This window comes from Kitasatospora misakiensis, from assembly GCF_042656005.1.
In the GTDB taxonomy this organism is placed as follows: Bacteria; Actinomycetota; Actinomycetes; order Streptomycetales; family Streptomycetaceae; genus Kitasatospora; species Kitasatospora misakiensis.
This window is the reverse complement of the sequence record NZ_JBHSOF010000055.1, coordinates 1-50,740: the sequence shown is the minus strand read 5'-3', so window position 1 is coordinate 50,740 and position 50,740 is coordinate 1. Positions and strand designations below refer to the sequence as shown.

Sequence of the window (50,740 nt, the reverse complement as noted above, 5' to 3'; positions counted from 1 at the left end):
GCCCTGACCGGGTCGCCGCGTTCCGGGCCCGCCGCGCCGCCCGCCTCTCGCCGCACCGCCCGCTCGCCGTCCCGCCCCTCGGCGCGCGCGGGGGCCCCCGGAACCGGCCGTGCGGCAGCTGGACGGCACCTGGACGGCACCTGTGTGATCGCTGTGTGATCGGACACAGCGCGCACCCTGGCGCGCACACCGCCCGAGCGCCCCCGCACGGGGCGCGTGCGCCGCCCGGGCGGTTCGTACGCCCCACGCCCGTACGCCTCCTGACGTCCCGGCCGCCGCCCGCCGCAATCGGCCGAAACCCGCTGACGCGCCCGCGCCAGCACCTCACCGCAGCGGTCACGGGCGTCGACGCCGACCGGGACCGCTGGATATGGTCGGTCCCCATGGCTGGCAGACCGCCGGGCACACCGCCCCAGACGACTGCGACGAGGCCCGGCGCCACCCCGGCGTCCGACCCCGTGACGGCCCGGTTGCGCAAGAGGCTCCGCCGGGTCCGCCGAAGGCTGCGCACGGCCGCCGTCGACTGGTTCCGCGGCGGCGCCGCCGACTGGCCGGTGCTCTGCGCCCTGGCCCTGCTGGTGCCGCTGCTGATCGCCCTCAACGTGTGGTGGCCCGCCTGGGCCCCGCCCACCGCGCTGGTCCTGCCGATCCTGGCGGCCGCCCTGCTGCTGCGCCCGGGCTCGCTGGTGGTGCTGTACGCGCTGGCCGCGCTCGGGCTGTCCGCCGAGTCGGTCATCCACACCGGCCAGCGGGTGGCCAGCGACCATCCCGAGTCCTACACCTACGGGGTCACCCCCGGCGCCGCCCTGGTGGTCGGCGCGGCCGGGGTCGGCGGCCTGCTGCTGGCCCAGTTCCGCAGCCGGGTCGGCGTGCCCTGGTGGGGCGGCTCCACGATGCTCTTCGACCTGCGCGAGCGGCTGCGGGTGCAGAGCCGGCTGCCGGACGGCTGGCACGCCGACATGGCGCTGCGCCCGGCCGGCGGGCAGTCCTTCTCCGGGGACTTCGTGGTCGCCGACCGCACCGGCCCCGGCCGGCGGGTGCTGGAGGTGGTCCTCGCGGACGTCTCCGGCAAGGGCATGGACGCGGGCTCCCGGGCGCTGCTGCTCTCCGGCGCGTTCGGCGGGCTGCTCGGCTCGCTGCCGGCGCACGACTTCCTGCCCGCCGCCAACGGCTATCTGCTGCGGCAGTCCTGGGAGGAGGGCTTCGCGACCGCCGTGCACCTGGTGCTCGACCTGGACACCGGCGAGTACGAGCTGCTCTCGGCCGGCCATCTGCCCGGGATGCAGCGGCTGGCGGGCGCCGGCCGCTGGGAGACCAAGGAGGCGCTGGAGGGCCCGGCGCTCGGCATCTACGACGGCGCCAAGTTCGAGGGCGTGCGGGGTCGGCTGAACCGCGGCGACGTGCTGATGCTGTGCACCGACGGCATGGTCGAGGCGCCCGGCCGGGACCTCTCCGAGGGCATGGACCGGCTGATGGGCGAGGCGGACCGGCTGGTGCCGGGCGGCGGCCCCGGCGGTGTCGGCGGCGCGGCGTCCCGGCTGATCGAGACGGTCGCCCGGGACATCAACGACGACCGCGCGGTCCTGCTGCTCTGGCGTGACTGACCGGCGGCCGCCCGCCGGGCCGTCGGTCCGACCGCCAAGGCCGAGCGGCCCCGTGCGGTGGCACGTGCCAACGGCAGCTGCTGTCAAGTCCCGGAGCTGATCTTCGGCCAATTCCGGCACCCCGGAGGCGGACCGGACCTGCCGGTTCCGGTCCTACCCCCGGTACGTTTCCCGGCCGCTCAGCGCCGCCCCGCCGACAATCCGCCAGGATGTCTCGACTATCCTCCCGGTCGGCGGAAACTCGTCTCGCATCGCAGGATGTCGGCGTTCGACAGACAGTCAGACCTTTACGCAATCGGCATGGTCGACCACACTGAGTCCGGGCGGGACTGCTCAGGATTCGGGGGATGGGGGCGTCAGATGCGGCACGACGGATACCGTGCGGCCGTTCCGGACGTCTTCCCCTCCGGCCTCGACGCGCCGGACGATCTGCTGTTCCGCCTCGGGACCGTCGGACAGGCCGGGGTCCGGCTTCACAGGGGTCGTCAGCCGGTGGCGCCCCGCTATGAAACGAGGAAGTGAGTCCGGGTGGCACTCTCCGTCTCCGCGCTGGTCCTGTTCGGCATCATCTGCTTCATCTTCATCCGCCAGAAGCAGCTGAAGACCGGGCACTTCATCCTGGCCGCCCTGTTCGGCTTCATGCTCAACCAGAGCACGGCCGCCAAGCCGATCCAGGACTTCCTGAGCCAAGTGGCCAAGTCCATCTCCGGCATCGCCAGCTGACCCGGACCGCCGGCCCCTCGCGGCCGGCGCCGGTCAGCGGTCGGCGCGTCTCGCCTGCCGCCACCGGGCGAACAGGCCTCGCGGGCGTGCCGCCGCCGCGGCCGCCGGCCGGGCCGTCACGACTCCGTCGGCCCCGGCCGGCGCGGTCGCCGGTGCCACCGGCTCCCCGTGGGCCGTCAGCAGGACGAACAACCGCGCCCAGCAGAGCCGTTCGCCGCGCGGCCAGTCCAGCGCGCGCAGCGCCGCCGAGGCCGCCTCGCTGACCTCGCCGTCGATCCTGACCTCGGCCACGTCGTCCCCCGCGCGGCCGCCCAGGAACAGCTTCACCCCGTGCGGACGACGCCCGCCCGGCCCGGCCAGCTCCGGCAGCAGAGCCGGCGCCAGCGCCGGAACCACCCGGTTCCCGGCCAGCCAGGCCGCCAGCCGCTCGTTGCCGAACCCGAACACCGCCGCCGGCCCCTGGACGGCGTGCCAGCCGGGCAGTTCGGGGTGGTCGGCGTGGTCGCCGTGCGCGCCGCGGCCCTCCTGGAGCTCCACCATCGCGCTCGCCGTGGTGGTCGCCCACATCCGCACCGCGTTGTCGAGCTTCTCCTCCTCGGTCTTGCCGAGGCCCGCCGTGCAGTCCCACACCACCGGCGCGTCCGCCCGGCCCAACTCCATGACCCAGCCGAGGTCGACGTGCCCGCTGCCCTCGCCGCCCGGGTGCTCGCGGACCGCCACCGCGCTGGTGCCCGGACCGCGCACCACCTCGCCGTCCACGGTGAACACCTGTCCGAGCCGGGCCGTCTCCCGGACCACGCAGCGCTGTATGACGGCCAGTCGGTCCTGCGGGCGCACGGGGACTCCTCCGCTCACGGCTTCGAATCGTCTCGCGCCGCCATCTGTCGAACTGCTCTCGAACGCCGCCGAGGCTATCGGCCCGGAGGCCCCCCGGGAAACCGCTCGCCCGCGCCCGGGCCCGTGCGCCCCCGACCTCGGCGGGTCCGGCGTAGGTGGCCCGTCGCTCCGGTCGCGGAAATGTTCTGAATGCACCACTTTGGGTAGCGGACACCACCGGCACCGCCTGGAGAACCCCGCATGCCCCGCACCGCACCGCAGCCCCCGCCCGCGCCGCTGCTCACCCCGGACGCCTCCGGGCTCGTCGCCGAGATCGAGGCGTACCTGGCCTCGCTGCCCGCCCCGGCGCGCACCCCGGCGCCCTATGTCTGCCCGTTCGGCTCGGTGCTCCGGCCCTGGTACGCCGACCACGCCCCGCCCCGCGCGACCCTGCTCGACCGGGCGCTGCGCCGTCCGGCCCGGCCCGTCCCGGTGACCGCCGCCGAGCACCTCGGCCTCGCCTCCCGCTACATCGCCGCGCACGGCTGGCTGCAGGGGGCGATGTGGGACTCGGCCGGGCGGGTCTGCCTGCTCGGCGCCCAGGCCGCGGTGCTCGCCCACGGCTTCGGCACCCCGGTCACCGTGCGCACCGCCCGGGTCCAGCTGATGGAGGTGCTGCACGCCACCGGCCGCCGGGTGAGCTCCCCGGACGAGTTCAACGACCGGCCCGCCACCCGGCAGGCCGATGTGCACCGGCTGCTGGAAAGGGCCGCCGCCCGCGCGGCCCGGCTCGGACTCTGACGCCCCGGCCGCCCGGTCCGACAGACGGTGCGGTGGAACGCGAACGGCCCCGACGGATGCTCAGCATCCCTCGGGGCCGTTCTGTGGAGCGGGCGACGAGAATCGAACTCGCGTGACTAGTTTGGAAGACTAGGGCTCTACCATTGAGCTACGCCCGCGCGATCCCCCGGCCGTCATCGGACGGAAGGTCGGGAACAGCGTACCTGGTCCGGTCGGTCGCGCGCACACCCGTTCCCGGTGAAGGGCTCGGAATATCTCGCCGATCCGGCAGGGCCCGGCGTGTACGCTTCCTCTCGGCACCACGGGGTGTGGCGCAGTTTGGTAGCGCGTCCGCTTTGGGAGCGGAAGGCCGTCGGTTCGAATCCGGCCACCCCGACAGTGCGCAGGGTCTCGCCCACGGCGGGGCCCTGTTGTCGTTGGTGCCGGACCCGGAAGGGTGCCGGACCCGGAAGGGCGCCGGACCCGGAAGGGCGCCGGACCCGGAAGGGCGCCGGAGACGGAAGTCTGTGCCGCACGCCACACCCCGGGCGGGCGCCCCCTTGGCGGGACCCGCCGACGGATCGCCTCCGGACCGTCGGGAGGCCCCCGGGGAGGCCCCGGACACCCCCCGGCGGCGTCGGCCTGGCGTCGGCCTTTCGTGGTACCGGTAGGATGGGGCGCTGGCGGTAGTCCCTGTGGCGTCCACCCAGGTCAACCGCACGAGGGCGAGGAGTCACGCTCACCGTCCACCCCCCACGGGAGATGCAGCTCCAACCGCCCATCGCCCGTCTCGCCCGACTCGACCGAACCCGGCTCCGGCCGGTCGTCCGGGGAGGGTGTAGGCAACCTGACCGCAAGCCCATAGGAGACCAAACCGTGAAGAGCGCCGTCGAGACTCTGAACCCGACCCGGGTTCGACTCACCGTCGAGGTGCCCTTCGAGGAGCTCAAGCCCAGCCTCGACGCGGCGTACAAGAAGATCAACCAGCAGGTCTCGGTCCCGGGCTTCCGCAAGGGCAAGATCCCGAACCGGGTCATCGACCAGCGTTTCGGTCGTGGCGCCGTGCTGGAGGAGGCCGTCAACGACGCCCTCCCGCGCTTCTACACGCAGGCCGTCGACGAGGGCAAGATCGAGGTCCTCGGCCAGCCCGACATCACCAACATCGAGGGTGTCGAGAAGATCGCCGACGGCGGCGACCTGAAGTTCACCGCCGAGGTGGACGTCCGTCCGGAGATCACCCTTCCGGACTTCTCGACCATCGAGGTCACCGTCGACCCGATCGTGGTCTCCGACGAGGACATCGACAAGTCCCTGGAGCAGCTGCGCGAGCGCTTCTCCTCGGTCAAGGACGTCGAGCGCGCCGCCGCCGCCGGTGACATCGTCGTCGTCGACCTGGAGGCCAAGGTCGACGGCGAGGTGCCGGAGGACGGCACCGCCACCGGTGTCAGCTACGAGATCGGCTCGGGCCGTCTGATCGACGGCATCGACGACGCCGTCGTGGGCCTGGAGGCCGGTGGCACCGCCACCTTCTCCACCGAGCTCAAGGGCGGCACCCAGGCCGGCAAGACCTCCGAGGTCACCGTCACGGTCACCGCCGTCCAGGAGAAGGAGCTGCCGGAGCTGGACGACGAGTTCGCCCAGCTGGCCAGCGAGTTCGACACCCTGGAGGACCTGAAGGCCGACTCCCGCAAGCGCCTGGAGCGCATGAAGGAGTACGACCAGGCCACCCAGGCCCAGGAGAAGGTGCTGGACGCGCTGCTCGGCCTGGTCGAGATCGAGTTCCCGGAGAAGCTCCTCAAGGACGAGATCGAGACCCGCAAGCACAACCTCGAGCACCACCAGCTGGAGCCCATGGGCCTCACCCTGCCGGCCTACCTGGAGACCCAGGGCAAGTCGGAGGAGGAGTACCTCGCGGAGACCGAGGAGCAGGCGAAGAAGGGCATCAAGACCCAGTTCGTCCTGGACCAGATCGTCGCCGACGAGGAGCTCAACGTCTCCCAGGAGGAGCTGACCGAGCACCTCATCCGCCGCGCCGCCGGCTCGGGCCTCACCCCGGACCAGTTCGCGCAGCAGGTCGTCCAGGGTGGCCAGGTGCCGCTGCTGGTCGGCGAGGTCGCCCGCGGCAAGGCGCTGGCCACCGTGGTCGAGGCCGCCAAGGTCGTCGACACCGAGGGCAACGAGATCAACTTCGACGACGACGAGGCCGACGAGTCGGCCGAGACCGTCGAGGCCCCGGCCGCCGAGGCCGAGGCCGAGGAGAAGACCGAGGCCTGATCGCCGCGGTCGCCTCACCAGCTCTGAGGCACGACAGTGGGCCCGGACGCCGTCAGGCGTCCGGGCCCGCCGTGTTCCCGCGCCGTGTTCCCGCGCCGTGTTCCCGCGCCGTGTTTCCGGGGCGCCCGCCGTGTTCCCGGGCCCGGTGCCGTCGCGGGCCGTGAACCCTGCGCTCACAGCGAACAGTTCTGCGTGAGGGATTCTGCGGCCCGGCCTGCGCGTTAGGGTCCATGGACAGCAACAATCACGACGTGATACCCGGAAGCTGTGCGACACCGTGACGGCCGTGGAGCGACCGTCCAAATCGACTGAGCAGGTGGCTAAGTGACGTACCCGCAGATGCAGATGCCCGGCCCGATGGCGCCGCACGCCGCCTCTGGTGACGTGCTGGGCGGCCTCGGCGACCAGGTCTACAACCGGCTGCTCAACGAGCGGATCATCTTCCTCGGCCAGCAGGTCGACGACGACATCGCGAACAAGATCACCGCTCAGCTGCTGCTGCTGGCCGCGGACCCGGACAAGGACATCTTCCTCTACATCAACTCCCCGGGCGGCTCGATCTCGGCCGGCATGGCGATCTACGACACCATGCAGTACATCAAGAACGACGTCGTCACGATCGCGATGGGCATGGCGGCCTCGATGGGCCAGTTCCTGCTGACCGCCGGCGCCAAGGGCAAGCGCTTCTCGCTCCCGAACGCCAACATCCTCATGCACCAGCCGTCCGCCGGTCTGGGCGGTTCGGCCACCGACATCCGCATCCAGGCCGAGCAGCTGCTCCGCACCAAGAAGCGGATGTCCGAGCTGATCGCCTTCCACAGCGGCCAGTCCTTCGAGCAGATCACCCAGGACTCCGACCGCGACCGCTGGTTCACGCCGGAGGAGGCCCTGGAGTACGGCCTGATCGACGCGATCATGCACAGTGCCGCGGACGTTCCCGGCGGCGGCGGCACCGGCGCCTGAGCCCCGCCCCGGGCCCACGAGACCACAGCCACAACGCTCCGGAGGACCAGAACACCCATGAACATCCCCAGCCTGTCGGCCGCCAAGGCCCGCGTCGAGGACATGCGCGCGGAGGGCCGCTACATCGTCCCGCGCTTCGTCGAGCGCACCTCGCAGGGCATCCGTGAGTACGACCCGTACGCCAAGCTGTTCGAGGAGCGCATCATCTTCCTCGGCTCCCAGGTGGACGACGTGTCGGCCAACGACATCATGGCGCAGCTGCTGTGCCTGGAGTCGATGGACCCGGACCGCGAGATCCAGATGTACATCAACTCGCCCGGCGGCTCCTTCACGGCGCTGACGGCGATCTACGACACCATGCAGTACGTCAAGCCGGACATCACCACCGTCTGCATGGGCCAGGCGGCCTCGGCGGCGGCCGTGCTGCTCGCGGCCGGCACCCCCGGCAAGCGGATGGCGCTGCCGAACGCCCGCATCCTGATCCACCAGCCGTACACCGAGACCGGCCGCGGCCAGGTCTCCGACCTGGAGATCCAGGCCCGGGAGATCTTCCGGATGCGCGAGCAGCTGGAGGAGATGCTGTCGAAGCACTCCAACCGCAACGTCGAGCAGGTCCGCGACGACATCGAGCGCGACAAGATCCTCACGGCCGAGGAGGCCGTCGAGTACGGCCTGGTCGACCTGGTCATCTCGACCCGCAAGGCCTCGCTGACCTCCTGAGGCCGGCACCCCCGCGGTCCGTCCCAGGACCAGGGGGAGCGGGGCGGGGCGCGCGACCGGCTCGCGCGCCCCGCCCTGTGCACACCGGCGGCTGCTCCGACGGCATCTGTTCGGTATCAATTCGCCCAGGGCGTAGGGCAGACCCGACGAAGAGGGCGGAATCGGCGGCTCGGCAGAGTACCGTCGGATAGCGAGACCGATCGCCGTCGGCGTCGACGGTCCACAGCACCAGGCCCCGGAAACCCCGCGGGGCCCCTGGCGAAGGGGAAGCACCTCGTGGCACGCATCGGAGACGGTGGCGACCTGCTCAAGTGCTCGTTCTGCGGCAAGTCGCAGAAGCAGGTGAAGAAGCTGATCGCCGGCCCAGGCGTGTACATCTGCGACGAGTGCATCGACCTGTGCAACGAGATCATCGAGGAGGAGCTCGCCGAGACCTCCGAGGTGCGTTTCGAGGAGCTCCCGAAGCCCCGCGAGATCTACGAGTTCCTGGACCAGTACGTGGTCGGCCAGGACCTCGCCAAGAAGGCGCTGTCGGTGGCGGTCTACAACCACTACAAGCGGGTGCAGGCCGGAGAGGCCGGCCGCAGCGGCGGGAACGGCCGCGAGGACGCCATCGAGCTGGCGAAGTCCAACATCCTGCTGCTCGGTCCGACCGGCTCCGGCAAGACGCTGCTCGCGCAGACCCTGGCCCGGATGCTGAACGTGCCGTTCGCGATCGCCGACGCCACGGCGCTGACCGAGGCCGGCTACGTCGGCGAGGACGTCGAGAACATCCTGCTCAAGCTGATCCAGGCGGCCGACTACGACGTCAAGAAGGCCGAGACCGGGATCATCTACATCGACGAGATCGACAAGGTCGCGCGCAAGAGCGAGAACCCGTCGATCACCCGGGACGTCTCCGGCGAGGGCGTGCAGCAGGCGCTGCTGAAGATCCTGGAGGGCACCACCGCCTCGGTGCCGCCGCAGGGGGGCCGCAAGCACCCGCACCAGGAGTTCATCCAGATCGACACCACCAACGTGCTGTTCATCGTGGGCGGCGCGTTCGCGGGCCTGGAGCGGATCATCGAGGGCCGGGCGGGTGCCAAGGGCATCGGCTTCGGCGCGAACATCCGCTCGAAGCGGGAGCTGGACGCCAGCGACCACTTCCGCCAGGTGATGCCCGAGGACCTGGTCAAGTTCGGCATGATCCCCGAGTTCATCGGCCGCCTGCCGGTGATCACCAGCGTCCACAACCTGGACCGCGAGGCGCTCCTGCAGATCCTCACCGAGCCGAAGAACGCGCTGGTCAAGCAGTACCGCAAGCTCTTCGAACTGGACGGCGTGGAGCTGGAGTTCTCCCGGGACGCGCTGGAGGCCATCGCCGACCAGGCGATCCTGCGGGGCACCGGCGCGCGCGGTCTGCGGGCCATCATGGAGGAGGTGCTGATGTCCGTGATGTACGAGGTGCCCTCGCGTCAGGACGTCGCCCGCGTGGTGGTGACGGGGGACGTCGTCTCCAAGCACGCCATCCCGACCCTGGTGCCGCGCGACATGATCAAGCGGGAGCGGCGCGACAAGAGCGCCTGAGCCCCATCGGCACGAGGGCCCCGGTACCGCCTCCGCGGCGGCACCGGGGCCCTCGTCGTCCGGCCGCCCGGTGCCCCGGCGGGTGAAAGGCGTTCGTAACCGGGCTCCCGGGGTACGTAAACTGTCCGTCGTGACCGACACCACGAACCAGCGCCCCGCGAACACACCCGCCGGGGACGACGCAGCCACCCTCCCGACGACCTACGCTCCGGCGGACGTAGAGGGCGAGCTGTACGAGCGCTGGGTAGAGCGCGGTTACTTCACCGCCGACGCCAAGAGCGACAAGCCCCCGTACACCATCGTCATCCCCCCGCCGAACGTCACCGGCTCGCTGCACCTGGGCCACGCCTTCGAGCACACGCTGATCGACGCCCTGGTCCGCCGCAAGCGGATGCAGGGGTACGAGGCGCTGTGGCAGCCCGGTATGGACCACGCCGGCATCGCCACCCAGAACGTCGTCGAGCGCGAGCTCGCCAAGGAGGGCAAGTCCCGCCACGACCTGGGCCGCGAGGCGTTCGTCGAGCGGGTCTGGCAGTGGAAGGCGGAGTCCGGCGGCCAGATCTCCGGCCAGATGCGCCGGCTCGGCGACGGCGTCGACTGGTCGCGCGAGCGCTTCACCATGGACGAGGGCCTCTCGCAGGCCGTCCAGACCATCTTCAAGAAGCTCTTCGACGACGAGCTGATCTACCGCGCCGAGCGGATCATCAACTGGTGCCCGCGCTGCCTGACCGCCATCTCGGACATCGAGGTGGAGTACCAGGACGACGACGGCGAGCTGGTCTCGATCCGCTACGGCGAGGGCGAGAACGCCATCGTCGTCGCCACCACCCGCGCCGAGACGATGCTCGGTGACACCGCGGTCGCCGTCCACCCGGAGGACGAGCGCTACCGCCACCTGGTCGGCACCGAGATCGAGCTGCCGCTGACCGGCCGCCGGATCCCGATCGTCGCCGACGAGCACGTCGACCCGGAGTTCGGCACCGGCGCCGTCAAGGTGACCCCGGCGCACGACCCGAACGACTTCGAGATCGGCCAGCGCCACGGCCTGCCGAACATCGCGGTGATGGACGAGCACGCGGTGATCACCGCACACGGCCCGTTCCTGGGCCTGGACCGGCTGGAGGCCCGCTCGGCGATCGTCGCCGCGCTGCGCGCCGAGGGCCGGATCGTCGCGGAGAAGCGCCCGTACGTCCACTCGGTGGGCCACTGCTCGCGCTGCAAGACCACCATCGAGCCGCGGCTGTCGATGCAGTGGTGGGTCAAGGTCGGCCCGCTGGCCCAGGCGGCCGGCGACGCCGTCCGGGACGGCCGGGTCAAGATCCACCCGCAGGAGATGGAGAAGCGCTACTTCGACTGGGTGGACAACCTGCACGACTGGTGCATCTCGCGCCAGCTGTGGTGGGGCCACCGGATCCCGGTCTGGTACGGCCCGAACGGCGAGATCGTCTGCGTCGGCCCGGACGAGCAGCCGCCGACCGGCGAGGGCTGGCACCAGGACACCGACGTCCTCGACACCTGGTTCTCCTCCGGCCTGTGGCCGTTCTCCACGCTCGGCTGGCCGGAGCGGACCGAGAGCCTGGCGAAGTTCTACCCGAACTCCGTCCTGGTCACCGGCTACGACATCCTGTTCTTCTGGGTCGCCCGGATGATGATGTTCGGGCTCTACGCGATGGACGGCACCCCGCCGTTCCACACCATCGCGCTGCACGGCATGGTCCGGGACCAGAACGGCAAGAAGATGTCGAAGTCCTTCGGCAACGTGGTCAACCCGCTGGACTGGATGGACAAGTACGGCTCGGACGCGCTGCGGTTCACGCTGGCCCGCGGCGCCAACCCCGGCGTCGACGTCCCGATCGGCGAGGACTGGGTCCAGGCGGCCCGCAACTTCGCCAACAAGATCTGGAACGCGACCCGGTTCGCGCTGATGAACGGCGCCACCGTCGAGGGCCCGCTGCCCGCGGCGGAGGAGCTGACGGCGGCCGACCGCTGGATCCTGTCGCGGCTGAACAGCACGGTCGCCGAGGTGGACGCGCTCTACGACGACTACCAGTTCTCCAAGCTATCCGAGGCGCTCTACCACTTCGCCTGGGACGAGGTCTTCGACTGGTACGTGGAGCTCTCCAAGACCACCCTGGCCAAGGGCGGCCCGCAGGCCGACGCCGCGCGCCGGGTGCTCGGCGAGGTCCTCGACGTCACGCTGCGGCTGCTCCACCCGATCGTGCCGTTCGTCACCGAGACGCTGTGGACCACGCTGACCGGGGCCGAGTCGGTCGTCATCGCCGACTGGCCGCAGGACAGCGGGTTCCGTGACGCCGCCGCCGAGGCGGAGATCGCCACGCTGCAGCGGGTGGTCACCGAGGTGCGCCGGTTCCGCACCGACCAGGGCCTGAAGCCGGGCCAGAAGGTCCCGGCCCGCCTGGACCTGGCCGGCACCGTGCTCGCCGTCCACGAGGACGCGATCCGCTCGCTGCTGCGCCTGACCGTGCCGGAGGAGGGCTTCGCGGCCACCGCCTCGCTGCCGGTCGCCGGTGCCACCGTGGCGCTCGACCTGTCCGGCACGATCGACGTCGGGGCCGAGCGCAAGCGCCTGGCCAAGGACCTCGCGGCGGCCGAGAAGGAGAAGGCCCAGACCGCCGCCAAGCTCGGCAACGAGGCGTTCCTCGCCAAGGCGCCGGACGACGTGGTCGCCAAGATCCGGACCCGCCAGGAGGCCGCCGAGGCCGACATCGCCCGGATCACCGCCCAGCTGGCGGCGCTGCCGCAGGGCTGACCCGCCGACGGTTCCACCGGAGCCGCACCCCGCCGAGCCGGGGTGCGGCTCCTCCGTTTTTCCGGACGTCGGGTAATCGGTCGGGTCATCAGGCCTCCCAATAGCCCAATCCGTTGCTCCCTTCCGGCGAATATTCATCCTGGACCGGGTGAGGTCCTATTCCGCTCGAATTCATTCAGGTCTTGCCCGCGCGAGTTCGCGGAACTTTGCAGGTCGGATGTGTACGGTGTGCTTCGAGTTCCGGAAAGTCAGGAGCGACGGGAGGGCATGGGCGTGGTGGTGACCCAGGTGTTGGCCGACGAACTGCCTGCCGAGGCCGTCGAGGAGGCCAAAGCGCGGGCGGCGACCCTGCTGCTCGCCTTCCGGCACGGCAACCAGCTCGCGTTCGACGACGCGTTGGACCGGCTGCTGGCGGAGCACGTCGAGCGCGAGGTGACCACGCTGCTCACCTGGATCGCCGCCGAGGCGGTCCGCAAGGCCTACGCGCCCGAGGTCGGCGACCGGGTGCTGCGGTCGATGGCCCGGCGCGCCCCGCGCGACACCGGCGCGGTGCTCGTCGACGAGGACGGCGCGGACGCGGCCCGGCTGATCGAGGCCGTCGCGGCCGGCGAGGTGGCGGAGGTCCGCGGCCTGGTCGCCGCCACCCCCGACACCACCTTCCTGCTCGGCGGGCTGCTCCAGGGCGTGGCGATGATGCTGCCGCTGCTGCCGGAGGGCGAGCTGGCCGAGATCACCGCCGAACTGCGCCGCCGGCACGGCGGCACCCCCACGGGCGTCCCGGAGGCCAGGTCCGGAGCCTGAACCCCGCCCGGGCTCCGTAGACTGTGCTCGTGAGCGACAAGGCCGACCCGAACCCGTACACCATCCGCCCCGCCGACGGCGCCACCGGCGACGCCCTGCACGACGTCGAGGTGGAACTCTCCGAGCGCTGGCCGGAGAACAAGCTGGAGCCCTCGCTCGACCGGATCGAGGCCCTGATGGACATCCTGGGCCAGCCCCAGCGGTCCTTCCCCTCCATCCACGTCACCGGAACCAACGGCAAGACCTCCACCGCCCGGATGATCGAGCAGCTGCTCGGCGCCTTCGAGCTGCGCACCGGCCGCTACACCAGCCCGCACGTGGAGAGCGTCACCGAGCGGATCAGCCTGGACGGCGCCCCGATCAGCGCCGAGCGGTTCGTCGAGGTCTACCGCGACATCGAGCCCTACGTGCGGATGGTCGACGAGCGCGAGCCCGTCGCGATGTCCTTCTTCGAGGTGCTCACCGGCATGGCCTACGCGGCCTTCGCCGACGCGCCGGTGGACGTCGCCGTCGTCGAGGTCGGCATGGGCGGCTCCTGGGACGCCACCAACGTCATCGACGCCGGGGTCGCCGTGATCACCCCGATCGGCCTGGACCACACCGACAAGCTCGGCGGGACCACCGGCGAGATCGCCGTCGAGAAGTCCGGGATCATCAAGGCCGGCGCCGTCGCCGTCGTCGCCCAGCAGCAGCTCGACGCCGCCCAGACCATCCTGCGGCGCGCCGTCGAGGTGGACGCCACGGTCGCCCGCGAGGGCATGGAGTTCGGCGTGATCCGCCGCGAGCTCGCGATCGGCGGCCAGCTGGTGACGCTGCGCGGGATCGGCGGCGAGGAGTACGAGGACGTCTTCCTGCCGCTGCACGGCGAGCACCAGGCGCAGAACGCGGCCCTCGCCCTGGCCGCCGTCGAGGCGTTCTTCGGGGTCGGCGGCGCCCGCGGCGGGCAGCTCGACGTCGACAAGGTCCGCCAGGCGTTCTCCGGCGTCAGCTCCCCGGGCCGGCTGGAGGTCGTCCGGCGCAGCCCCACGATCCTCCTGGACGCCGCCCACAACCCGCACGGCGCCCGCGCCGCCGTCGCCGCGATCGGCGAGTCCTTCGGCTTCACCCGGCTGGTCGGCGTGATCGGCACCAGCGGCGACAAGGACGTGGCCGGCCTGCTGGAGGCCTTCGAGCCGCTCCTCGCCGAGGTCGTGATCACCCAGAACTCCACCCACCGGGCGATGGACGTGGACGCGCTGGCCGCGCTCGCGGTCGACATCTTCGGCGAGGACCGCGTCCAGGTCGAGCCCCGCCTCGACGACGCCATCACCGCCGCCGTCACCCTGGCCGAGGAGGAGGGCGACCTCGGCGGCGCCGGGGTGCTGGTCACCGGATCGGTCATCACGGTGGGCGAGGCCCGCCTGCTGCTCGGGAGGAAGTGACGATGAGGACGCTCTGCTCCTCGACGCTGATCGGCGAGGCCCTCGTGGTGCTCTTCGCGGCCCTGGTCGCGATGCAGCTCTCCGACGTGTCCACCGGCGCCCTGTGGACGGTCAGCGGCATCGCCATGGTGCTGTGCGTCCTGCTCTGCGGCATGATCACCCGCCCCGGCGCGGTGGCCGTCGGCTGGGCCCTGCAGCTCGGGCTGATCGCCAGCGGCCTCGTCGTGCCGACCATGTTCGTGCTCGGCGTGATCTTCGCCGGCCTCTGGTGGTGCTCGGTGCACTACGGCCGGAAGATCGACGAGATCAAGGCCGCCCGGGCCGCCGCCGCGGCCGTCTGAGACCGCCCCGGACGGGGTCCGGGGCGGGGTCCGGGGCGTTCGCTCACGCAAGGTAACCTCTGCGGTAGCCGCACGGCGCACGCGGAATCGCGCGTGCGTGCCGATCCGCGTGCGCGCCTACCCCGAATTCCCAGGAGACACCCGTGTCCCAGCGCACTCTCGTCCTGCTCAAGCCCGACGCCGTCAAGCGCGGCCTGGCCGGCGAGATCATCAGCCGCATCGAGCGCAAGGCCGGCTGGCGGCTCGCCGCGGTCGAGCTGCGCACCTTCGACCGGGCGACGCTGGAGCAGCACTACGCGGAGCACGTCGGCCGCCCGTTCTACGAGCCGCTGCTGGAGTTCATGACCTCGGGCCCGTCGCTCGCCCTGATCGTCGAGGGCGAGGAGGTCGTCGCCGGCATCCGCATGCTGGCCGGGGCCACCAACCCGCTGGAGGCCGGGGCCGGCACCATCCGCGGCGACTACGCGACCATCACCCGCGAGAACCTCATCCACGCCTCCGACTCGGTCGAGTCCGCCGAGCGCGAGATCAAGATCTTCTTCCCCGCCCACGCCTGACCCCGCGGGCACCGGGACCTTCGGAGTGCCCCGGCCGGGACCATTGGCCCGGCCGGGGCATTCTTATCGGGAAATAGGGAACCAGGCCCTCCGACACGGCGTCCCAATGCCCGGAGAAGCGATCACGCCCCGGACAATGGTCGGCATGCCCCACGTCGACGTCCGTGCCGAACGGCGTGACTACGATGGACGCGACTCAAGGGCCCGGTAAGGCAGCTCAGCTGGTCGCCGCCCATCTCGGTGGGCGCGCACACCGTCCACCCCCACAAGACTCCGAGCCCGGGAAGGCACCCACACCCCATGGCGAGCAACCTGTCGTTCATCGGCCGCGACTTGGCGATCGACCTCGGAACTGCCAACACGCTGGTGTACGTCAGGGGCAAGGGGATCGTCCTCAACGAGCCGTCCGTGGTCGCGGTGAACACCAACACCGGCGGCATCCTCGCCGTCGGCTCCGAGGCCAAGAAGATGATCGGCCGCACCCCCGGCAACATCGTGGCCATCCGCCCGCTCAAGGACGGCGTGATCGCCGACTTCGAGATCACCGAGCGGATGCTGCGCTACTTCATCCTCAAGGTGCACCGCCGCCGCTTCCTCGCCCGCCCCCGGGTCGTCGTCTGCGTCCCCTCCGGCATCACCGGCGTCGAGCGCCGCGCCGTCATCGAGGCCTCCCTCCAGGCCGGCTGCCGCCAGGTGCACATCATCGAGGAGCCGATGGCCGCCGCCATCGGCGCCGGACTCCCGGTCCACGAGCCCACCGGCAACATGGTCGTCGACATCGGCGGCGGCACCACCGAGGTCGCCGTCATCTCCCTCGGCGGCATCGTCACCGCGCAGTCCATCCGGGTCGCCGGCGACGAGTTGGACAACGCCATCGTCCAGCACATCAAGAAGGAGTACTCGCTGCTCCTCGGCGAGCGCAGCGCCGAACAGATCAAGATGAGCATCGGCTCCGCCTTCGGCCTGGAGGGCGAGAAGGACGAGCACGCCGAGATCCGCGGCCGCGACCTCGTCAGCGGCCTGCCCAAGACCGTCGTCATCTCCGCCGCCGAGGTCCGCGAGGCCATCGACGAACCGGTCAACTCGATCATCGACGCGGTCAAGACCACCCTCGACCAGTGCCCGCCCGAGCTGGCCGGCGACGTCATGGACCGGGGCATCGTGCTCACCGGCGGCGGCGCCCTGCTCCGCGGCCTGGACGAGCGGCTGCGCCGGGAGACCGGCATGCCGATCCACATCGCCGAGAACCCGCTGGACTCCGTCGCGCTCGGATCCGGCAAGTGCGTCGAGGAGTTCGAGGCGCTCCAGCAGGTACTCGACGCCGCACCGCGCCGTTAGCAGAACCGACACACCAGCCGAACTGACGGGCCCCCGCCCGGGTCCACAGCCCGGGCCGGCGGCCAGGGGTACGAAGGGGCAGTACCAGCACCGTGAAGGACACCCGAGAGAGCCGGCTGCTGCTGATCCTTCTGGTGGCCGTCGCGTTCGCGCTGATCACCGTCGACATCAAGGGCGGTGAGAGCTCACCGCTCGGCGGCGCCCGGCGCGCCGCGGCCGCCGCCCTCGGCCCGGTCGAACACGGCGCCGCCAGCGCCGTCGACCCGGTCGCCGACACCGTCCGCGCCTTCCGCGACGCCGCCTCGAACAGCGGCCGCACCGACCAGCTCGCCCGCGAGAACACCGAACTGCGGCAGAAACTGGCCTCCTCCGACATGGCCGGCGGCCGCACCAAGCAGCTCGACGACCTGCTGCGCACCGCCGGCGCCGGCGGCTACACCGTCAAGGCCGCCCAGACCATCGCGATCGGCCCGGCCCAGGGCTTCTCCTGGACCATCACCATCGACGCCGGCAGCGACGACGGCCTCACCCGCGACATGACCGTCATCAACGGCCAGGGCCTGGTCGGCCGGATCACCACCGTCGCCCCGACCACCGCCACCGTGCTGCTCGCCTCCGACCCCGGCTTCACCGCCGGCACCCGGCTGGAGGGCACCGGGGAGATCGGCTTCGCCGCCGGCGGCGGCACCGCCGCCATGAAGGTCTCCCTGCTCAACGGCAAGGCCCAGGTCAAGGAGGGCGACCGGCTGGTCACCTTCGGCTCGCAGAGCGGCCGCCCGTTCGTCCCCGGCGTCCCGGTCGGCAAGGTCGTCCAGGTCGAGGCCAACCCCGGACAGCTCACCAAGACCGTCCTGGTCGAGCCCTTCGTCCAGTTCACCCGGCTCGACCTGGTCGGCGTCGTCGTCGTCCCGCCGCGCACCGACCCGCGCGACGCCGTCCTGCCGCCCGCCCCCGCGCCGGCCGCCCAGGGCCAGGCCCCGGCGGCGCCCGCCGCGCCGGCCACCGCCGCCCCGCCCGCCACGTCCACTGGGGGGAACTGAGCCATGCGCCTCGCCCGCATCCCCGTCTCCGCGATCCTGACCCTGCTCGGCCTGCTGCTCCAGGTCAGCGTCTTCGGCCGGCTGCAACTGCCCGGCGCGACCCCGGACATACTGCTGCTCGTGGTCGTCGGCCTGGCCCTGGTCTACGGACCGACCGGCGGCTGCCTGGTCGGCTTCGCGGCGGGCCTGCTCGCCGACCTCGCCCCGCCCTCCGACCACGCCATCGGCCGCTACGCGCTGGTGCTCTGCCTGATGGGCTACGCCGCCGGGCTGCTCCGCCCCGAGCACGGCCGGCAGCGCTCCGTCTCCAGCGCGCTGCTCGTGGTCGCCGCCGCCGCGATCGCCTCCACCCTGCTGTACGCGATGGTCGGCGCCCTGGTCGGCGACACCGCCGCCCGGCACGTCGGGCTCGACCAGCTCGTCCTCACCGCCCTGCTCTACGACCTGCTGCTCGCCCCCTTCGTGGTGCCCGCCGTGATGCTGATCGCCCGCCGCTTCGGCAAGGACCCGCTGTCCGTCGCCGAGGACGACGAGGGCGGCCCCGGCCTCGGCAGCCTGGCCCGCTACCGCACCACCCGCGAGCCCTCGGCCGGTCCGGGATACCGCAAGAAGCGCCTGCTCGGCGCGGGCAAGCGCCCCTGACCCGCCTGCCCCGACCAGCCCGCCCGCCCCTGTTCAGTTTTGGAGCGCACGAGACGTGAGCAACATCCCCGAGACCGGCCGAACCCGGCGGGTGACGATCCGTCTGGTGGTGCTGCAGATCCTGGTGGTCTCGCTGCTCGCCACCCTCGGCGGACGGCTCTGGTACCTGCAGATCCGCAACGCCAGCGTCTACACCGCCAAGGCGACCGGCAACCACATCCGCGAGGTCGTCGAACCCGCCGTGCGCGGCGAGATCCTGGACGCCTCCGGCCGCATGCTCGCCGGGAACGAGACCAAGCTGGTCGTCTCGGTCAGCCGCACCTCGCTGCTCCAGCAGAAGGACGCCGGCAAGGCGGTGCTGACCCGGCTCGCCGACGTGCTCGGGATGCCCGCCAAGGACGTCCAGGAGAAGGTCCGGCTCTGCGACGCCAAGACGCCGCAGCCCTGCTGGAACGGCTCGCCCTACCAGCCGATCCCGGTCACCAAGGAGGCGACCACCCAGCAGGCGATGCAGATAATGGAGCGCCGCGAGGACTTCCCCGGGGTCACCGCGCAGCCCACCGCCGTACGCCACTACACCGGCGTCGAGGGCGCCAACCTCGCCCAGGTGCTCGGCTACCTCTCGCCGGTCACCGACGAGGAGGTCTCCAAGACCGCCGACAGGACCGGTCTTGACCGCTACCTGCCGGCCGACCAGATCGGCCGGGCCGGACTGGAGTCCGTCTACGACCGCGACCTGCGCGGCACCGCCGGCGTCACCAAGCTGGAGGTGGACAACCTCGGCCGGGTCATCGGCACCGCCGACAAGGCCGCCCCGCAGACCGGCAACAACCTGGTGACCAGCATCGACGCCCGGGTGCAGAAGGTCGTCGAGGACAACCTGGCGCAGGCGATGTCCGACGCCCGCAAGACCTTCGACAAGGTCACCAACCGCAACTACGAGGCCGACTCCGGCGCCGCCGTCGTGATGGACGTGCACACCGGGCGGATCGTCGCGATGGCCAGCGCCCCCACCTACGACCCCAACCTGTGGCAGGGCGGCATCAGCGGCAAGGACTACCAGGCGCTGACCAGCAAGGAGTCCAACTTCCCGCTGCTGAACCGGGCCATACAGGGTCAGTCCGCCCCCGGCTCGACCTTCAAGGTCATCTCCACCACCGCCGCCGTCCAGGCCGGCTACTCGCTCGACGGCCGCTACGACTGCCCGAAGAGCATGACCATCGGCGGTCGCGAGTTCAAGAACTTCGAGAGCGAGAGCTTCGGCGCGATCTCCCTGGAGCGCGCCCTGGAGGTCTCCTGCGACACCGTCTTCTACGGCCTGGCCTACGACCAGTGGATGAAGGACGGCGGCATCAAGCCGAAGAAGGAGCCGGGCGACTGGTTCTTCAAGACCGCCCACCAGTTCGGCCTCGGCGCCAAGACCGGCATCGACCTGCCCAGCGAGGTCACCGGCCGGGTGCCCGACCGGCAGTGGAAGCAGTCCTTCTACGACAACAACAAGGACGCCTGGTGCAAGCAGGCGGAGAAGGGCGGCAACAGCTTCTCCGACCAGATCGCCCGGGAGAACTGCGTCGACGGCTACCAGATGCGCGCCGGTGACGCCGTCAACTTCGCCATCGGCCAGGGCGACACCCTGGTCACCCCGGTCCAGATGGCCCGGATCTACTCGGCCCTCGCCAACGGCGGCACCTTCTACCGGCCCACCGTCGCCAAGGCCGTGATAAGCCCGGGCGGGGAGCTCGTCCGCGAGATCGCCCCGCACGAGGACGGCCGGCTGCCCGGCGACCAGAAGCTGCTCGGCTACATCGACCAGGCCACCGCCGGCGTCGTCACCAGCGGCACCGCGGCCTGGAAGTTCACCGGCGCGGGCTGGCCGCAGGGCAAGATCGAGCTGCACGCCAAGACCGGCACCGCCGAGGTCGAGGGCAAGCAGACCACCTCGTGGCTGACCACCTACAGCCGCGACTACGCGGTCGTCATGACGATAAGCCAGGGCGGCACCGGCTCCGGCGGTTCCGGTGACGCGATCCGCCGGATCTACCAGGCGCTGTACGGCGTCGACGACAAGGGCAACGTCGACCAGGGCAAGGCGCTGCTGCCCAAGCCGCAGGCCGAGCTGCCGAAGTTCAACCCGGACGGCACCGCGATCATCAAGCCGGCCTCCTTCGGCGCCGCGGCCGGCGACCCCGCGGCCGGCGACCCCGGGGTGGCGACCGGCTTCGCGGCGCGGGCCTTCCTCGACCCGGCGCAGCCCGGCGGCGCCGTCCCGGTGCCCGTCCTGGCGCCGGCCGCCGTCGAACCCACCCGCTCCACCACCGGAAGGGGCCGGGCATGACCTCCTACGGTTCGTACCGCCAGCTGCGGCTCGCCCCGCAGCGCGGCGGGGTGCCCAAGGCGCTGGCCAAGGACTCCCCGCTGTGGCGGATCGACTGGATACTGCTGCTGGCCGCGGTGGTCCTCTCGCTCGGCAGCTCGCTGCTGGTCTGGTCGGCCACCCGGGGGCGCGACACCCTCACCCACGGCGACCCGCAGTACTTCCTGTACCGGCACCTGACCAATGTGCTGGTCGGGGCGGTGCTGTGCGCGGTGGTGATAGCGATAGGGAGCCGGCGCTTCCGCACCGTCGTGCCCTTCCTGTACGGCGGGGTGATCCTGCTGCTGATCGCCACGCTGAGCCCGCTCGGCTCGACCATCAACGGCCAGCACTCCTGGATCCAGCTGGGCGGCGGCTTCTCCGTGCAGCCGGCGGAGTTCGCCAAGCTGGCGATCGTGCTGTCGATGGCGCTGGTGCTGTCCGACCAGGTGGACGCCGGGGAGCGGGAGTTCCCGGCGAACAAGGCGGTGTTCCGCGCGCTGGTCTGGGCGACCCTGCCGATGGCGATCGTGATGCTGATGCCGGACGCCGGCTCGGTGATGGTGATGGCCGTCATCGTGCTGGGCATCCTGCTGGCCTCCGGCGCGGCCAACCGCTGGGTGTTCGGGCTGATCCTGGCCGGCGTCGGCGGCTGCGTCGCGATCTGGAAGCTCGGGGTGCTGAGCAAGTACCAGATCGACCGGTTCGCGGCCTTCGCCAACCCGGCGCTCGACCCGTCGGGCGTCGGCTACAACACCGCGCAGGCCCGGATCGCGATCGGCTCCGGCGGGCTGACCGGCAAGGGCCTGTTCCACGGGACGCAGACCACCGGGCAGTTCGTGCCGGAGCAGCAGACCGACTTCGTCTTCACGGTGGCCGGCGAGGAGCTGGGCTTCCTCGGGGCGACGGCGATCATCGTGCTGCTCGGCGTGGTGCTCTGGCGGGGCTGCCGGGTCGCCCGCCAGGCCACCGACCTGTACGGCACCGTGGTGGCGGCCGGGGTGGTCGCCTGGTTCGCCTTCCAGGGCTTCGAGAACATAGGGATGTGCCTGGGCATCATGCCGGTGGCCGGCATCCCGCTGCCGTTCGTCTCCTACGGAGGGTCGTCGATGTTCTCCACCTGGGTGGCGATCGGGCTGCTCCAGGCGGTGCAGAGCCAGCGGCCGATAGCGGCCTGAGCTTCCTGAGCTTCCCGAGCTTCCTGAGCACACGCGCATATGGCGAGGGCCGGCCCCCCCGGGGGCCGGCCCTCGTCGTACGTCCGGGGGCTACGGGGCGGGCAGCAGCAGGTCGGCGGCGGCGAACACCGCCCGGGTCTGGTGGGCGACCTGGGTCTCGACCGGCACCCAGCGGGCGCCCAGCCGCTGCAGGCCCTCCAGGCTCGCCGCGGCGACCCCCCGGGCCCGCGCCCGGGCCGCGTCCGCCGCCGGGCCGCCGCAGTCCGCGAGCAGCCGCAGCAGCATCGAGGCGATCCGCAGCGGCAGCCGCTCGGCGACGATCCGGGCGGTGGTCACCCGCGACACCGACAGCGGCGCCGTCGACCAGTCCGCCAGCCAGTCGTCCACCACCGGCGGGCAGACCGCCAGATTGAACTCGACGGAGCGCAGCAGCGGCCCGTACGCCACCCCGGCGTGCCGCGGCACCTGCGGCAGCAGGGCGGTCAGCTCCGCCACCCGGGAGCGCAGCCGGTCGGCGCAGGCCTCGACGGCGGCGGGCACGTCCGGCGCCGGGCGGGCGTCGCCGACCGCGTCGATCGCCCACATCGGCACCTCCAGCACCGCCGTCGTCCCGCCGTGGCGCCCCGTGTACGACCAGGTGGACAGCTCGGGGCGGTCCGGCAGCGTCCGGTGGCCGCGGCCCGGCGGCGGCATCAGATAGGTGCCGGGGGCCGGGCTGTGCCAGCCGAGCGCGTCGTAGGAGTCGACGTCCAGCGGGATGCCGCCGCGGGCCGCCGAACGGGCGAAGCGCCCGGCCAGGGCCGGCAGCGGCCGGCTGAGCTGCACGAAGGCGCCGCCGAAGTCCACGCCGTGCAGCGAGCACTGGAGCGCCGGGCGGAGTTCGTCGATCAGCCCGGTCAGCACCAGGCTCTCCGGCATCGGGGTGAGCGGGCCGTCCGGGTGCGGCAGCAGCTCCGGCTGCTCGTGGAAGGCGGGCCGGAAGAAGTGCTCGTAGTGCCGGGCCGCGGTGAGCGGGCCGTTCAGCCAGCCCTCGTTGAGCGCGGCGCCGTCCGGGTCCAGGCAGAGCAGGACGTGCCAGCCGACCCCGGGGCGGGGCGGCAGCTCCAGGACCCGCTCGGCCAGCCGGACGGCGGCGGCCAGGCCGACCGGCTCGTTCGGGTGCGGGCCGCCGACCACGAGGACGCTGTGCTCGCCGTCGTCCACCGAGAGCAGGACGAGGGGGCGGCCGGCCCGGGAGCGGCCGGCTTCGAGGACCCGGCAGCGGCCGGGGTGGCGGCGGGCCAGCCGGCGGGCCGCGGCGATCGCCCGGGCCACGGTCGGGTAGCTCTCGGTGTCGAGGCACGGGCTGTCGATCCGGCGCGTCCGCCGGCCCGTGTCGGTCATGGCTCTCCTGTCCTCGGGGGCGGGCGGGGCGGCGCGGTCGCGGGCCTCGGGCGGGAGTCCGGCGCGGGGTCGCGCCGGGCCGCCCGGCACGGCCGGTTCGCGCGCGGCCAACTCCCTTGTCCCGGGGGCGCACAGGACCTTCCGGTGGAGCCTTGCCAGTACCGCACGCGGCCTCGGAGCGTGTCAACAGTCCCAGGGGTCCCTCGGTGGGCCGGCGGTGGGCTCGCGGTGGGACCGCGTTCACGTGCCGGGACCTGTCCGTACACCCCCTGGCACACCCCCCGGCGCAGCTCTCGGCGCACCCTCGGCGCACCCTCGGCACGGGTGACCGGGCCGGAGGGTACGGCGGTTCGGCTACCCTTGAGGGTCACCCCTCCCAGCCGTCGCCCCGCGGAGCGCGCGGCGGTCCCGAACGTCGTAAGGGTTCCTAGTACTCATGACTGTCGAATCGGTCTTCCCACGCCTGGAGGCCCTCCTCCCGCACGTCCAGAAGCCGATCCAGTACGTCGGCGGCGAGCTCAACTCGACCGTCAAGGACTGGGACGCCTGCGACGTCCGGTGGGCGCTGATGTACCCCGACGCCTACGAGGTCGGCCTGCCCAACCAGGGCGTCATGATCCTCTACGAGGTGCTCAACGAGCAGGAGGGCGTCCTGGCCGAGCGCACCTACAGCGTCTGGCCGGACCTGGAGGCGCTGATGCGTGAGCACGGCGTGCCCCAGTTCACCGTGGACGCCCACCGGCCGGTGCGGGCGTTCGACGTGTTCGGGCTCTCCTTCTCCACCGAGCTCGGCTACACCAACATGCTGGCCGCGCTGGAGCTGGCCGGCATCCCGCTGGCGGCCCGGGACCGCACCGACGAGGACCCGGTGGTGCTGGCCGGCGGCCACGCCGCGTTCAACCCCGAGCCGATCGCGGACTTCATCGACTGCGCGGTGATCGGCGACGGCGAGCAGGCCGTGCTGGACATCACGAAGATCGTCCGGGAGTGGAAGGCCGAGGGCCGCCCGGGCGGCCGCGACGAGCTGCTGCTGCGGCTGGCCCGCACCGGCGGCGTGTACGTGCCGAAGTTCTACGACGTCGAGTACCTGGCCGACGGCCGGATCGCGCGCGTCGTGCCGAACGCCCCGGGCGTGCCGTGGCGGGTCTCCAAGCACACCGTGATGGACCTCGACGAGTGGCCGTACCCCAAGCAGCCGCTCGTCCCGCTCGCGGAGACCGTGCACGAGCGGATGTCCGTGGAGATCTTCCGCGGCTGCACCCGCGGCTGCCGTTTCTGCCAGGCCGGCATGATCACGCGCCCCGTGCGGGAGCGAAGCATCACCGGCATCGGCGAGATGGTCGAGCGCGGACTCAAGGCCACCGGCTTCGAGGAGGTCGGCCTGCTGTCGCTGTCCTCCGCGGACCACACCGAGATCGGCGACATCGCCAAGGGCCTGGCCGACCGCTACACCGACGACAAGATCGGCCTGTCGCTGCCGTCCACCCGCGTCGACGCCTTCAACATCGACCTCGCCAACGAGCTCAGCCGCAACGGCCGCCGCTCCGGCCTCACCTTCGCCCCCGAGGGCGGCAGTGAGCGCATGCGCAAGGTGATCAACAAGATGGTGTCGGAGGAGGACCTCATCCGCACCGTCGCCACCGCGTACGGCAACGGCTGGCGCCAGGTGAAGCTGTACTTCATGTGCGGCCTGCCCACCGAGACCGACGAGGACGTGCTCCAGATCGGCGAGATGGCGAAGAACGTCATCCAGAAGGGCCGCGAGGTCACCGGCCAGAACGACATCCGCTGCACCGTCTCCATCGGCGGGTTCGTGCCCAAGCCGCACACCCCGTTCCAGTGGGCCCCGCAGCTGTCCGCCGAGGCCACCGACGCCCGCCTGGCCAAGCTGCGCGACTCGATCCGCGGCGACCGCAAGTACGGCAAGAACATCGGCTACCGCTACCACGACGGCAAGCCCGGCATCGTCGAGGGCCTGCTCTCCCGCGGCGACCGCCGGGTCGGCGCGATCATCCGCGCGGTCTACGAGGACGGCGGCCGCTTCGACGGCTGGCGCGAGCACTTCTCCTACGACCGCTGGATGGCCTCCGCCGAGAAGGGCCTGGCCGGCACCGGCGTCGACGTCGACTGGTACACCACCCGCGAGCGCGGCTACGAGGAGGTCCTGCCCTGGGACCACCTGGACAGCGGCCTCGACAAGGACTGGCTCTGGGAGGACTGGCAGGACGCCCTGGAGGAGGTCGAGGTCGACGACTGCCGCTGGACCCCGTGCTTCGACTGCGGCGTCTGCCCCCAGATGGACACCCACATCCAGATCGGCCCCACCGGCAAGAAGATGCTCCCACTGACGGTCGTCGGCGGCCCTGGCCAGCAGAAGTAGGCGGCGACGTGAGTGACACGGCGAACGAGCCGTGTGACTTACGCCACAGCCTCCCGGAGGGTGAGCGGGAGTTCGTCCGGGGCGCGCCCGGCCTGACGCGCGCCCCGGACGGGCCCACCCTCGGGAAGGCCCGACAGGGCGGCCGGAGGACCCCTCTGCCCGCCGGTCGAGTGGGTGTGATCCCCTCACGGCCCAGCAGCGCGCGGTCGGTGGAGGGTGTCAGCTCAGCACTGCGCTGACTCACGAGTGCTGCAGACCCTCGGCCACTCGAAGCAACTCCTCATCGGAGAGCGACGCCGGCCGACCGTTGGAGACGGTGTAGGTGTAGGTCCCGTCCGACCAGATGATTGAACGCGGCCCAGAGGTCGGCGAGCCGCTGACGTATGTGGCAGGGTGCCCGCCAACCGTGGCCTGCGGCTGTCCCTGGCCCGAGGTCTCGTCCCCCCCGGGTTTGGGTGATGAGCAGACGGGAGCCTGTTTGCGCTCCTGTCCCGTGCTGGTAGCCGGTGGTCCAGGTGGGTACGCCGGCGGGGGGCTGGGTCAGGCCGGGAAGGTAGGGCACGGGGTCCGTGTCGGGATGGTCGTAGTCGGGGGGCAGGTAGGTCGGCTTTGCCAGCTCGTGGCCATCGACGTACGCAACGGGCTGGTTCGTTACCGCGTCGATCAGTGGCCGTGATGCCAGGGGCGCACTGAGGTGGGTGCTGATCCGAGCTGAGCCGCCTTCGGGGCACTGATACGTCGGCCCCTTGAAGCCCTTGCGGTGCAGCAGAATCTCGACCCGGTCGTTGCTCTGGCGCGTTACGAGGTCCGGTTCCTGCTCGCACTGCCATTCAACGGCCAACGTGATCGTCCGGCCGTCCGCGCTCACCAGCATCCGACCGCTCGCCGCGGCATCGTAGGTGTGCCACTTCGCGGGCAGCCACCATGTTTCAAGGGCCAACTCGAAGCCCACGACTGCCAGCACGGCTATGACGATGAAGCGTGTGCGCCTCGACAGGCGCGGCATCCAGTCAGCTCGCCTCAAGGCGCCTCCTCATAGATCAGCCGCAATGCTGTCGGGCCGACGGTCGCCACGTCCTGGACAAGGTCGTAGACCGGATGATCGGCGTGCTTTCGGCTGTTGACCGGGAGAAGATACCGGGATTCTCAGAGGTTGAGGTAGACCCGGCCACGAACCACATCCGGGTCCACTGGAAGGGCGCCGTTCTCCTGAACAGCCTGCCCGCAGGGGTGACGGCCGAGTCCGCCTGCACCCCGCCGGTCCCGGAGCACCTCGGTGATCCGGCATCTCCGGGCCAGGCGGGAACGGGCCAGGAGCTGGCGGCTATTGGACGGCCAGTTCTCCTGGCCCGTTCGGCCAGTCTCACCCGGGTGCCGAGCCGCACATCGTGACGTGATTGCGTGGTGCGACGAGCCCGGCTTCGACGATCCGCTGATCGGCTTGACCGAGGTGCAACTGTTCCGGCGGATCTTCGCCTGCGACGAGCCGGGACGGGACCGCACATGACCTGATCAGAGACAACCGAACACGTGCCGAACCACCCCGGAGCCTTGGCGGGAGAGGGGTAGTCCGGTGGGTCGGAACCCGATGCCGCTGGCATCGGGCTCCTCGGCATGTCAATGCACGGATGGCCCGGTTCGGTTCTTCGCCAGGGGAGTTGAAGAACAGTTGGACGGGGACGACGACTTCGGTGCGGAGTTGACGGCGAGCCTCGACCCTGACGCGTGGGCGTGGCTACCGGGGGTGAACTACGCGGCCGGCTGGCGGGTGGCAAAGCAGGCAATTGACGAGTTGAACGGTCTGCTCGCCGCATGCGGTGTAGCGCGGACACAGCTGCGTGCCATCGCCGACACGGACGCCAGCGGCGGCCCAGTAGTCAGGCTTGAGGGGATTGCTGAGGGATGGCTGAGCCTCGAAGAGCTCCTATGTCTGGCTGCTGCCTGTCGGGAGTCGCACTGACTGGGCCTGGTGGCCGCACAAGCTTCCACCAGGCCCAGTGGGTTGGCCACTTCGTCTCGAAGCAACTTGATCACCCGTCCGACCTGGGCGAGCAGTGCTGCTGGCCTGCCCGAACGGTCCCCGCTTGTCCGTGGCCGTCCACCGAAGTGCGCGCCCGTTGTAGCGCAGTTAGACACGCGGCCCGGGGCTGGGATGTCGGCTCGCCGCGTCCTCGATCTCCTGCGATCAGCGGTAGGGCCACGCCTTCACCGCAAGGTTGGCGAGGTCCTCAGCTCGCTTATCGGAGGCAGAGATGGACCACCCGTCGGACGATCCGAGCTCACGGGTCAAATGAAATTTTGACTGGAGATAGGCGGATGTCTTCTCCTTGAAGGGGCGATCTTCAAGCTTCCTGTTTAGGGTCCGTTCGAGCAGTGTGTAGTTTTGGAGGCTATTTGCCACTGCCTGAAATCGCTCGAACTCTGAACGCGAGCCAAAATTTTCGATGGTTGAACTCTTTGCAATTACGTGCTCAATTGAGACGGACTTCCCGCTCCAGTCTGGCTGCGCTTCAGAGTTTAGTCCCCGTACCGCTAGGTGCTGTCGTTCGAGCTGGGATAGGAGATACTTGGCGCGGCCAGTGCTGACGGCTCCGAATGTAATCACGGAGCGTCGGAACTCTTGATCTTCGGGAATGAGCTTCCTTACGGCATCGAGTACCTGGTCTTGGGTGCGCGCCTGGCCCGATGTGACCCTGAGTGCGGCCTCGCAGAATACCTCTTCCGCAGTGCCGCCGCCCAGCCTCCCCGCAAACCAGGAGCGCACTGACCAGCCGGCAATCTTATTGATCATTTTTGCGGCTGGGGTGATTTCCCAGGAATTTAGAACGGCGAGCAGTAGTGGCATGCTGGACTCAAATCCGAATCGACGGAAGGCGAGAAGGGAATCCCTCACGTCGACATCCGTATGCCCCCAGAAGTCGCTGTCTGGTTCCTTCAGTGCGGCATAGGAATCCAGACTTCCTTCAAGTTGGGAAACGTAGTCACGAACCCTGCGAGGCCCTCGGCCGATACTTGACTGCAGAACCTTGTACAGCTTTCGGGTTGTAACTTTCCCTTCACGAGAGGAATGTTCGTAGCGGATGAACTTGACAAGATCCTCAGGCTTATCAAACTCCGCCGCAATCTTGGACCACTGCTGTTCTACGTGATCCAGATACGTCTTCGATTGACTGAAGAGATAGTTCTTAAGAAGGTCCGCCGTTGTGAGATCCGCTCCCCGGTCGTTTAGGGTTTCGAAGATTACATAGGCCTCAGGGAGTCCCGATGCAACGGCCAGGAGAACCTGAACGCTGTTGTCTAGGTGTGTTACTATGGAGATTAGCTCTCGATAGCTGGCGACAGCTGGCGCCAAATCATTCAGGTGATCCATGCAAGCCCGGTAGCATTGGACGATCGGATCCTTCGGCAGTGCTGGAACGTTTCCACTCAGGATCGCCTCGTATGAGCTGAGGTTTTCCGCATTCAGCTTCAGGCGGGTGACGTCGTCCTCTTCCTCCAGATCAAATGTCTTGAGGAACTTGCGGTCAATTACTTCGGCTGGTTCGGACTTTCCCAAATCCCTAAGCCTGTCCCGCACTGCTGCGATGAGGATCGCCGTCGTGGTGAGCCGCTGCTGGCCGTCGACGATAATCTGGCGACCCGGATCGACTGGGTCGTCTGACAGCACGACAGTCCCCATAAAGTACGGTTGAGATTCACCCCGCGCCGTCTTCAGATCGTCAAGGAATTCATGGATATTGAACGTTTCCCAGGCATATCCGCGCTGAAATCGCGGGACGCTCAGAAGGCGGTCCGACAGCAGATGGGCAAGCCGGTCATGGCCAAACTGGGCTGGGTCCGCCATCGGAACACCTACTGTTTCCTCTAAGACAATACGGTCGAATTGCACAGTATCGCAGGTGCCATGGTTGTGTGGGCCAAACCATCAGGTTGAGCGACTTGGTGTATGACCTAGATGACCGGCGCACCTCAAGCCGAGGGCGGCGGAGCGGTTTTGGCCGGTGTCCTGTCTGGTTTGGGGTCGAGCGTGATCGGGGGGCAGTGAGCTGCTGCGGCTCGGTCAGGGCTTTTGGGCCTGGCCGCAGTTTGGCCGAGTGGCCCCCCGGTCTTGCTCGACTCGGGTCCCGGGCCGGGGAGGTGGGTAAAGCCGCGGAGCCGCCCGGCATCAGCCGTTGCGCGGCAGCCGGCGGGCCGGGGTGCTTCTCTGTGGGCGGCCAGGCGCCCGGCCCGGAACGGCCGCAAGGCCGCATGCCCGGCCGGGGCGGTTGGGGCTGCCCCCCTTGAGTAAGTAGAGAAGGTTTGCGACAGGGACAGTGGGCGGCCTCGGCGGGGTGGGCCTCGATGGCGTAGGTGAGGGCGGCGGTTTCGGCGCCGAGGCGGGTCTCTTCGAGGGTGGCCTGGTCGTAGGTGGTGCGGTGGGTGACCAGGAGGATGGCGGCTTCGGAGAGCTTCAGGGCCTCGCGCTCGTCGGGCTGGGGGATGCGGGCGGTGACCCGTTCGTTCCAGACGAGTAGTGCGTACGCCTCGGTCGGGGTGGCGGCGGGTTGCTGGGCGAGGGGGTGGCCTCGATGCGTTCCATGGGGAGCGGGAAGCGGTGAAGGGCGAGGCCGCCGCCGGTGGGGTCGGTGAGCAGGCGGTCGCGGCCGAGCATGAGTTCGTCCTGGCCCATCTCCAGCAGTGGCGCGGTGATCGCGTCGGTGCGGGGCCGGTAGACGGTGGGGCGGACGAAGGTGACGCGGCCTTGCTTCACGTCCAGCTGGCCCTCGCTGCGGAGCGCGGCGACGGGGAGCCTGACGGTCGGTCGGGAGACGTCGTACTTTTCGGCGAGGTCGGTCTCCCTGGGCTCACATGCTCGGCTACCGGGGCCACTGCCTCACCAGGACGAGGGTCTTCTCCACTACATACGGGCAGCGCCGGGCACGCCCGCGGCCTGTGGTCGAGAGCGCATGGCGTTTCGTCGGGACCGGGCACACCTCGGCCGAAGCGCTCATCGCTGCCGGCATCGCGGAAGACCTCGCCGCCAACCGGGACAAGGGGGGAAGAACGTGATGCTCAACCGCGTCGGCCTTGGAGCGGCGCCGGATCCACGGGCGGCCGTACTGGCACCGACGCGGCGGAAGTCGAGTCAGGCCCCCGCGAGCGCGGGGTTCCGGAGCCTCCGGATATGGGGCGCCGTGGTCAGTCCCTCGGAAGCGGGCACGCCTGCGCGCTTGATGTCGAAAGGACTTGCAGCTCCGATGGCCGCTATGTGAGTGTCTGTATATACGTGGAGGGTGGTGTGGTATATGTCGAAGACGGTCATCGATATCGATGACGAGGCTCTGGCTCTGGCTGCCGAGGTGCTCGGAACGACCACCAAGAAGGACACGGTCAATGCGGCCCTGATCGAGATCGGGGCGCGGCGTCGCAGGGAGCTTGCGCTGGGGGAACTCGTGCGGCTGGCTGAGGGTGGTGCGTTCGATCGGATGCTGGAGCCGGGCTTCAAGGACGAGGCCTGGCGGGGGAAGCAGGGTGGGGCCGAATGGGAGAGCGGGAAGACTTCCTGATCGATTCGTCTGCTGCGGCGCGGTTGGTGACGCGGCCTGTGGCGCTGGCGTTGTGGAGCGAGGCGCTGGTGGGTGGGCGGGTCGGGATGTGCTCGGCGGTTGGGGCGGAGTTGCTCCACTCCGCCCGTTCGGCTGCGGAGATGCGGGCGATGTCGGTACAGCTCGACCGCCTGTACACCTGGTGGGTCATGCCGGACGATGTGTGGCGCCGGGCCAGGGAGCTCCGGTTCGCGCTGGCCGAATCGGGGGCCCACCGCTCTGTGGGAGTGGTGGACCTGCTCCTGGCCGCGACGGCGCTGCACCACGGGTTGACCGTGCTGCATTACGACCGGGACTTCGAGACCCTCGCCGAGCACACCGGGCTGAAGACCCGGTGGCTCGCGGAGCCCGGATCGTTGGGCTGAGGTCCGGGGCCCTGCGAGCAGGGGCGGAGCGAGGGGTGGGTGGGGGCGCGTACCCTTTGAGGTGACAGAGTCCGGACTGTGGCGGGAAATCGCCGTCGCTGCGGACGGGGACCACTGACGAAGGACTGAGCGACCCTGGCACGCCGTACGCCCGACGGTCCGCCGCCCGCGCCGACGGTGCAGCGGATCCGTCTCCGCTACACCAAGCGCGGCCGGCTCCGCTTCACCAGCCACCGCGACTTCCAGCGCGCCTTCGAGCGCGCCCTGCGCCGGTCGGTGGTGCCGATGGCCTACTCGGCCGGCTTCACCCCGCACCCCAAGGTGTCCTACGCCAATGCCGCGCCGACCGGTGTGGCCAGCGAGGCGGAGTACCTGGAGATCGGCCTCGCGGCCTTCCGCGACCCGGAGGAGCTGCGCGTCCAGTTGGACGAGTCGCTGCCCACGGGCCTGGACGTGATCGACGCGGTCGAGGTGCGGACGCCCAACTTCGTGGAGCGCCTGGAGGCCTCCGAGTGGCAGGTGCGGCTCGACGGCGTCGAGCCGCAGGAGGCGGCCCGCGCGGTCGCCGCGTTCCTCGCCGAGGATCGCGTCGAGGTCGAACGTCAAACCAAGAACGGTCTGCGGGTCTTCGACGCGCGCGGCGCGGTGGCGGCTCTGGAGATCGTCGCGCCGCAGGTCGACGGCGGTGCGGACACGGCGGGTGAAGGGGCCCGCGATGTTCGGACCGGGCGTGCCTGTGCGATACTGCGCCTGGTAGTACGACACGCCACACCCGCCGTACGACCCGACGACGTGTTGTCCGGTCTCCGTGCGACAGCCGACCTGGCGCCGCCGGTCCCCGCAGAGGTGACCAGGCTGGCGCAGGGGCCGCTCGACGAGGAGACCGGCACGGTGACCGACCCGCTGGCGCTCGACCGCGCCGCGGCCCCGGCCGGCCCTCTGGCGGCCGGCGAGCCGCGCGCAACCGCGTCCGCCTAGCGGGCGGAGGCCGGGTCCAGTTCCCCACTGGGCCCGCTGGTCCTCCAGGCCCCCGCGGCTCCCCAGGGGAGCGAGCGTCGTCGAAGCACAGGCCGGCCTCTTGCGGCCCGCCGACCCCGATGGTCGGTGGGCCCGAGGACCCCGTCCGGGAGCCACCCGGGGTTGGGGAACGGCGCAGCTTGGGAAAACCTCAGAAGACTGGTCAGACCAGAAGACTTTCGACACCCCGCCGAGGGCGGGGCGCCGAGCGAGACTACGAGCCCCTGTGCGGCCTCGCGTCCGCGCGGCGGCACCGTGAAAGGGTCCGGCCCGAGCATCCTCGCGATGCCGGCCGCCCACCGGTGTCGCACCGTGCCCGGATGCGGAGCCCGGGGGCCTGACGGGAGATCCACCCGCATGCTCGATAACACCGATCCGCAGCAGCCTGCGGCCACGGAACCGAACGACACCGCCGGCACCGGCGGCGACACCGCGTCCGCGGCGCCGCCGCGTCGGCGCCGCCGCGCGGTGTCCCGCCCGGCCGGCGCCCCGCAGGGCGCCGCCGCGGAGACCGCCGAGACGGTCCTCCCCACCGAGGCCGAGGCCACCCGACCGGCCGAGACGCCGGCCGCCGCCGAGGCACCCGCCGCCGAACCGGTGGCGGAGAAGCCGGTGCGCGCCCGCCGTACCCGTAAGCGTGCCGAGGCGCCCGCCGGTGCGCCCGAGGCGACCGCGATCGTGGTCACCGCGCCGGACGCCGGTGCCGTGACGGCCCCGGCCGAGGACGAGCCGGCTCCGGCCGCCGCCGCCAAGAAGACGACGGCCGCGAAGGCCGAGCAGGTCGAGCCGGCCGAGAAGGTGGAGCAGGTCGAGTCGGCCGAGAAGGCGGAGAAGCCCGTGCGGGCCCGCCGGACCCGCAAGAAGGCCGAGGCCGCTCCGGTGGAGGAGCCGGTCGCCGAGGCGCCCGTCGCCGAGCCCGAGCCGGTGGCCGTCGAGGCCCCCGCCGCCGAGGAGGCCCCGGCCGCTCCCGCGCGCCGTGCCCGCCGCCGCCGGGTGGTCGAGGCCGCCCCGGTGGTCGAGCCCGCCCCCGTCGTCGAGGAGCCGGTGGCCGAGGAGCCCGTCGCCGAGGCCGAAGCCGAGGAGACCCCGGCCGAGGAGCCGGTCGTCGAGGCGCCCGCCGCCGCGAAGGTCGCGCCCGCCGCCGAGGCCGAGCCGCCCCAGCGGGTGCGCCGCCGCGCGGTCCGCCCGTCCACCGCCATCTTCCAGGCCCCGGTGTTCCAGGAGCCGGCCCCCTACGTCGCCCCGACCGCCCAGGCGGCCCCGGCCACCCAGGCCGCGCCGGCCGCCGCGCAGCCGTCGGCCGCGCAGCCGGCCGCCGCCAAGGAGACGCCCGCCAAGGCGGCACCCGCCAAGGCAGCACCCGCCGCAGCCGCGCCGCGCAACGAGGAGGACGAGTTCGAGTACAGCGGCGTCGGCCGCCGTCGCCGCGTCCGCACCTCGGTGCGGGTGCAGACCCCGTCCCGTCAGAGGCCCGCCGCCGCGGCGCGCCACGCCGTGGAGAAGCCCGCCGTGGAGAAGCCCGCCGCCGCTGAGAAGCCCGCCGTCGCGGAGCGGCCGGCCGTCGCCGCGCGGCCCGTCGAGGCGCCCGCCGTCGTCGAGGCCCCCGCCACCGGCCCCGAGGCCGAGGACGAGTGGGAGGACGGCCGCCCGTCGCGCCGTCGCCGCCGGGGCGGCCGCCGCCGTCGCCGCGGTGAGGCCGAGGAGATCGAGGCCGAGGCGCCCGAGACCGAGCAGCCCGCCGTCGAGGAGCCGGCCGTCGCGGCCGTCGACGAGGAGGACGAGGACGAGGACGACCTGGCCGCCGGCCTGTCCTCCTCGCGCCGTCGCCGCCGCCGTCGCCGCCGCAGCGGTGAGACCGGCGCCGTGGAGGTCGCCGAGACCACCGAGGACGGCGTCCGCACGGTGGTGAAGGTGCGCGAGCCGCGCCGCCGCTCCACCGAGCCGTCGTTCGACCCCGACGAGGTGCAGTCCATCAAGGGCTCCACCCGTCTGGAGGCCAAGAAGCAGCGCCGCCGCGAGGGCCGTGAGCTGGGCCGCCGCCGGGTGCCGATCATCACCGAGGCCGAGTTCCTGGCCCGCCGCGAGTCGGTCGAGCGCGTCATGGTGGTGCGCCAGAACGGCCAGCGGACCCAGATCGGCGTCCTGGAGGACGGCGTGCTCGTCGAGCACTACGTCAACAAGGAGCAGGCCACCTCGTACGTCGGCAACGTCTACCTGGGCAAGGTCCAGAACGTGCTGCCCTCGATGGAGGCCGCCTTCGTCGACATCGGCAAGGGCCGCAACGCGGTGCTGTACGCCGGTGAGGTCAACTTCGGCGCGCTGGGCGGCCACGGCGGCCCGCGCCGGATCGAGTCGGTGCTGAAGTCCGGCCAGTCCGTGCTGGTGCAGGTCTCCAAGGACCCGATCGGCCACAAGGGCGCCCGCCTGACCAGCCAGATCTCGCTGCCCGGCCGCTACCTGGTCTACGTGCCCGAGGGCTCGATGACCGGCATCTCCCGCAAGCTGCCGGAGAACGAGCGCGCCCGTCTGAAGCAGATCCTCAAGAAGATCGTCCCGGACGACGCGGGCGTCATCGTGCGCACCGCCGCCGAGGGCGCCTCCGAGGAGGAGCTGACCCGCGACGTCCAGCGCCTCCAGCAGCAGTGGGAGGACATCCAGAAGAAGGCCGCGTCCGGCAACGCCCCCGCGCTGCTGTACGGCGAGCCGGACATGACCGTCCGGGTCGTCCGCGACATCTTCAACGAGGACTTCACCAAGGTCATCGTCTCCGGCAACGAGGCGTGGAGCACCATCCACGACTACGTCTCCAACGTGGCCCCGGACCTCGCCGGGCGGCTCCAGCGGTGGACCTCCGAGGTGGACGTCTTCGCCACCTACCGGATCGACGAGCAGCTGATGAAGGCGCTGGACCGCAAGGTCTGGCTGCCCAGCGGCGGCTCGCTGGTGATCGACCGCACCGAGGCGATGGTCGTCGTCGACGTCAACACCGGGAAGTTCGTCGGCCAGGGCGGCAACCTGGAGGAGACGGTCACCCGGAACAACATCGAGGCGGCCGAGGAGATCGTGCGCCAGCTGCGGCTGCGCGACCTCGGCGGCATCATCGTGATCGACTTCATCGACATGGTCCTGGAGTCCAACCGCGACCTGGTGCTGCGCCGCCTGCTGGAGTGCCTGGGCCGGGACCGGACCAAGCACCAGGTGGCGGAGGTCACCTCGCTGGGCCTGGTGCAGATGACCCGCAAGCGGGTCGGCCAGGGCCTGCTGGAGTCCTTCTCCGAGCCCTGCGTGCACTGCAACGGCCGCGGTGTGATCGTCCACATGGAGCAGCCGAGCGCCCACACCCACGTCCACACCGGTGGCGGCGCGGCCGCCGTCGAGGCGGGCTCGGGCAGCGGCAAGCGCCGTCGCCGGGGCAAGGGCGGCGCTGTGCAGGAGGAGCCGCAGAGCGTCGAGGAGGCCGTCGCCGAGGCCGACTTCGAGCCGCTCGAGGTCGAGGAGGCCCTGGAGGCCGTCGAGGCCGCGCCGGTCCGCGAGGAGATCGAGGGCCAGCTGGCGATCGAGGTCCCGGGTGTCGCCGAGGCTCCGGCCGAGGCCACCAAGGTCACCGAGGCCGCCGTCGTCGAGGCCCCGGTGGAGGCTACGGCCCCCGCCGCCCCCGTCGGGCGGCCCCGCCGCCGGGCGGTGCGCAAGGCGACGGCTCCGGCCGGTGCGCCGGGCGGGGCGGAGATCGTGGTGCTCCAGGCCAAGGCCGAGGCGGCCCTGGAGTCGGCCCTGGCGGCCGTCTCCCCGGCGGACCGGGCTCCGGCCGAGGAGCAGCCGGCCGAGGCGGTCGTGGCCGAGGCGGTGGCCGAGCCGGCCGCCACCGAGGCGCCGGCGGTCACCGAGCCGGCCACCGAGCCGGTCGCCCAGCTCGCGGAGGCCACCGAGGCCGTCGAGGCCCCGGAGGCCACCGAGGCCGCCGCCGAGCCGACCGCGACCGAGGAGCCCGCCGAGGAGGCGCCGGCGCCGAAGAAGCGGGCGGCCCGCAAGACCGCCGCGAAGAAGACCACCGCCGCCAAGAAGACGACGACGGCGGCGAAGAAGACCACCGCCCGCAAGACCGCCACCAAGCGGACGAGCGCGGCGGCCAAGAAGGCGGGGGCCGCCGAGGGTGATACGGCGGCCGAGTAGTCCCGGCCCCGGGCGGACACCCTCCGCCCGGGGCCCGTACGGGCCGGTTTGCCCCTGCGGCGGCCGGCCCGTATTCTTGACCACTGGCGTGTCTACGCCATGCTCCCGAGCACATCACCTCCCGGACCTCGCAAGAGGACCTCGGGGGAGGCCCCTGTGTCCGTACCCAGGTGGCTGGCATCGAGAGTTCCGACCGAGTTGGGAAAGTAGGTACCGCATGTACGCGATCGTTCGCGCAGGCGGCCGCCAGCACAAGGTCGCCGTCGGCGACGTGCTGGAGATCGACCGTATCGAGGCCAAGCCGGGTGACTCGGTGGAGCTCTCCACCATCCTGGTCGTCGACGGTGACGCCGTCACCTCCGACCCGTGGGTGCTGGCCGGCGTGAAGGCTCACGCCGAGGTGGTCGACCAGACCAAGGGCGACAAGATCGTCATCCTGCGTTACAAGAACAAGACGGGCTACCGCCGTCGTCAGGGTCACCGCCAGCAGCACACCGCGGTGCGCATCACCAGCATCGACTCGGTCAAGTAAGGGGATAGCCAGATGGCACACAAGAAGGGCGCAAGCTCTACCCGCAACGGCCGTGACTCGAACGCCCAGCGCCTCGGCGTGAAGCGCTTCGGCGGCCAGGTCGTCTCGGCCGGCGAGATCCTCGTCCGCCAGCGCGGCACCCACTTCCACCCGGGTGCCGGTGTCGGTCGCGGTGGCGACGACACCCTGTTCGCGCTGACCGCCGGTGCCGTGCAGTTCGGCACCCGCCGCGGCCGCAAGGTCGTCAACATCGTGGCCGTCGAGGCCTGAGTCACACCAGACTCACAATGAGGGGTGGGCCGGAATGATCCGGTCCACCCTTCATGCTTTACCGCAGTGGAACACCGACTTCTTCGCACTGGAGGCACACCCATGACCACCTTCGTGGACCGCGTCGAACTTCATGTCGCCGCGGGCAACGGGGGCCACGGCTGCGCCTCCGTGCACCGCGAGAAGTTCAAGCCGCTCGGCGGCCCGGACGGCGGTAACGGCGGTGAGGGCGGCAGCGTCATCCTCACCGTGGACGCGCAGGTCACCACCCTGCTCGAATACCACCACTCGCCCAAGCGCAAGGCCACCAACGGCAAGCCCGGCGCCGGCGGCAACCGCACCGGCGCCGCCGGCCAGGACCTCGTCCTCGTCGTGCCGGACGGCACCGTCGTCCTCGACCGCCAGGGCAACGTGCTCGCCGACCTGGTCGGCCACGGCACCAGCTTCGTCGCCGCCCAGGGCGGCCACGGCGGCCTCGGCAACGCGGCGCTCGCCTCCGCCCGCCGCAAGGCCCCCGGCTTCGCGCTGCTCGGCGAGCCCGGCGACGCCCGTGACATCGTCATGGAGCTCAAGTCCGTCGCCGACGTCGCGCTCGTCGGCTACCCGAGCGCCGGCAAGTCCTCGCTGATCTCCGTGCTCTCCGCCGCGAAGCCGAAGATCGCCGACTACCCGTTCACCACCCTGATCCCCAACCTCGGCGTGGTCACCGCCGGCGACACCGTCTACACCATCGCCGACGTCCCCGGGCTGATCCCCGGCGCCAGCCAGGGCCGGGGCCTCGGCCTGGAGTTCCTGCGGCACGTCGAGCGCTGCTCCGTCCTGGTCCACGTGCTGGACTGCGCCACCCTGGAGCCCGGCCGCGACCCGCTGACCGACCTGGAGACCATCGAGGCCGAACTCGCCGAGTACGGCGGCCTCGAGGACCGCCCGCGCCTGGTCGCCCTCAACAAGGTCGACGTGCCGGACGGGCAGGACATCGCCGACCTCACCCGCGCCTCGCTGGAGGAGCGCGGCTACCGGGTCTTCGAGGTCTCCGCGGCCTCCCGCAAGGGCCTGCGCGAACTCAGCTTCGCCCTGGCGCAGATCGTCGCCGAGGCCCGCGCCGCCAAGCCGGTCGAGGAGTCGACCCGGATCGTGCTGCGGCCCACCGCCGTCGACGACGCCGGCTTCACCATCACCGAGGAGGACGGCGCCTACCGCATCCGCGGCACCAAGCCCGAGCGCTGGGTCCGGCAGACCGACTTCTCGAACGACGAGGCCGTCGGCTACCTCGCCGACCGGCTGGCCCGCCTCGGCGTCGAGGAGCGGCTGTGGAAGGTCGGCGCCCAGGAGGGCGACACCGTCATCATCGGCCCGGACGAGAACGCCGTCGTCTTCGACTGGGAGCCGACCATGGCCGCCGGCGCCGAGATGCTCGGCCGCCGCGGTGAGGACCACCGCTTCGAGAACCCGCGCCCGGCGGTCGACCGCCGCCGCGAGAAGGCGAAGGGCCGGGACGCCGCCGAGGCCGAGTTCCTCGCCTTCGAGGCGCTCTCCAGCGGCCGCCAGACCGCCATCGAGGGCGACGACGAGGAGCACTGAGCCCCCGTCGGCCCCCGCCGGCCCCCCCGCGTGATCCCCGGAAGCCCCCGCCGCCCCGTCAACGGGCCGCGGGGGCTTCCGCGTTGACGGCGCGCCCGGTCGATCGGCCCCGGTCCGCGGGCCGTCCGGCCGCTGAAACGCGGTGCGGGCCGGGCGGGCGGATCGCGTAGATTGCGGAGGACACGGCGGTACACGGCGGTACACGGCCGGGCCGGACCCGCCGCCAGCGCACCACACCGGAAGGGCGAAACCGAGATGAGCGAGGACGAACTGCGGTCGGAGGTGCTGACCGCCCGGCGCATCGTCGTCAAGGTCGGCTCCTCCTCCCTCACCACCGCGGCCGGCGGCATCGACGCCGACCGGGTCGACGCCCTCGTCGACGCCCTCGCCAAGGTCCGCACCCGCCCGGACGCCCCCGAGGTCGTGCTCGTCTCCTCCGGCGCCATCGCCGCCGGCCTGGCCCCGCTCGGCCTGGAGCGGCGGCCCAAGGACCTCGCCCGCCAGCAGGCCGCCGCCAGCGTCGGCCAGGGCCTGCTCATCGCCCGCTACACCGCCTCCTTCGCCCGCTACGGCCTGCGCGTCGGCCAGGTCCTGCTCACCGCCGAGGACGCCAGCCGCCGCGCCCACTACCGCAACGCCTACCGCACCCTCGACCAGCTGCTGGCGATGGGCGCGATGCCGATCGTCAACGAGAACGACACCGTCGCCACCGCCGAAATCAAGTTCGGCGACAACGACCGGCTGGCCGCCCTGGTCGCCCACCTCGTCCGCGCCGACCTGCTCGTCCTGCTCTCCGACGTCGACGGCCTCTACGACGGCGACCCCAGCCGCCCCGGCACCAGCCGGATCGCCCGGATCACCGGCCCGCACGACCTCGACGGCATCGAGATCGGCAGCGCGGGCAAGGCCGGCGTCGGCACCGGCGGCATGGTCACCAAGGTCGAGGCCGCCCGGATCGCCACCGGCGCCGGCATCCCCGTCGTCCTCACCGCCGCCAGCCACGCCGCCGACGCGCTCGCCGGCCGCCCCACCGGCACGCTCTTCCTGCGCACCGGCAGCCGCTCCTCCGACCGGATGCTCTGGCTCGCCCACGCCAGCAGCCCGCGCGGCGCCCTGCACCTGGACGCCGGCGCCGTCACGGCCGTGGTCTCCGGCGGCGCCTCGCTGCTGCCCGCCGGGGTCACCAAGGTCGACGGCGAGTTCACCGCGGGTGATCCGGTCGACCTTCTTGCCGAAAACGGCCACATCGTGGCGCGCGGACTGGTCAACTTTGATGCGAGGGAGTTGCCCCGCCTGCTCGGCCGGTCCACCCGGGACCTGGCCCAGGAGTTCGGCGCCGCCTACGAGCGGGAGGTCGTCCACCGCGACGACCTGGTCGTCCTGCGCGGCTGACCCGCCGCCGGACCGCCGGGCCACGGGCGGCTCCACGCGGGGAGCACACGCCCGGCCACGGGCGAGGAGGGGCGGGGTCGTACCCGCGTCGGCCGGGGCCGGCGGGGACGACGACACGACATCGCCGAACAGGAGGCCGCCGGTGGAACGCAGGCGCGAGGCAGCGCTGACCGGAGGAACCGCGGGCCGGCGGCTGACCAGCATCGACGGCGGCGGGGACGACGGCCCCGCCGGACCGGCCGGTCCGCCTCCGCAGGGTCCCGGCACGGTGCACCGGCTCCGGCCGGAGCGGAGCGCCGCGACCGAACCGCCCGCCGCGCCCGAACAGGCCCGGCTCTGGCACGTGGTGCTCAGCGTGGCCGGGCCGGTCACCCCGCTGACCGAGCTGCGGGCCGGGCTGGAGCGGCTGGCGTACGACCACTCGTTCTTCCTGACCGCCCGCTACGCCGCCGACCACGCGGAGATCCGCTACTGGGAGCAGGCCCGGGACCTGCACGACGCGGCGGCGATCGCGCTGCGGCTGTGGGGCGAGCACAAGGCGACGGCGAAGCTGCCGCCGTGGGAGATCGTCGGCCTGGAGGTGGTCGACCGGGCGACGTACCACAAGCGCGTCGCCGAGGGCTTCGGCGGCCCGCCCCCGCAGCTGGGCGGCGTCTACCCGTACTGAGGCGCACGGGCGGGCGGCGCGCGGGCGCGCGGCGTACGGGCGAGCTGAGCTGCGTACGGGTGGGCGGCGTGCGGGCGCCGTCTCGCCGGGCGAAATGCCCCGCGGGCGGGCCGGCGCGCTCCACTACCCTGGGCGCATGAGCAGCGACCTCGCCACCGCCGACAGCCCCGTCCTCGCCGTAGCGCGCCGAGCCAGGGAGGCCGCCGCCGAGCTCGCCCCGCTGCCGCGCGCCGCGAAGGACGCCGCGCTGCGGGCGATCGCCGACGCCCTGGTCGCCCGCGCCGCCGAGATCACCGCCGCCAACGCCGAGGACGTCGACCGGGCCCGCGCGGCCGGCACCGCCGAGTCGGTGATCGACCGGCTCACCCTCACCGAGGAGCGGATCGCCGCGATCGCCTCCGACGTCCGCGACGTGGCCGGCCTGCCCGACCCGGTCGGCGAGGTCGTCCGCGGCTACACCCTGCCCAACGGCCTGGACGTCCGTCAGGTCCGCGTCCCGCTCGGCGTGGTCGGCATCATCTACGAGGCCCGCCCCAACGTCACCGCCGACGCCGCCGCGCTCTGCCTGAAGTCCGGCAACGCCGTGCTGCTGCGCGGCTCGGCCTCCGCCTACCGCTCCAACACCGCCCTGGTCGACGTCCTGCGCGACGCGGTCGTCGGGGCCGGGCTGCCGGCCGACGTGATCCAGCTCGTCCCGGGCGAGAGCCGGGACTCCGTCCAGGAGCTGATGCGCGCCCGCGGCCTGGTCGACGTGCTCATCCCGCGCGGCGGCGCCTCGCTGATCCGCACGGTCGTCGAGGGCTCCACCGTCCCCGTCATCGAGACCGGCACCGGCAACTGCCACGTCTACGTCGACGCCGAGGCCGACCTCGCGATGGCCGTCGGCATCCTGCTCAACTCCAAGGCCCAGCGGGTCAGCGTCTGCAACGCGGCCGAGACCCTGCTCGTCCACCAGGACATCGCCGACGCCTTCCTGCCGCTCGCCCTCGCCGCGCTGGCCGACGCCGGGGTCACCGTGCACGGCGACGACGCGGTGCTCAAGGCCGCCGAGGGCTCCGGCGCCACCGTGCTGCCCGCCACCGACGAGGACTGGGAGGCCGAGTACCTCTCCTACGACATCGCGGCCGCCGTCGTCCCCTCGCTGGACGCCGCCGTCGCGCACATCCGCCGCTGGACCTCCGGCCACACCGAGGCCATCGTCACCACCTCGCAGGCCGCCGCCCGCCGCTTCACGCGGCTCGTCGACTCGACCACGGTCGCCGTCAACGCCTCGACCAGGTTCACCGACGGCGGTGAGTTCGGCTTCGGCGCCGAGATCGGCATCTCCACCCAGAAGCTGCACGCCCGCGGCCCGATGGGCCTGCCCGAGCTGACCAGCACCAAGTACATCGTCACTGGTGACGGCCATGTCCGGGGCGAGGCGACGCAGACCGTGGGCGGCGCCGCCGACGCCGGCTGAGCCCGGCCGGCCGGCCCGCCGCGGACCCCGCCGTCACACGAGCGACGGACCAACTGGCCCGAGCCCCAGACAAATCGCCCGCCCGGTAATACGCTGAATCCGTGGCTGACGATGTGGGGGGCTTGCCGTACCCCGACGATGCCGACCACGGTGGTGCGGACGACGAGTTCGCCACCGTGGTCTTCGACGAGGCCTTCGTGCGGTCCGCCGCCGTGCACGAGCCGACGGCCAAGGAGCGGCAGCTGGCCGCCGCCGAGGCCCGCTTCGAGCCGGACACGACCGGCCCCGGCTGGGGCTACGACCCCCCGGCCGCGGACGGGGTGCCGCTGGAGCTGCGCCCGTACCCGAGCCGGCTCGACGACGACCACCGCTATCCCGATCCGTGGTCCGGCCCCGGCCGGGCCTCCGGACGGCGGCGTTCGCGGCGCTGGCGCCCGGGCGGATTCGACCCGATCGGCGCCGGCCGCGGCCGGTACGTCGCCCAGCAGCGCTGGCACCGCCCGGTGGCCTGGGTGCTCGCCGTGATCATGGGCGTGAGCCTGGTCGCGGTGGCGGTCGCGGCGATCTACCAGGGCGTGGGCGGAGCCGGCGGCACCCCCCGGCGGCCCGAGTCCGGCAGCAGCAGCCCCGGGCTCGACCCGGTGCCGCCGCCGACCGAACCGTCGCTGGCGGTCATCGGTCCGGCGGGCTGAGCCACTGACCGGCGGGCGCGCCGGACCGGTGCGCCCCGGGGCGGCCGCCACCGGTCACGGAGAGCTTCCGGTGATCTGCCGCAGGACCCTCGTGGAGGGGCCCCGGTGCGCCTTACCCTGGTGTCATGGGTGACCCGCGCGAGCCTCCGGAGGGTGCGCCCGAGGGTGGTTCCGGAAACGATGACGAGTACCGGTCCGTCGTCTTCGACGAGTCGTTCGTCCGGGCTGCCCGGATCCAGGAGCTGTCGGCGCGCGAGCGGCTGTCCGGCTCCTCCTCCCGGCCGACCCGGCCCAAGGTCCGGCTGGGGCCGCTGGGCACCGTGCCCCGGCAGGCGCTGGCGCTGCTGCTGGTGATCCTGCTGGCCTTCGGCGCCGCCGTGTACTTCGGGGTCAGCTCGCCGACCCGGCCCACCGCCCGGCCCCAGGGCAGCCAGCTGACCGTCAGCCTGGTGGCGCTGAGCCCGGCCTCGCCGGTCCACGCGGTGGCCGACCCGGCCAACCCGTTCGCCGCCCTGCCGCCGGGCTACGGTGACGGCGCGGTCGGACTGGGGACCCCGACCGGGGCGGCCAGCGGCCACTTCTCCCGGGTCGAGGTGACCAAGGCGCTGGACACCGTGCAGCGCTACCTGGTGGCGTCCTCGCTGTCGCCCGCCGTGCTGGTGCAGGGGGCGACCGCCGAGGTGCGGGCCTTCGTCACGCCCGGCGAGCAGGCGCAGTTCGACGCGAGCGTGGTCCAGCCGACCGACGACCGGCACCACGCGCTGACCGGCTGGCTGGTCCGCTTCGACCCGGCGCAGGTCGCGCTGGCCGCCGACACCGTGAAGGTGGCCGGTGCGATGCGGATCGACGAGACGGACAGCAGCACGCTGCGGATCACCACCGACCACACCTTCGTCTACGCGCTGAAGGCCGCCGGGGCGCCGGCCGGGGCACCGGTCACCCTGGAGACCGTGCGGCGGCAGCTGACCTTCGAGTTCGACCGGATCGACCTGTCGGCGGCGCAGCTGCGGCTGGTCGATTCGGTGCTGCAGGCCGGGCCGGTGCCGTGCGACGGCTCGCTGGCCGGGGTGGTGCAGCCGGTGCTGGCCGGGACGGACCCGACGACGCCGCCGACCGGGCCGCCGGCGGTGGACCCGGGGAACCACGCGCGGCCGGCCTGGCAGGTGTGCGGGGTGCTGGCGGGCGGCTGAGGGGCGCGGCTGAGGGCTGCGGCCGACCCCCGGCGGTCCCCCGGTCGGGGTGACCGGGGGACCGCCGGGGGTCGGCCGGGCTCAGTCGGTCCCGGAGGCGCCGTCGCCGCTGCCGCCGTCGCCGCTCCCGCTGCCGCCGCTGCCGCCGCCGTTGCCGTTGCGGGAGGCGCCGGTGAAGGTGTCGCGGAGCTTGCCGCCGACCGTCACCGCGCCGCCCGCGACATCGCGGATCAGGCCCATCAGCGGGTCCTTGCTCTCCTTCACCGAGGTCGTGTAGTGCTCGGCGGCCGCCCGCCACTGCTCGCCGACCGAGGTGTCCGGGTCGTCGGTGCGGCGCGGGTAGGCGCCGGCCAGGATGGAGCGGTACTCGTCGCTCTCGGCCCACTTCTTCAGCTGGGCGACCCGGACCACCGCGAACGGGTGGCTCTGCGGCAGCACCTGCAGCAGCTTGAGCACGCCGTCGCGCAGGTCGCCGGCCTTCTCGTACTCCTCGGCCTGCTCCAGGAAGGCGTCGACGTTCATCTCGGCGAGGTTGTGGCCGCCGGCCAGCTTCATCAGCGCCCGCATCGACGCCTGGAGGTCCTGCCCGGCCAGCAGTCCGGCCCGGTCGCTGGAGAGCTCGGCCTTGCGGAACCACTCCTTCAGCGCGGTGACGAGCGCCAGGATCGCCAGATTGCCGAGCGGCACCCAGGCGATCCGGGCGGCGATGTTGGTGAGGATCATCAGCATCGTCCGGTAGACGGCGTGCCCGGACATCGCGTGACCGACCTCGTGGCCGATCACCGAGCGGAGCTCCTCCTCGTCCAGCAGCTCCACCAGGCCGCTGGTGATCACGATGACCGGCGTGTCGATGCCGATGCAGAAGGCGTTGACCGCCGGGTCCTGGGTGACGTAGAGGTCCGGCACCCGGTCGAGGTCGAGCACGTACGCGGCGTCGCGCACCATGGTGTGCAGCTCGGGGAACTGCCGCTCGGAGGTCTTCACCGCGGTGGCCAGGAACATCAGCCGGATCGAGCGCTCGGAGACGAGTCCGGCGAGCTTCTTCAGCACGTCGTCGAAACCGCTGAGCTTGCGCAGCGCGACGAGCGCCGAGCGGTCCGCCGGGTGCTCCCAGGCGCGGGTGGAGATCTCCGGGAAGCGCTGGCGGCGCCGGCTCGGGGTCTTCGCGATCGGGTCGGTCATGGTGTGAGTACCTCCTGTCGACGGCGGCCCCGGCTCCCGGCCGGCCCCCGCTGGTCTTCGCCTGTAACGACTGCCTGTGCAACGTCCGCGGTTGCGTACTCGTCCCCGCGGCCCACCCTACGCGGCGCCGCCGGGCCTTCCGGACGTGCCGCCGACGGGCCTTCCGGACGCCACGGACGGCGCCCGCGGGGGCGGTGGGCGGCCCCGGTGTGAGGGCGGTTTACCCTGATGGCCGGGGGGAAGCCGGGCCACTCCGGCCCCGGTACCGAGCCGTCCGAGGAGCCCGCAGATGTCCACCGCCGCCCTTGCCAGCCTGGCCGCCCCGATCTCCGGGGAGAACGGTCCCGGGCTCTTCCTGCGGATCGTCCTGATCGGGTCGTTCGTCGGCGTCGGCCTGCTGGCCTGGATCCTGCTGCGGGCCGGCCGCAACAACTGACCGGCCCGGCGGCCGGGCCGCCCAGGGGTACCGGCTCACGGCGGTTCAGACGCGGTGGGCCGCCGAGCGGTTGCCTTGCAACCCCCCGTACGATGACGGGTGGGCCCTCACCGGCCCGCACCACACCCCCTGCCCGACATCCGAGCCGAGAAGGTCCCGCCGACCATGAGCACTGCTGCCGCACTCCCCGTCCTGAACCTTCTCGCGAACGAGGGCGAGGGGGGCAACCACGAGAGCCTCAGCCCGTACCTGACGGGAGGCGGCGGGCTGTTCATCCTCCTGCTGCTGCTCTTCGTGACCACCCGCTTCAACCGGGACCGCTGACCCGGCCGAGGGTGGCCCGGGGCGCGATGCCGCCCCCGGGACGCCCGGCGCCCGGCCGTTCCCGCACCGTAACGGGTGTCGCGTAAGGTGTGGCGCCATGGGAGAGCAGACCGGGAGTCCCGGCGTACCGGCGCCGGCGAAGCGTCGTCTCGGCGTGATGGGCGGCACCTTCGACCCGATCCACCACGGGCACCTGGTCGCGGCCAGTGAGGTCGCCAGCGCGTTCCACCTGGACGAAGTGATCTTCGTCCCGACCGGGCAGCCGTGGCAGAAGATCGACCACGAGGTGACCCCGGCCGAGGACCGCTACCTGATGACGGTCATCGCCACCGCGGAGAACCCGCAGTTCTCGGTCAGCCGCATCGACATCGACCGCGAGGGCCCGACCTACACCGTCGACACCCTGCGCGACCTGCACACGCTGCACCCGGACGCCGACCTCTTCTTCATCACCGGCGCCGACGCGCTCGCCCAGATCCTCTCCTGGCGCGACTCCGACGAGCTCTTCTCGCTCGCCCACTTCATCGGCTGCACCCGGCCGGGGCACACTCTGTCGGACGCCGGGCTCCCGGTGGGCGGGGTCTCCCTGGTGGAGGTCCCGGCGCTGGCCATCTCCTCCACGGACTGCCGCAACCGGGTCGCCAAGGGCGAACCGGTCTGGTACCTCGTCCCGGACGGCGTGGTCCGCTACATCGACAAGCGGGCGCTCTACGCGCCGCACCGGACCTGACCCCGGAGAGGCCGACGGATGAGCGAGCGCAGGGGACCGCAGGGGCAGCAGCCCGGGCAGCCGGACGACTGGCCGACCGGGCAGTACGAGCAGTACGAGCAGTACGAGCCGTATCCGCAGCAGCAGGGCGGGTACGAGCAGCAGCAGTACGACCAGCAGCAGTACGACCAGTACGAGCAGCCCGGGCTCTACGAGCCGTCGGCTCAGTACGACCAGTACGGGCAGCAGCCGGCGCAGGGGTACCAGCAGCAGGGCGGTTACGGCTACCAGGACCAGTACCAGCAGCAGGGCTACCAGCCCGGCTACGACCCGCGGCACGAGCAGCAGCCCGACCAGTACGGGCAGCAGCCGGCGCAGGGGTACCAGCAGCAGGGCGGTTACGGCTACCAGGACCAGTACCAGCAGCAGGGCTACCAGGACCAGGACCAGTACCAGCAGCCGCAGGCCCAGCCCCCGTCGCAGCCGCAACCGTACGCGACCGCCCCGATGCCGGCCGTCGCCGAACCGGAGCCGGCCCCCGCCCCGGCGGCGCCCGCGACGCCGGTCACCCCGCGCCCCCGCAGGACCCGCCCCGCCGCCGAGCCGGCCGCCCCCGCCCGGCCCGAACCGCCGTCCGAGCAGGTCGGCGGCTCCCGGGCGACCCGGTCCAGGACCGCCGGCGCTCCCGGGGACGACTACACCACGGGCGAGTTCACCTTCGTCGACGAGGAGGCGGAGGAGTCCGAGGACGTCATCGACTGGCTCAAGTTCGCCGAGTCCCGTAGCGAGGTGCGCGCCGAGCGCCGCCGCCGGCTGCGCAACCGGCTGATCGGTGCCGTCGTCGTGCTCGCGCTCGCCGGGGCCGGCGCCGGCGGCTACGTCTGGTTCACCCGCGACAAGGACGGCGCCGCCACCGCCGCCGCCGGACCGCGCCGGGTCAACGTCGTCCACCTGCGCGACCTGCAGGGCAAGGTCTCCAGCGCCCTGCTGGTCAACGACGCGGCGGGCAAGAAGGGCACCGTCCTGCTGCTGCCCGACACCCTGCGGCTGCCCGGCCCCGGCGACCCGCCGGTCACCACGGTCGGCCAGGCCATGGACACCCTCGGCGCCTCGGGGGTCCGCGACGGCCTGGCCACCGTGCTCGGCGCCCCGGTCGCCGGCACCTGGCGGCTCGACACCCCGTACCTGGAACTCCTGGTCGCCCAGCTCGGCGGTGTCCGGGTGGACACCAACGCCGAGGTCCACGAGGGCGGGCGGCCCGACGGCAAGGTGCTCGCCGCCGCGGGCAAGAACACCCTGCTCGGCGGAAAGGCCGCGGTCGGCTACGCCACCCTGCAGAACGCCGGCGAGAACCGCGACGCCCAGCTCGCCCGGTTCGGCCAGGTGATGGACGCGGTGGTGCGCACCATGCCGGTCGACTTCAAGGAGGCCAAGGACGACGTGCACCGGATGAACGCGGTGCTCGACCCCTCGCTGCCCGAGGACGCGCTCGCCGGGGTGCTCGCCCAGCTCTCCCAGCAGGCCAAGGACGGGCAGTTCGGCACCGCCGTGCTGACCGTCAAGCCGGACGGCTCGCTGGACGAGGCCACCGCCGGCAAGCAGGTCAAGGACGTGCTCGGCGGCACCGTGAAGGCCGCGACCAGCGGCGACGCGCCTCCCCGGGTCTCCGTCCAGGACGGCTCCGGCAACGACCAGGCGGCCGCCGCCGCCCAGGTCCAGGTGGTCAACGCGGGCCTCACCTTCGTCCCCGGCGGGGCCAAGGTCACGCCGCAGGCCGCCAGTGAGATCCGCTACACCGACGACGCCCGGCAGGCCGCCGCGAAGTCCCTGGCGACCAGTCTCAACCTGCCGGAGAGCGCGGTGAAGAAGGTCACCGACGCGCAGAACGCCGACCTGGTCGTCGTACTCGGCAAGGACTACGCGCCGCCGAAGGCCCCCTAGGCCCTGTCCTAGCGCCCGGCCGCCGGACGGGGCGGCCCGCGCCCCCGCGGCGCCCGCCCCGCCGGCCCACGGCCCGGCGGCCCCGGAAAACGGTTCCGGGGCCGCCGGGGCGGCGTGAGATCCTGGAAGGCGATCCGTGCGCCCCGCGCGCCGGGCGCCCCCCAAGACGCCGAGCCGGAAGTACATCGTGACCGCCACTGAGCACAGCCAGGAACTCATCAACGTCGCCGCCCAGGCGGCGGCCGACAAGCTGGCCCACAACATCGTCGCGTTCGACGTCAGCGAGGTGCTGTCGATCACCGACGCCTTCCTGATCGCCTCCGCGAGCAACGACCGCCAGGTCCGCTCCATCGCCGAGGAGATCGAGGACCAGCTGCGCGAGAAGCTGGACATCAAGCCGGTGCGCCGGGAGGGCGAGCGCGACGGCCGCTGGATCCTGCTCGACTACCTCGACATCGTCGTGCACGTCCAGCACTCCGAGGAGCGCTCCTTCTACTCGCTGGACCGCCTCTGGAAGGACTGCCCCGAGCTGCCGCTGCCGGAGGACGCCATCGCCTCCCGCAACCGCCCGGACGCCCACACCGACGCGGCCGGCAACGCCGTGTCCCCGGCCGAGCAGGCCCCGGCGGACGACTTCGGCGCCGAGGACTACAGCTGAGCCGGGACGCGCGGGGCCCGCGCATCGTCTTCTGGCGGCACGGCCAGACCTCCTGGAACCTCGAATCGCGCTTCCAGGGCACCACCGACATCGAGCTGACCGGGCAGGGCGTGCTGCAGGCGCAGCGGGCCGCCCGGCTGCTCGCCGGCCTGCGCCCGGACCTGCTGGTCTCCTCGGACCTCCAGCGGGCCCGGCGCACGGCCGAGGAGCTCGCCAAGGTGACCGGTCTGGACGTCGAGCACCACGAGGGCCTGCGCGAGACCTACGCGGGCTCCTGGCAGGGGCTGACCAACGCGGAGATCCGCGAGCGCTTCCCCGGGGAGTTCGACGCCTGGACGCGCGGTGAGCCCGTCCGGCGCGGCGGTGGCGAGCTGGCGACCGAGGTCGCCGACCGCTCGGTGCCGGTGGTGCTCGACGCGGCCGGCAAGCTGCCCGAGAACGGCACGCTGGTGGTGGTCAGCCACGGCGGCACCATCCGCACCATGCTCGGGCGGATGCTCGGCATGGAGCCGGCGCTCTGGGAGTGCTTCGGCGGTCTGTCGAACTGCTGCTGGTCCGTGCTGGGCCGGGGCGCGCGGGGCTGGCGGCTGCTGGAGCACAACGCGGGCACCCTGCCGCAGCCGGTCATCGGCGACGACACCTGACCGGTCCGGGCGGCGCCCGGACCGGTGTCCGGGTGGTGCCCGGACGGGGTGCGGGTGGTGCCCGGGTGGGATGCGGGTGGTGTCCGGGTCGCGCTCGGACAGGGTGCGGGGAGGGGCCGGAGGCGGTGGATTTCGCAGTTCCGGGCCCGACCGGTTAGAGTCTTCCTCGTTCGCACGGAAGGAACGCGGCCCGGAAGGGAAGCGGGAGATCCGGACAGCGAGGGGCTGTAGCTCAGTTGGTAGAGCGCTTGCATGGCATGCAAGAGGTCCGGGGTT

The 50,740-nt window shown here is 72.0% G+C and carries 43 protein-coding genes and 2 tRNA genes; 38 read left to right on the top strand and 7 right to left on the bottom strand.

The annotated features are described in order from the left end of the window. The first annotated feature begins 470 nt into the window (after positions 1 to 470). Positions 471 to 1,604 (top strand): PP2C family protein-serine/threonine phosphatase, encoded by a 1,134-nt coding sequence (locus tag ACFP3U_RS30935; protein WP_380229039.1) that lies wholly within the window; start codon positions 471 to 473, stop codon positions 1,602 to 1,604. Positions 1,605 to 2,132: 528 nt separating this feature from the next. Next, positions 2,133 to 2,327 (top strand): hypothetical protein, encoded by a 195-nt coding sequence (locus ACFP3U_RS30930; RefSeq protein ID WP_380229038.1) that lies wholly within the window; start codon positions 2,133 to 2,135, stop codon positions 2,325 to 2,327. 33 nt (positions 2,328 to 2,360) lie between these two features. On the opposite strand, the gene ACFP3U_RS30925 is transcribed toward ACFP3U_RS30930, so the two are convergent. Further along, positions 2,361 to 3,164: a DUF6348 family protein gene (locus ACFP3U_RS30925; RefSeq protein ID WP_380229037.1), complete on the bottom strand. Its 804-nt coding sequence runs from the start codon at positions 3,162 to 3,164 to the stop codon at positions 2,361 to 2,363. A 240-nt stretch (positions 3,165 to 3,404) separates the two neighbouring features. Between ACFP3U_RS30925 and ACFP3U_RS30920 the strand changes: the two genes are divergently transcribed. Then, positions 3,405 to 3,944, top strand: a complete 540-nt coding sequence (locus ACFP3U_RS30920; RefSeq protein WP_380229036.1) for a DUF6197 family protein — start codon at positions 3,405 to 3,407, stop codon at positions 3,942 to 3,944. 84 nt (positions 3,945 to 4,028) lie between these two features. Here ACFP3U_RS30920 and ACFP3U_RS30915 read toward each other — a convergent pair. Continuing rightward, a tRNA-Gly gene (locus tag ACFP3U_RS30915) sits at positions 4,029 to 4,102 on the bottom strand. A 144-nt stretch (positions 4,103 to 4,246) separates the two neighbouring features. Between ACFP3U_RS30915 and ACFP3U_RS30910 the strand changes: the two genes are divergently transcribed. The 15 genes from ACFP3U_RS30910 (at position 4,247) to rodA (ending at position 21,887) form a co-directional block, all read left to right on the top strand. Then, positions 4,247 to 4,320: transfer RNA gene (locus ACFP3U_RS30910), tRNA-Pro, on the top strand. A gap of 479 nt (positions 4,321 to 4,799) precedes the next feature. After that, positions 4,800 to 6,197 (top strand): trigger factor, encoded by a 1,398-nt coding sequence (gene tig, locus ACFP3U_RS30905; RefSeq protein ID WP_380229035.1) that lies wholly within the window; start codon positions 4,800 to 4,802, stop codon positions 6,195 to 6,197. 345 nt (positions 6,198 to 6,542) lie between these two features. After that, entirely contained in the window at positions 6,543 to 7,160 is a 618-nt protein-coding gene (locus ACFP3U_RS30900) for an ATP-dependent Clp protease proteolytic subunit (RefSeq protein WP_051770719.1), read from the top strand. A gap of 57 nt (positions 7,161 to 7,217) precedes the next feature. Next, positions 7,218 to 7,880 carry an ATP-dependent Clp protease proteolytic subunit gene (locus ACFP3U_RS30895; protein WP_030309674.1) on the top strand — a complete coding sequence of 221 codons (663 nt, stop codon included), beginning with the start codon at positions 7,218 to 7,220 and terminating at the stop codon, positions 7,878 to 7,880. Between the two features lie 276 nt (positions 7,881 to 8,156). Then, complete coding sequence (clpX, locus tag ACFP3U_RS30890) at positions 8,157 to 9,446, top strand: ATP-dependent Clp protease ATP-binding subunit ClpX (RefSeq protein WP_350569305.1); 1,290 nt, start codon at positions 8,157 to 8,159, stop codon at positions 9,444 to 9,446. Positions 9,447 to 9,576: 130 nt separating this feature from the next. Continuing rightward, complete coding sequence (locus tag ACFP3U_RS30885; protein ID WP_380229034.1) at positions 9,577 to 12,216, top strand: valine--tRNA ligase; 2,640 nt, start codon at positions 9,577 to 9,579, stop codon at positions 12,214 to 12,216. Positions 12,217 to 12,483: 267 nt separating this feature from the next. Further along, positions 12,484 to 13,017, top strand: coding sequence for a hypothetical protein (locus ACFP3U_RS30880; protein WP_380229033.1), 534 nt, complete (start codon positions 12,484 to 12,486; stop codon positions 13,015 to 13,017). A gap of 62 nt (positions 13,018 to 13,079) precedes the next feature. Beyond that, entirely contained in the window at positions 13,080 to 14,438 is a 1,359-nt protein-coding gene (gene folC, locus ACFP3U_RS30875) for a bifunctional tetrahydrofolate synthase/dihydrofolate synthase (protein WP_380229041.1), read from the top strand. Positions 14,439 to 14,440: 2 nt separating this feature from the next. Then, positions 14,441 to 14,779: a DUF4233 domain-containing protein gene (locus tag ACFP3U_RS30870; protein ID WP_380229032.1), complete on the top strand. Its 339-nt coding sequence runs from the start codon at positions 14,441 to 14,443 to the stop codon at positions 14,777 to 14,779. A gap of 143 nt (positions 14,780 to 14,922) precedes the next feature. Next, positions 14,923 to 15,336 (top strand): nucleoside-diphosphate kinase, encoded by a 414-nt coding sequence (ndk, locus tag ACFP3U_RS30865; protein WP_030309691.1) that lies wholly within the window; start codon positions 14,923 to 14,925, stop codon positions 15,334 to 15,336. A 312-nt stretch (positions 15,337 to 15,648) separates the two neighbouring features. Beyond that, positions 15,649 to 16,674 carry a rod shape-determining protein gene (locus tag ACFP3U_RS30860; protein WP_030309693.1) on the top strand — a complete coding sequence of 342 codons (1,026 nt, stop codon included), beginning with the start codon at positions 15,649 to 15,651 and terminating at the stop codon, positions 16,672 to 16,674. Positions 16,675 to 16,766: 92 nt separating this feature from the next. Next, positions 16,767 to 17,714 (top strand): rod shape-determining protein MreC, encoded by a 948-nt coding sequence (gene mreC / locus ACFP3U_RS30855; protein WP_380229031.1) that lies wholly within the window; start codon positions 16,767 to 16,769, stop codon positions 17,712 to 17,714. 3 nt (positions 17,715 to 17,717) lie between these two features. Then, entirely contained in the window at positions 17,718 to 18,356 is a 639-nt protein-coding gene (gene mreD, locus ACFP3U_RS30850) for a rod shape-determining protein MreD (RefSeq protein WP_380229030.1), read from the top strand. Between the two features lie 55 nt (positions 18,357 to 18,411). Beyond that, positions 18,412 to 20,691 (top strand): penicillin-binding protein 2, encoded by a 2,280-nt coding sequence (mrdA, locus tag ACFP3U_RS30845; protein WP_380229029.1) that lies wholly within the window; start codon positions 18,412 to 18,414, stop codon positions 20,689 to 20,691. Then, complete coding sequence (rodA, locus tag ACFP3U_RS30840) at positions 20,688 to 21,887, top strand: rod shape-determining protein RodA (protein WP_380229028.1); 1,200 nt, start codon at positions 20,688 to 20,690, stop codon at positions 21,885 to 21,887. The genes mrdA and rodA overlap by 4 nt, the downstream gene beginning before the upstream one ends. Positions 21,888 to 21,977: 90 nt before the next feature. Here the strand turns inward: rodA and ACFP3U_RS30835 are convergent, their stop codons facing one another. Next, on the bottom strand, positions 21,978 to 23,270 hold the full coding sequence (locus ACFP3U_RS30835) for a M14 family zinc carboxypeptidase (RefSeq protein WP_380229026.1): 1,293 nt from the start codon (positions 23,268 to 23,270) through the stop codon (positions 21,978 to 21,980). A 436-nt stretch (positions 23,271 to 23,706) separates the two neighbouring features. Between ACFP3U_RS30835 and ACFP3U_RS30830 the strand changes: the two genes are divergently transcribed. Then, entirely contained in the window at positions 23,707 to 25,650 is a 1,944-nt protein-coding gene (locus tag ACFP3U_RS30830) for a TIGR03960 family B12-binding radical SAM protein (RefSeq protein ID WP_380229025.1), read from the top strand. 280 nt (positions 25,651 to 25,930) lie between these two features. On the opposite strand, the gene ACFP3U_RS30825 is transcribed toward ACFP3U_RS30830, so the two are convergent. After that, positions 25,931 to 26,614, bottom strand: a complete 684-nt coding sequence (locus ACFP3U_RS30825; RefSeq protein WP_380229024.1) for a hypothetical protein — start codon at positions 26,612 to 26,614, stop codon at positions 25,931 to 25,933. A gap of 705 nt (positions 26,615 to 27,319) precedes the next feature. On the opposite strand from ACFP3U_RS30825, the gene ACFP3U_RS30820 reads away from it, so the two are divergent. Continuing rightward, positions 27,320 to 27,610, top strand: a complete 291-nt coding sequence (locus ACFP3U_RS30820) for a hypothetical protein (RefSeq protein ID WP_380229023.1) — start codon at positions 27,320 to 27,322, stop codon at positions 27,608 to 27,610. A gap of 225 nt (positions 27,611 to 27,835) precedes the next feature. Here ACFP3U_RS30820 and ACFP3U_RS30815 read toward each other — a convergent pair whose 3' ends face one another. Both ACFP3U_RS30815 and ACFP3U_RS30810 read right to left on the bottom strand, forming a co-directional pair. Further along, positions 27,836 to 29,494 carry a DUF262 domain-containing protein gene (locus tag ACFP3U_RS30815; protein WP_380229022.1) on the bottom strand — a complete coding sequence of 553 codons (1,659 nt, stop codon included), beginning with the start codon at positions 29,492 to 29,494 and terminating at the stop codon, positions 27,836 to 27,838. 606 nt (positions 29,495 to 30,100) lie between these two features. Then, the gene (locus ACFP3U_RS30810) at positions 30,101 to 30,400 is read right to left on the bottom strand and encodes a hypothetical protein (protein WP_380229021.1); all 300 of its coding nucleotides are present in this window, start codon (positions 30,398 to 30,400) and stop codon (positions 30,101 to 30,103) included. Positions 30,401 to 30,935: 535 nt separating this feature from the next. On the opposite strand from ACFP3U_RS30810, the gene ACFP3U_RS30805 reads away from it, so the two are divergent. From ACFP3U_RS30805 to ACFP3U_RS30750, 12 genes are all read left to right on the top strand, one after another. Beyond that, on the top strand, positions 30,936 to 31,196 hold the full coding sequence (locus ACFP3U_RS30805; protein ID WP_380229020.1) for a type II toxin-antitoxin system VapB family antitoxin: 261 nt from the start codon (positions 30,936 to 30,938) through the stop codon (positions 31,194 to 31,196). Further along, positions 31,172 to 31,600, top strand: coding sequence for a PIN domain nuclease (locus ACFP3U_RS30800; RefSeq protein WP_380229019.1), 429 nt, complete (start codon positions 31,172 to 31,174; stop codon positions 31,598 to 31,600). The genes ACFP3U_RS30805 and ACFP3U_RS30800 overlap by 25 nt, the downstream gene beginning before the upstream one ends. Before the next feature lie 177 nt (positions 31,601 to 31,777). After that, positions 31,778 to 32,578, top strand: coding sequence for a TIGR03936 family radical SAM-associated protein (locus tag ACFP3U_RS30795; protein WP_380229018.1), 801 nt, complete (start codon positions 31,778 to 31,780; stop codon positions 32,576 to 32,578). A gap of 396 nt (positions 32,579 to 32,974) precedes the next feature. Then, positions 32,975 to 36,787, top strand: a complete 3,813-nt coding sequence (locus ACFP3U_RS30790; RefSeq protein WP_380229017.1) for an Rne/Rng family ribonuclease — start codon at positions 32,975 to 32,977, stop codon at positions 36,785 to 36,787. Between the two features lie 217 nt (positions 36,788 to 37,004). Further along, complete coding sequence (rplU, locus tag ACFP3U_RS30785) at positions 37,005 to 37,319, top strand: 50S ribosomal protein L21 (protein WP_380229016.1); 315 nt, start codon at positions 37,005 to 37,007, stop codon at positions 37,317 to 37,319. Between the two features lie 12 nt (positions 37,320 to 37,331). Further along, positions 37,332 to 37,589, top strand: coding sequence for a 50S ribosomal protein L27 (gene rpmA / locus ACFP3U_RS30780; protein ID WP_030309712.1), 258 nt, complete (start codon positions 37,332 to 37,334; stop codon positions 37,587 to 37,589). A 102-nt stretch (positions 37,590 to 37,691) separates the two neighbouring features. After that, complete coding sequence (obgE, locus tag ACFP3U_RS30775; protein WP_380229015.1) at positions 37,692 to 39,170, top strand: GTPase ObgE; 1,479 nt, start codon at positions 37,692 to 37,694, stop codon at positions 39,168 to 39,170. Positions 39,171 to 39,425: 255 nt separating this feature from the next. Further along, complete coding sequence (proB, locus tag ACFP3U_RS30770) at positions 39,426 to 40,562, top strand: glutamate 5-kinase (RefSeq protein WP_380229014.1); 1,137 nt, start codon at positions 39,426 to 39,428, stop codon at positions 40,560 to 40,562. Positions 40,563 to 40,704: 142 nt separating this feature from the next. Next, positions 40,705 to 41,229 carry a hypothetical protein gene (locus ACFP3U_RS30765; protein ID WP_380229013.1) on the top strand — a complete coding sequence of 175 codons (525 nt, stop codon included), beginning with the start codon at positions 40,705 to 40,707 and terminating at the stop codon, positions 41,227 to 41,229. Positions 41,230 to 41,365: 136 nt separating this feature from the next. After that, the gene (locus tag ACFP3U_RS30760; RefSeq protein WP_380229012.1) at positions 41,366 to 42,688 is read left to right on the top strand and encodes a glutamate-5-semialdehyde dehydrogenase; all 1,323 of its coding nucleotides are present in this window, start codon (positions 41,366 to 41,368) and stop codon (positions 42,686 to 42,688) included. Between the two features lie 101 nt (positions 42,689 to 42,789). Beyond that, on the top strand, positions 42,790 to 43,380 hold the full coding sequence (locus ACFP3U_RS30755) for an SCO2584 family spore wall biosynthesis protein (protein ID WP_380229011.1): 591 nt from the start codon (positions 42,790 to 42,792) through the stop codon (positions 43,378 to 43,380). 125 nt (positions 43,381 to 43,505) lie between these two features. Beyond that, a complete protein-coding gene (locus ACFP3U_RS30750) occupies positions 43,506 to 44,570 on the top strand; it encodes an SCO2583 family membrane protein (protein WP_380229010.1) in 1,065 nt (354 codons plus the stop codon). An 81-nt stretch (positions 44,571 to 44,651) separates the two neighbouring features. Here ACFP3U_RS30750 and ACFP3U_RS30745 read toward each other — a convergent pair whose 3' ends face one another. After that, entirely contained in the window at positions 44,652 to 45,752 is a 1,101-nt protein-coding gene (locus tag ACFP3U_RS30745; RefSeq protein ID WP_380229009.1) for a M48 family metallopeptidase, read from the bottom strand. Between the two features lie 289 nt (positions 45,753 to 46,041). Here ACFP3U_RS30745 and ACFP3U_RS30740 point away from each other — a divergent pair, with 289 nt between their 5' ends. The 6 genes from ACFP3U_RS30740 to ACFP3U_RS30715 all read left to right on the top strand — a co-directional run bounded on the left by ACFP3U_RS30740 (position 46,042) and on the right by ACFP3U_RS30715 (position 50,464). After that, positions 46,042 to 46,188, top strand: coding sequence for a hypothetical protein (locus tag ACFP3U_RS30740; protein WP_380229008.1), 147 nt, complete (start codon positions 46,042 to 46,044; stop codon positions 46,186 to 46,188). Between the two features lie 165 nt (positions 46,189 to 46,353). Further along, the gene (locus tag ACFP3U_RS30735; protein WP_380229007.1) at positions 46,354 to 46,512 is read left to right on the top strand and encodes a hypothetical protein; all 159 of its coding nucleotides are present in this window, start codon (positions 46,354 to 46,356) and stop codon (positions 46,510 to 46,512) included. Between the two features lie 97 nt (positions 46,513 to 46,609). Then, positions 46,610 to 47,242, top strand: a complete 633-nt coding sequence (nadD, locus tag ACFP3U_RS30730; protein ID WP_380229006.1) for a nicotinate-nucleotide adenylyltransferase — start codon at positions 46,610 to 46,612, stop codon at positions 47,240 to 47,242. An 18-nt stretch (positions 47,243 to 47,260) separates the two neighbouring features. Next, positions 47,261 to 49,162, top strand: coding sequence for a LytR C-terminal domain-containing protein (locus tag ACFP3U_RS30725; RefSeq protein ID WP_380229005.1), 1,902 nt, complete (start codon positions 47,261 to 47,263; stop codon positions 49,160 to 49,162). A gap of 187 nt (positions 49,163 to 49,349) precedes the next feature. Further along, positions 49,350 to 49,820 carry a ribosome silencing factor gene (gene rsfS / locus ACFP3U_RS30720; protein ID WP_380229004.1) on the top strand — a complete coding sequence of 157 codons (471 nt, stop codon included), beginning with the start codon at positions 49,350 to 49,352 and terminating at the stop codon, positions 49,818 to 49,820. After that, entirely contained in the window at positions 49,817 to 50,464 is a 648-nt protein-coding gene (locus ACFP3U_RS30715) for a histidine phosphatase family protein (protein ID WP_380229040.1), read from the top strand. The genes rsfS and ACFP3U_RS30715 overlap by 4 nt, the downstream gene beginning before the upstream one ends. The last annotated feature ends 276 nt before the right edge of the window (positions 50,465 to 50,740 follow it).

What these genes read in the sequence shown, in the direction of transcription:
- ACFP3U_RS30870 (WP_380229032.1), top strand. Translation starts at nt 14,441, where the DNA reads ATGAGGACGCTCTGCTCCTCGACGCTGATCGGCGAGGCCCTCGTGGTG.
- proB (WP_380229014.1), top strand. Translation starts at nt 39,426, where the DNA reads ATGAGCGAGGACGAACTGCGGTCGGAGGTGCTGACCGCCCGGCGCATC.
- rpmA (WP_030309712.1), top strand. Translation starts at nt 37,332, where the DNA reads ATGGCACACAAGAAGGGCGCAAGCTCTACCCGCAACGGCCGTGACTCG.
- ACFP3U_RS30830 (WP_380229025.1), top strand. Translation starts at nt 23,707, where the DNA reads ATGACTGTCGAATCGGTCTTCCCACGCCTGGAGGCCCTCCTCCCGCAC.
- ACFP3U_RS30760 (WP_380229012.1), top strand. Translation starts at nt 41,366, where the DNA reads ATGAGCAGCGACCTCGCCACCGCCGACAGCCCCGTCCTCGCCGTAGCG.
- mreD (WP_380229030.1), top strand. Translation starts at nt 17,718, where the DNA reads ATGCGCCTCGCCCGCATCCCCGTCTCCGCGATCCTGACCCTGCTCGGC.
- ACFP3U_RS30750 (WP_380229010.1), top strand. Translation starts at nt 43,506, where the DNA reads ATGGGTGACCCGCGCGAGCCTCCGGAGGGTGCGCCCGAGGGTGGTTCC.
- ACFP3U_RS30835 (WP_380229026.1), bottom strand. Translation starts at nt 23,270, where the DNA reads ATGACCGACACGGGCCGGCGGACGCGCCGGATCGACAGCCCGTGCCTC.
- obgE (WP_380229015.1), top strand. Translation starts at nt 37,692, where the DNA reads ATGACCACCTTCGTGGACCGCGTCGAACTTCATGTCGCCGCGGGCAAC.
- ACFP3U_RS30740 (WP_380229008.1), top strand. Translation starts at nt 46,042, where the DNA reads ATGTCCACCGCCGCCCTTGCCAGCCTGGCCGCCCCGATCTCCGGGGAG.
- rplU (WP_380229016.1), top strand. Translation starts at nt 37,005, where the DNA reads ATGTACGCGATCGTTCGCGCAGGCGGCCGCCAGCACAAGGTCGCCGTC.
- ACFP3U_RS30800 (WP_380229019.1), top strand. Translation starts at nt 31,172, where the DNA reads ATGGGAGAGCGGGAAGACTTCCTGATCGATTCGTCTGCTGCGGCGCGG.
- ACFP3U_RS30735 (WP_380229007.1), top strand. Translation starts at nt 46,354, where the DNA reads ATGAGCACTGCTGCCGCACTCCCCGTCCTGAACCTTCTCGCGAACGAG.
- ACFP3U_RS30790 (WP_380229017.1), top strand. Translation starts at nt 32,975, where the DNA reads ATGCTCGATAACACCGATCCGCAGCAGCCTGCGGCCACGGAACCGAAC.
- ACFP3U_RS30815 (WP_380229022.1), bottom strand. Translation starts at nt 29,494, where the DNA reads ATGGCGGACCCAGCCCAGTTTGGCCATGACCGGCTTGCCCATCTGCTG.
- ACFP3U_RS30805 (WP_380229020.1), top strand. Translation starts at nt 30,936, where the DNA reads ATGTCGAAGACGGTCATCGATATCGATGACGAGGCTCTGGCTCTGGCT.
- ACFP3U_RS30725 (WP_380229005.1), top strand. Translation starts at nt 47,261, where the DNA reads ATGAGCGAGCGCAGGGGACCGCAGGGGCAGCAGCCCGGGCAGCCGGAC.
- ACFP3U_RS30920 (WP_380229036.1), top strand. Translation starts at nt 3,405, where the DNA reads ATGCCCCGCACCGCACCGCAGCCCCCGCCCGCGCCGCTGCTCACCCCG.
- ACFP3U_RS30745 (WP_380229009.1), bottom strand. Translation starts at nt 45,752, where the DNA reads ATGACCGACCCGATCGCGAAGACCCCGAGCCGGCGCCGCCAGCGCTTC.
- nadD (WP_380229006.1), top strand. Translation starts at nt 46,610, where the DNA reads ATGGGAGAGCAGACCGGGAGTCCCGGCGTACCGGCGCCGGCGAAGCGT.
- ACFP3U_RS30900 (WP_051770719.1), top strand. Translation starts at nt 6,543, where the DNA reads ATGCCCGGCCCGATGGCGCCGCACGCCGCCTCTGGTGACGTGCTGGGC.
- ACFP3U_RS30895 (WP_030309674.1), top strand. Translation starts at nt 7,218, where the DNA reads ATGAACATCCCCAGCCTGTCGGCCGCCAAGGCCCGCGTCGAGGACATG.
- rodA (WP_380229028.1), top strand. Translation starts at nt 20,688, where the DNA reads ATGACCTCCTACGGTTCGTACCGCCAGCTGCGGCTCGCCCCGCAGCGC.
- ACFP3U_RS30880 (WP_380229033.1), top strand. Translation starts at nt 12,484, where the DNA reads ATGGGCGTGGTGGTGACCCAGGTGTTGGCCGACGAACTGCCTGCCGAG.